46 protein-coding genes and 2 pseudogenes (2 of these 48 cut by a window edge) are annotated in these 57,671 nt (G+C 48.8%); 13 read left to right on the top strand and 35 right to left on the bottom strand.

All coding sequences use genetic code 11. The features are described from left to right. The 3 genes in view from L0M14_RS01350 to L0M14_RS01340 are tightly spaced (at most 31 nt apart) and all read right to left on the bottom strand, a layout consistent with a single transcriptional unit that may run on beyond the window. A protein-coding gene (locus L0M14_RS01350) for a DUF6526 family protein (protein ID WP_235120322.1) crosses the window boundary here: on the bottom strand, positions 1 to 113 show its 5' portion. The gene continues 334 nt to the left of window position 1, outside the view; the window shows 113 of its 447 coding nt (coding positions 1-113); it begins with the start codon at positions 111 to 113; its stop codon lies off the left edge, out of view. Positions 114 to 144: 31 nt separating this feature from the next. Further along, positions 145 to 1,236, bottom strand: coding sequence for an ABC transporter permease (locus tag L0M14_RS01345; RefSeq protein WP_235120321.1), 1,092 nt, complete (start codon positions 1,234 to 1,236; stop codon positions 145 to 147). After that, positions 1,233 to 2,207, bottom strand: coding sequence for an ABC transporter ATP-binding protein (locus tag L0M14_RS01340; RefSeq protein ID WP_235120320.1), 975 nt, complete (start codon positions 2,205 to 2,207; stop codon positions 1,233 to 1,235). The genes L0M14_RS01345 and L0M14_RS01340 overlap by 4 nt, the downstream gene beginning before the upstream one ends. A 294-nt stretch (positions 2,208 to 2,501) precedes the next feature. On the opposite strand from L0M14_RS01340, the gene L0M14_RS01335 reads away from it, so the two are divergent. From L0M14_RS01335 to L0M14_RS01320, 4 genes are all read left to right on the top strand, one after another. Further along, complete coding sequence (locus L0M14_RS01335; RefSeq protein ID WP_235120319.1) at positions 2,502 to 2,840, top strand: helix-turn-helix domain-containing protein; 339 nt, start codon at positions 2,502 to 2,504, stop codon at positions 2,838 to 2,840. Further along, positions 2,837 to 3,577 carry an ImmA/IrrE family metallo-endopeptidase gene (locus L0M14_RS01330; protein WP_235120318.1) on the top strand — a complete coding sequence of 247 codons (741 nt, stop codon included), beginning with the start codon at positions 2,837 to 2,839 and terminating at the stop codon, positions 3,575 to 3,577. Before L0M14_RS01335 ends, L0M14_RS01330 begins: the two co-directional genes overlap by 4 nt. Then, positions 3,561 to 3,776 (top strand): PIN domain-containing protein, encoded by a 216-nt coding sequence (locus L0M14_RS01325; RefSeq protein WP_235120317.1) that lies wholly within the window; start codon positions 3,561 to 3,563, stop codon positions 3,774 to 3,776. Before L0M14_RS01330 ends, L0M14_RS01325 begins: the two co-directional genes overlap by 17 nt. 470 nt (positions 3,777 to 4,246) lie before the next feature. Continuing rightward, complete coding sequence (locus L0M14_RS01320) at positions 4,247 to 4,918, top strand: hypothetical protein (RefSeq protein WP_235120316.1); 672 nt, start codon at positions 4,247 to 4,249, stop codon at positions 4,916 to 4,918. Here L0M14_RS01320 and L0M14_RS01315 read toward each other — a convergent pair. From L0M14_RS01315 to L0M14_RS01295, 5 genes are all read right to left on the bottom strand, one after another. Further along, positions 4,833 to 5,927 carry a glycoside hydrolase family 88/105 protein gene (locus tag L0M14_RS01315; RefSeq protein WP_235120315.1) on the bottom strand — a complete coding sequence of 365 codons (1,095 nt, stop codon included), beginning with the start codon at positions 5,925 to 5,927 and terminating at the stop codon, positions 4,833 to 4,835. The two genes, L0M14_RS01320 and L0M14_RS01315, sit on opposite strands and share 86 nt — an antisense overlap. After that, a complete protein-coding gene (locus L0M14_RS01310) occupies positions 5,918 to 7,069 on the bottom strand; it encodes a hypothetical protein (protein ID WP_235120314.1) in 1,152 nt (383 codons plus the stop codon). The genes L0M14_RS01315 and L0M14_RS01310 overlap by 10 nt, the downstream gene beginning before the upstream one ends. A 16-nt stretch (positions 7,070 to 7,085) precedes the next feature. Further along, positions 7,086 to 7,961 (bottom strand): carbohydrate ABC transporter permease, encoded by an 876-nt coding sequence (locus L0M14_RS01305; RefSeq protein ID WP_235120313.1) that lies wholly within the window; start codon positions 7,959 to 7,961, stop codon positions 7,086 to 7,088. A gap of 30 nt (positions 7,962 to 7,991) precedes the next feature. After that, positions 7,992 to 8,942: an ABC transporter permease gene (locus L0M14_RS01300; RefSeq protein ID WP_235120312.1), complete on the bottom strand. Its 951-nt coding sequence runs from the start codon at positions 8,940 to 8,942 to the stop codon at positions 7,992 to 7,994. Positions 8,943 to 9,128: 186 nt separating this feature from the next. Further along, positions 9,129 to 10,628 carry an extracellular solute-binding protein gene (locus tag L0M14_RS01295; protein WP_235122770.1) on the bottom strand — a complete coding sequence of 500 codons (1,500 nt, stop codon included), beginning with the start codon at positions 10,626 to 10,628 and terminating at the stop codon, positions 9,129 to 9,131. A 1,420-nt stretch (positions 10,629 to 12,048) separates the two neighbouring features. Between L0M14_RS01295 and L0M14_RS01290 the strand changes: the two genes are divergently transcribed. Next, positions 12,049 to 14,907, top strand: a complete 2,859-nt coding sequence (locus tag L0M14_RS01290; RefSeq protein WP_235120311.1) for a family 14 glycosylhydrolase — start codon at positions 12,049 to 12,051, stop codon at positions 14,905 to 14,907. A gap of 287 nt (positions 14,908 to 15,194) precedes the next feature. Here the strand turns inward: L0M14_RS01290 and L0M14_RS01285 are convergent, their stop codons facing one another. Continuing rightward, complete coding sequence (locus tag L0M14_RS01285) at positions 15,195 to 16,616, bottom strand: extracellular solute-binding protein (protein WP_235120310.1); 1,422 nt, start codon at positions 16,614 to 16,616, stop codon at positions 15,195 to 15,197. 205 nt (positions 16,617 to 16,821) lie between these two features. Here L0M14_RS01285 and L0M14_RS01280 point away from each other — a divergent pair, with 205 nt between their 5' ends. Next, positions 16,822 to 17,133, top strand: a complete 312-nt coding sequence (locus tag L0M14_RS01280; protein WP_235120309.1) for a hypothetical protein — start codon at positions 16,822 to 16,824, stop codon at positions 17,131 to 17,133. Positions 17,134 to 17,162: 29 nt separating this feature from the next. Then, positions 17,163 to 19,190, top strand: a complete 2,028-nt coding sequence (locus tag L0M14_RS01275; protein WP_235120308.1) for a helix-turn-helix domain-containing protein — start codon at positions 17,163 to 17,165, stop codon at positions 19,188 to 19,190. Positions 19,191 to 19,309: 119 nt separating this feature from the next. Here the strand turns inward: L0M14_RS01275 and L0M14_RS01270 are convergent, their stop codons facing one another. The 5 genes and pseudogenes from L0M14_RS01270 to L0M14_RS01250 form a co-directional block, all read right to left on the bottom strand. After that, positions 19,310 to 19,468 carry a hypothetical protein gene (locus L0M14_RS01270; RefSeq protein ID WP_235120307.1) on the bottom strand — a complete coding sequence of 53 codons (159 nt, stop codon included), beginning with the start codon at positions 19,466 to 19,468 and terminating at the stop codon, positions 19,310 to 19,312. 215 nt (positions 19,469 to 19,683) lie between these two features. Next, positions 19,684 to 20,040, bottom strand: a complete 357-nt coding sequence (locus L0M14_RS01265) for a catalase-related domain-containing protein (RefSeq protein WP_235122769.1) — start codon at positions 20,038 to 20,040, stop codon at positions 19,684 to 19,686. A 9-nt stretch (positions 20,041 to 20,049) separates the two neighbouring features. Next, positions 20,050 to 21,143 (bottom strand): annotated as a pseudogene (locus L0M14_RS01260) (catalase); the annotation flags it as partial. Positions 21,144 to 21,308: 165 nt separating this feature from the next. Further along, the gene (locus L0M14_RS01255) at positions 21,309 to 22,136 is read right to left on the bottom strand and encodes a response regulator transcription factor (protein WP_235120306.1); all 828 of its coding nucleotides are present in this window, start codon (positions 22,134 to 22,136) and stop codon (positions 21,309 to 21,311) included. Then, positions 22,115 to 22,507 (bottom strand): Fur family transcriptional regulator, encoded by a 393-nt coding sequence (locus L0M14_RS01250; RefSeq protein ID WP_235120305.1) that lies wholly within the window; start codon positions 22,505 to 22,507, stop codon positions 22,115 to 22,117. Before L0M14_RS01250 ends, L0M14_RS01255 begins: the two co-directional genes overlap by 22 nt. A gap of 83 nt (positions 22,508 to 22,590) precedes the next feature. Between L0M14_RS01250 and L0M14_RS01245 the strand changes: the two genes are divergently transcribed. From L0M14_RS01245 to L0M14_RS01225, 5 genes are all read left to right on the top strand, one after another. Beyond that, positions 22,591 to 22,830: a ZIP family metal transporter gene (locus L0M14_RS01245; protein WP_235120304.1), complete on the top strand. Its 240-nt coding sequence runs from the start codon at positions 22,591 to 22,593 to the stop codon at positions 22,828 to 22,830. A 5-nt stretch (positions 22,831 to 22,835) separates the two neighbouring features. After that, positions 22,836 to 23,246, top strand: a complete 411-nt coding sequence (locus L0M14_RS01240; protein ID WP_235120303.1) for a ZIP family metal transporter — start codon at positions 22,836 to 22,838, stop codon at positions 23,244 to 23,246. A gap of 235 nt (positions 23,247 to 23,481) precedes the next feature. Then, positions 23,482 to 24,093, top strand: coding sequence for a VC0807 family protein (locus L0M14_RS01235; protein WP_235120302.1), 612 nt, complete (start codon positions 23,482 to 23,484; stop codon positions 24,091 to 24,093). 12 nt (positions 24,094 to 24,105) lie between these two features. Continuing rightward, positions 24,106 to 24,615: a GNAT family N-acetyltransferase gene (locus L0M14_RS01230; protein ID WP_235120301.1), complete on the top strand. Its 510-nt coding sequence runs from the start codon at positions 24,106 to 24,108 to the stop codon at positions 24,613 to 24,615. Positions 24,616 to 24,655: 40 nt separating this feature from the next. Beyond that, complete coding sequence (locus tag L0M14_RS01225) at positions 24,656 to 24,982, top strand: YnfA family protein (RefSeq protein WP_235120300.1); 327 nt, start codon at positions 24,656 to 24,658, stop codon at positions 24,980 to 24,982. Between the two features lie 74 nt (positions 24,983 to 25,056). Here the strand turns inward: L0M14_RS01225 and L0M14_RS01220 are convergent, their stop codons facing one another. The 9 genes from L0M14_RS01220 to L0M14_RS01180 all read right to left on the bottom strand — a co-directional run bounded on the left by L0M14_RS01220 (position 25,057) and on the right by L0M14_RS01180 (position 34,821). Further along, the gene (locus L0M14_RS01220) at positions 25,057 to 25,479 is read right to left on the bottom strand and encodes a hypothetical protein (RefSeq protein ID WP_235120299.1); all 423 of its coding nucleotides are present in this window, start codon (positions 25,477 to 25,479) and stop codon (positions 25,057 to 25,059) included. Between the two features lie 164 nt (positions 25,480 to 25,643). Then, complete coding sequence (locus L0M14_RS01215; protein WP_235120298.1) at positions 25,644 to 26,606, bottom strand: carbohydrate kinase family protein; 963 nt, start codon at positions 26,604 to 26,606, stop codon at positions 25,644 to 25,646. Between the two features lie 174 nt (positions 26,607 to 26,780). Further along, positions 26,781 to 27,704: a helix-turn-helix transcriptional regulator gene (locus L0M14_RS01210; RefSeq protein WP_235120297.1), complete on the bottom strand. Its 924-nt coding sequence runs from the start codon at positions 27,702 to 27,704 to the stop codon at positions 26,781 to 26,783. Continuing rightward, entirely contained in the window at positions 27,701 to 28,402 is a 702-nt protein-coding gene (locus L0M14_RS01205; RefSeq protein WP_235120296.1) for a response regulator, read from the bottom strand. Before L0M14_RS01205 ends, L0M14_RS01210 begins: the two co-directional genes overlap by 4 nt. A 22-nt stretch (positions 28,403 to 28,424) precedes the next feature. Then, positions 28,425 to 29,885, bottom strand: a complete 1,461-nt coding sequence (locus L0M14_RS01200) for a glycoside hydrolase family 32 protein (protein WP_235120295.1) — start codon at positions 29,883 to 29,885, stop codon at positions 28,425 to 28,427. A 59-nt stretch (positions 29,886 to 29,944) separates the two neighbouring features. Further along, the gene (locus L0M14_RS01195) at positions 29,945 to 30,775 is read right to left on the bottom strand and encodes a carbohydrate ABC transporter permease (RefSeq protein WP_235120294.1); all 831 of its coding nucleotides are present in this window, start codon (positions 30,773 to 30,775) and stop codon (positions 29,945 to 29,947) included. Positions 30,776 to 30,796: 21 nt separating this feature from the next. Further along, a complete protein-coding gene (locus L0M14_RS01190; protein ID WP_235120293.1) occupies positions 30,797 to 31,732 on the bottom strand; it encodes a carbohydrate ABC transporter permease in 936 nt (311 codons plus the stop codon). Positions 31,733 to 31,861: 129 nt separating this feature from the next. Beyond that, complete coding sequence (locus L0M14_RS01185; protein WP_235120292.1) at positions 31,862 to 33,169, bottom strand: ABC transporter substrate-binding protein; 1,308 nt, start codon at positions 33,167 to 33,169, stop codon at positions 31,862 to 31,864. A 245-nt stretch (positions 33,170 to 33,414) separates the two neighbouring features. Then, positions 33,415 to 34,821: a sensor histidine kinase gene (locus L0M14_RS01180; protein WP_235120291.1), complete on the bottom strand. Its 1,407-nt coding sequence runs from the start codon at positions 34,819 to 34,821 to the stop codon at positions 33,415 to 33,417. 706 nt (positions 34,822 to 35,527) lie between these two features. Between L0M14_RS01180 and L0M14_RS01175 the strand changes: the two genes are divergently transcribed. Further along, positions 35,528 to 37,597 (top strand): glycosyl hydrolase family 18 protein, encoded by a 2,070-nt coding sequence (locus L0M14_RS01175; RefSeq protein ID WP_235120290.1) that lies wholly within the window; start codon positions 35,528 to 35,530, stop codon positions 37,595 to 37,597. A gap of 407 nt (positions 37,598 to 38,004) precedes the next feature. On the opposite strand, the pseudogene L0M14_RS01170 reads toward L0M14_RS01175, so the two are convergent. The 12 genes and pseudogenes from L0M14_RS01170 to L0M14_RS01110 form a co-directional block, all read right to left on the bottom strand. After that, positions 38,005 to 39,016 (bottom strand): annotated as a pseudogene (locus L0M14_RS01170) (DUF3231 family protein). Between the two features lie 195 nt (positions 39,017 to 39,211). After that, complete coding sequence (locus L0M14_RS01165; RefSeq protein WP_235120289.1) at positions 39,212 to 39,448, bottom strand: hypothetical protein; 237 nt, start codon at positions 39,446 to 39,448, stop codon at positions 39,212 to 39,214. A 228-nt stretch (positions 39,449 to 39,676) separates the two neighbouring features. Further along, positions 39,677 to 40,678 (bottom strand): LacI family DNA-binding transcriptional regulator, encoded by a 1,002-nt coding sequence (locus L0M14_RS01160; protein ID WP_235120288.1) that lies wholly within the window; start codon positions 40,676 to 40,678, stop codon positions 39,677 to 39,679. A gap of 262 nt (positions 40,679 to 40,940) precedes the next feature. After that, the gene (locus L0M14_RS31325; protein ID WP_311198810.1) at positions 40,941 to 43,622 is read right to left on the bottom strand and encodes a family 43 glycosylhydrolase; all 2,682 of its coding nucleotides are present in this window, start codon (positions 43,620 to 43,622) and stop codon (positions 40,941 to 40,943) included. After that, entirely contained in the window at positions 43,550 to 48,742 is a 5,193-nt protein-coding gene (locus tag L0M14_RS01145) for a LamG-like jellyroll fold domain-containing protein (protein ID WP_235120287.1), read from the bottom strand. Before L0M14_RS01145 ends, L0M14_RS31325 begins: the two co-directional genes overlap by 73 nt. A gap of 13 nt (positions 48,743 to 48,755) precedes the next feature. After that, on the bottom strand, positions 48,756 to 51,428 hold the full coding sequence (locus L0M14_RS01140) for a family 43 glycosylhydrolase (RefSeq protein WP_235120286.1): 2,673 nt from the start codon (positions 51,426 to 51,428) through the stop codon (positions 48,756 to 48,758). 285 nt (positions 51,429 to 51,713) lie between these two features. After that, positions 51,714 to 52,931, bottom strand: coding sequence for a hypothetical protein (locus tag L0M14_RS01135; protein WP_235120285.1), 1,218 nt, complete (start codon positions 52,929 to 52,931; stop codon positions 51,714 to 51,716). Between the two features lie 12 nt (positions 52,932 to 52,943). Continuing rightward, positions 52,944 to 53,780, bottom strand: coding sequence for a hypothetical protein (locus tag L0M14_RS01130; protein ID WP_235120284.1), 837 nt, complete (start codon positions 53,778 to 53,780; stop codon positions 52,944 to 52,946). Continuing rightward, positions 53,777 to 54,466, bottom strand: coding sequence for an ATP-binding cassette domain-containing protein (locus tag L0M14_RS01125; RefSeq protein ID WP_235120283.1), 690 nt, complete (start codon positions 54,464 to 54,466; stop codon positions 53,777 to 53,779). Before L0M14_RS01125 ends, L0M14_RS01130 begins: the two co-directional genes overlap by 4 nt. 49 nt (positions 54,467 to 54,515) lie before the next feature. Next, on the bottom strand, positions 54,516 to 54,893 hold the full coding sequence (locus L0M14_RS01120) for a GntR family transcriptional regulator (protein WP_235120282.1): 378 nt from the start codon (positions 54,891 to 54,893) through the stop codon (positions 54,516 to 54,518). Between the two features lie 1,265 nt (positions 54,894 to 56,158). Next, positions 56,159 to 57,043 carry a LysR family transcriptional regulator gene (locus L0M14_RS01115; protein ID WP_235120281.1) on the bottom strand — a complete coding sequence of 295 codons (885 nt, stop codon included), beginning with the start codon at positions 57,041 to 57,043 and terminating at the stop codon, positions 56,159 to 56,161. Positions 57,044 to 57,569: 526 nt separating this feature from the next. After that, a protein-coding gene (locus L0M14_RS01110; protein WP_235120280.1) for a phosphotransferase enzyme family protein crosses the window boundary here: on the bottom strand, positions 57,570 to 57,671 show its 3' end. Its footprint extends 846 nt past the window's final position; 102 of the gene's 948 nt are visible here — the last part of the coding sequence; its start codon lies off the right edge, out of view — the gene reads right to left on this strand; its stop codon occupies positions 57,570 to 57,572.

Genomic DNA, 57,671 nt, shown 5'->3' with positions numbered 1-57,671 from the left:
TACACAAGGGAACCTATCGCTGTCACTAGGCTTAAAGGCATCAGGAAAAAATGGACAATCGGCACGAACTGTTTATGGTTGTTATAATTTTGCTCAGGCTTTGAGCTACTCACTCGGAATCAGTCCTCTCACATGATTTTCGGGTTACTCCCATTTAAATGTATAGCTGGCAATGAGGAATGCAACAATCATCCACCCGCTGAGCAGTGCGAACTCTGGCCATAGGGTCGTTAAGTCGGCACCCACGTTCATGACCTGCCTGAGTAGCGTAGATAGATGCGTAATCGGCAGCAGTTTCACCACAGGCTGAAGCAGCTCCGGCATGTTCTTGATTGGAAAGAAGACGTTACCCACAAATAACAGCGGGAAAGAAATAAATCCGGCAATCGGTCCTGCACTCTCCGGTGTCTTAGCAATACTGGCGATGATAAAGCCAATGGACATGAAGGTCAATGTGCCTAAAACTACACCGGCAATTAGCAGCAGCCACGAGCCGCGAACCTGTACATCGAAAAACAAATAGGCGATGAGCAGGACGATGAGTGCTTGCAGACCATTCAGCAACAGTCTTGCGCTAATCTGTGCTGAGATAAAGGTCGAAGCCTTAAGTGTTGTACTTTGCATCCGGCGAAGGATTCCCCGCTCTCTCCAGGCCGCGATTTGTCCGGAAACACCGTTTAAGTTCGAGGTCATAATCATCATCGATACGATACCAGGTACCAAAAAATCAATATAGGCGAGTTTAATCGCTTGAATACCGATAGGTTTAACGGTTAACGTTTGCTTATACTGAATGAGCTTCTTGCTGATCTGGTCGGCTGCTTGATTGACTAATTGAAGGCCTAATTGAGTGGCAGCTATGTTCGTCTCATCGTAGTATACTGGCAGCTGGGTGATCGTATCGGCAGTCTTTACAGATGTACTGTAATCTTTGGGTATGACGACAACGAGCTGCAGATCCCCTTTCTTCAAGGCATCCATAGCCTGGCTTTGGTCCAGTTTCTCATCGACATCCACAACTTGAAGAGCTTTTACGGAGTCGATCAACTCCCGTGAATCCGCGGTCCTGTCTTCATCAACTACAGCAGCCGTTACGGAAACGCTGTTCCCCCCGCCAAGCAATGAGCCTAGCGCCACCATAAGCAGAATCGGAAATAAGAGGGAAAAGAAGATCACAGATCGATTGCGGGAAAAAACACGAAGCTGGGCAAGCGTTAATTGCAAATAAGCACTCATGCTTCTCGAAGGCTCCTTCCGGTCATATGTAAAAAGACATCCTCTAACGTAGCCGTACGTGTCTGCAAATCCGAAAAAGCCAATTCATTCTGGTTGGCAAATTGCATAAATGCCAGGAGCGACGCTTGCAAATGGTCCGTATACAAGGTCACGACGTCACCTCTCGACTCCGCTTGTTTCACCTCGGATAGATCCCGCAACTGGCCTAGAAGCTCCTCCTCCTCCAAGGCTTCAGCAATAACCCGGAATTCGATGGCGCTATCGGACTGAAGGCTGCGAACAAGATTCCTTGGCGTATCCAGAGCGATGATTTCCCCCTGGTCCATCAGGCATATCCGGTCACATAACGCATGGGCCTCATCCATATAGTGGGTACTCAGTACAACGGTCTTCCCCTGCTCCTTCATGCGCAGAATAATGTCCCATAGCGTACGGCGGGCTTGTGGATCAAGTCCCGTAGTCGGCTCGTCGAGAAAGACAACCTTCGGATCATTCAGCAGGGCCAGGGCGATAGCAAGCCGCTGTTTCTGTCCGCCCGACAAGTGCTTGACCCGTCCCTTTGCCTTGTCAGCTAGGATCATTTGCTCAAGAAGAGGCTCAATGGGCAGCGATTTCCGGTAAAAGCTGGCGTACATCTTCATAATCTCACGTACGGTTAAAAGTTCGAACAAGGAAGTGGATTGCAGCTGCACTCCGATAACTTCCTTTACCTTGTTCAGATCCTTTTGCGTATCGTAGCCAGCAACCAGAGCTGTCCCGCCATCCGGCTTACGAAGCCCCTCGATCATCTCCATGGTCGTTGTCTTTCCCGCACCGTTGGGACCAAGCAACCCAAACACTTCCCCTTGCCGAACTTCAAAGTTAATACCGTTGACCGCATTAAAATCACCGTAGCGCTTAAACAAACCCTCAACTTGTATGAGGGGGGCACGATGCCGATCTTCATTCTGGGTGGGCTGAGCAGCGTTCATGATTACCTCCTTAAATGTATGGTAGTGGATGATTCCCCCATATTATAACACTGGCAGTATACGATGCATGAGTGCGGAAAAGTCCCTCTTTGCAAAAAACGCATAAAGGGAAAGCAGTTGTCTCGAGTCATTCGGCTCCATATGCGAACCTTTGGCTGTGGATTTTTGCATTTGAGATATGATTGCATTGCCATGTATCCTTTCAAATCATTTCACATAAGATAATGATGATTATTTGTATACGTATACAGAATTTTATATAATATTCGTAAACAACATAGGTTGGTGTATGCTATGAAAACACAGGAAATTGTAGTTAAAAAGGTTAAGGTTTGGTTGGAAGCAGAAGGGAAATCTTATCAATGGTTGGCTGATGAATTGGAGCTAAGTAAAGGGATGGTAGGACATCTGTTGTCAGGAAAGCGAGTATTACAGCCCCATTACATTGAACAAATCGCAAAATTAATGGATATCCAATTAGTGGATCTTCTTCGGGATGAAACGCTAGAAACAGGATTATTGACTGTTCATTTAAGAGGAAGTATTTCTAATCGTCGGTCCAAAAGAGAACTGGATTCTTTACTATTTGCTATTGAAGATTATATAGGTTTGAAAGATCAGGTGAAAGGATGAATCATAGAGAAAAAGCTGAAAAAATTGCCGAGGTGTACGCCGCGAGTTTTTTAAAAGACGCTATAGGTCATGATTTATTCATAGGTTCACATATTGAACGCTTACTTGCTGATAAAGTTAACTTGATATATCAATATGTAGAAGATGAAAATTACTTTGGTGCAGCAATTAAACATCAGAATGGTGAACAGTTTGTTGTCTTAAATACTTTTCATTCATTACGAGCACGATATTTTACAGCCGCTCATGAACTGTGGCATTTATCAGAAGGAAGTCTGATGCAAGATGAAAATTTTGATCATGAACGTGCAGCGGATCGATTTGCAGCAGCAATAATGTTACCTAAGGCCCTCATCATGGAATTATGGAATAAGTTTAGAAAACAAGGTGACGAAGCAGCTATTCTTCAAATTGCTGACCTTGCAGACGTTCCTTACATGACGGTAGTACGAAGATTAAGTGAACTTGGTGAGAATGTACTACCAGTTAAAAAAATTACCGAAATGGAATGGATAACAGTACGAAGTGAATTAGGTTTTCCAATCTCGGCTTCAGATTATTCTAGCAAGGACACACGATTTGTAGCGTATGAGCATGCAGTAAAAGAAAATGTAGAGAAAAAAGGGTTAGATATTCTTATAGCAGCAAATAAACTTTCGAAGTTTGCTCCCAAGCTTGCAGAACAATATCAACATGCGGCTCTCTCTAGGGGGCATGTTGATGAAGACGAATCGTAATGGAAAAGTGTTTGTTGATGCAAATATATTGATTCATGCAGCAACTTTTAAATCAGCTGACGTATTTTCATGGATTGATTCTTTGTATGAAGATATCTACATCCATCAAGAAGTATTAGATGAATTATTAGTATCAGATGTCAGAAAAAAAGTACAGGGTTATTTGGATCAAGGAACGTGGGAGCTTTTTCAATCCTGATGATGAAGATGCATTGACAGAAGATGAATATGCGATCTATGAAAGTTATTTAAAAGATATGCATCAAGCTTTCGCAGATTTAAATGAGAAGAAATAAAAGAAGGGCGTCCCCTAAAAAATACTAATGATCTCGGAGTAATTCATAGTCTAGCTGCAGTCCTTTTACTAGGGGCGTCAATTATTTGTAGTAATGATCATGATATAAATGAAGTAATTCAAGATACCCCCATCTATGCGACGAATGACGAAGCACTAACTAACTTATTAATCGAACAAGATACACTAGTCGACCTTTGCTATTACATTATTAAGAAAGACATTGAGAAAGCTAAAGTTGTCCGTAAATTTTTAAATGTGGTTTCTTCTGATAAAATCTCTGCTTTAGAGAAACTCTTATCAAATTCAGAAGTACAAGCATAATTTTCCTGTATATTGCAGATGATGAGGGTAAATGTTGCTGGAGGGATTTCATGTACGCCAAAGTTTTGATGTGGGGAATGCTGCTGATTCCGTGGATTTCTTTATTCTTCTTGAAGCCAGCATCCATCCGCAGATTTATGCCTGTTTCCATACTCGGCGCGCTCCTCGTGACCATCGTTTTTGAGATCGCACATGCATTCCGGTGGTGGACTATCTTCGATAAGGCAACCATCGTTCCCTGGGGCTATATTACGAACACCGCCTATACATACGGCTTCTTTCTCATTGGAACGCTTTGGATTTTCAAACTTACCTATCATAGATTTTGGCTCTTTATAGTGACCGATTTGGTGATCAACGGGGGGTTTCAATTTGTTGTAGACCCCCTATTTGTGCGGGCAGGGTTTTACCGTCTCGATAACATTCGACATTGGCAAATCTTCTTACTCATGACCGGCATCGGGCTGATGCTATATTTGTATCAAATGTGGCAGGAAGGCTCGATCAGCCGCGAAGTCAAGAACCAGGACGATCCGTATGAGCTTACGGCTATCGCATCGGGAAAAGGCGAGATAATGAGCTGTACACCTGGCCACGATAACAGCAAAAAAGAGGGGTTTCCCCCTCTCTTATGCATCAACGCAGCGCGTCCTGCATCTCCATGCACGCCATCACGAAAGCGCCGACGCCGTGCAAGTCGTTCTGACTGGTCGGACGCGTGACGTAGTTCTCGTAGTCGCCGGCGGAGGTGCCGATGCAGATCATCGGCAGAATGACCCTGCCCTGCTCGTCAAACTCCAGCGTGCGGACTAGTCCTTCGTAGCCGCGTCGTGCCGAATCCATATAGGCCGCTTCGACAGCGCCATGCTTGACAGCCTTAGCAATGGTGTACACGAACAGGCTGGTGCAGGACGTCTCCAGCCAGTTGTCCGGCAGGTGTCCTTTGTCCACAACCTGATACCACAAGCCGCTCGCCTCGTCCTGGTAACGGGCAAGTGCTCGGACAAAGTCGCCCAGCGAGGCGGCAAGCTCGCCTCGTCCCGGATAGCCCTCCGGCAGTTCATCCAGGAACTGCGCTAGCGCCAGCCCATACCAGCCGAGCGACCGCCCCCAAAATTCCGGCGAGCAACCGGTTTCTGGGTTAGCCCACGGCATGCGGCGGCTTTCGTCCCAGGCGTGATAGAGCAGCCCTGTGCGCTCATCCCGCATATGCGTGCGCATCAAGCGCTCCTGATGCAGAACGGCTTCGCGCAGACTGGTCTCGCCGTACGCATTGGCGTATTTCAAGGAGAATACGCCGGCCATATACAATCCGTCCAGCCACATCTGGTACGGATATTTGTCTTTGTGCCAGTACCCGCCCTCGGATGTGAGATTCAGCGTGTTCAGCAGCGATCTCAACTTTCCGGCAGCAGCCTTATATTTCGGATTCCCTGTCTTGCGATCCAACTCAAACAGCAGAAGGCCTGCTTGAATGGAATCCAGCTCATCGCGGGCGAAATACAGATTGCCCTGCTCGTCCACTAAGCCGTCTACGTATTCCTGGATATACGAAGCATACCGGTCACTCTGCAAGCGGCTGGCCAGCATCTCCATCCCGCATAGAAATACGCCTTGATGGTAATGCCATCTGCCTGCAGGCGGCAGCTCCATCGCCGTATATGTAGCCATAATCGAGTTGCAGGCGGCTTCCGCCCATTCGATCGGCGACTTGTGCACGTTCATAGACATCGTTCGTTCTCCCCTCTTTCCTGTACATCTCTATAAAAATCTCTTGCGCTAAGCCCCCAATCCGGCTCCCCCCTGCCAGCCAAGCGATAGCATACCGAGCGGATGAGCATCGCCTGCGTGCCGGCGTTCATGTCGCCTTCTACTAGCCCGCGTCCAATATGGACGGGTCTAGGCATATTCGGATACGATCCGCCAGATTTAACTTGGGCGACATTGGGCGCTGACGGTGAGTGAGCTAATTCGCGGGAAAATCCTCCATCCTCCCGAAGCAGTCTTCTCATGTTATCACAGGTGATCCGCAGGATCTCTACAAGCTCCGCATCGGGTACCGAAAGCTTCATATACGACAGCAAATGAATCGGATTGCGAATGTAGCACATATCGCCCGCCTCATCCGAGCGGAGACATTCTAATAGGCTAGCATAGATGTTGTTTTCCCTCGGCAGCGGAACATCAAATTGATCATAAAAGAGATGCAGCTTAAACGTCCCGGATATCCGCTCATATCGGGAACCCTCGCCCCATAAGCCTGTCACCTTGTCTTGAATCTCTTCAAAAAAGGGAAAAGCCGCCTCGAGGTAAGCCGCCTGGCGTTCAAGCGGAGTCAGCTGCCTCACGTATACGCAGGAGGTCGACATCCGATCGCAACCGCGCCAGCTGTTGCTGAGATCTACGGAGCGCAGCCAGGCTATGTACGTGTCAGGCGATTCCATATATGCAGGAGCCTCAGCAGCATCATAGGGCAATTCGTACAAAGGCTGTGATCCAAGCTTGCGAAGAGCTCCTGTACTGTAAGAAATCGCCCGGGCTACCATCACTTCGTCGTCCCTCATGTGAGCGTTGGCATCGTAAAAGTAACCGGTCGCAGGATCCTGCTTGTTTTGAAAAAATTGGACCATCCGCTTCTTCATCTCAGCCGGCATGGCGCCCAGCAGCCCACACCGCTCCAAGATATTCAGCGCCTGGGCGGTGGATTCGATATCCGGCATCAGCCCGCTGATCGTCCGGGAGCTGCGGGCATAATAAAACCCGCCGCTCGCCGGATCATACTGCCCTGCCAGCCAAGGGAAGAATCCCTCAAATAAGGCATCCATCTCATCTAAAATGCCGCGCGCAGCAGCCTGCAGCTTAAGCTTCTCCATCGATCTCTTCGCCTCCTTAGCCCTTCATGGAGCCCAGCAAGGCACCTTTGGCAAAATGCTTTTGCAGGAACGGGTAGATGAGCAGGATCGGCAGCGTTGCCACAACAATGACAGCCATCTTGACGGATTGCTCCGGCGGCGGCGTAACGTTATCGAGCGTCGAGCTGTAATCCATGCCGCTGGCGAGGACGACAATTTGGCGCAACAGCACTTGAATCGGCCACATCGCACTTTCATTGAGGTATAAGATCGCGCTCAAATAGGTGTTCCAGTAAGTCACCGCGTAGAACAGCGAGATGGTGGCAATAGCCGGCATCGAGAGTGGCAGAACAATTCGGAACAGAATGCCGAAGTCACTTGCACCGTCGATTTTAGCGGATTCCTCCAAGCCCTCCGGTATGTTTTGGAAGAAGTTCTTCAAAATAATTAGGTTGAAGGCACTTACCGCGCTTGGCAGCACCAATGCCGCATAGGAATCGATCAGACCGAGCTCTTTCACGACGAGGAATGTCGGAATAAGCCCCCCGCTGAACAGCATCGTAAACACGACGAGGAACATGATCGGCTTCCTGCCGTCAAGGTCCCGACGCGACAGTCCGTAAGCCATCAGCGCCGTAACGAACATACTAAACACAGTGCCAAGCAGCGTCACTCCAATGGATACCCCCATGGCTTTAAAGATCGTGCTTGTTGAGAAAATAAACTTGTAGGCTTCCAGACTCCAATCTGTCGGAATCAGTACAAACGTCTTGGCGGCCATCTCCGCGCTTGTCGTAAACGATCCCGCCACTACGTGGATAAACGGAATAATGGTAATCAAGCCGATCACAGTAAGTAAGGTGTAGTTCAGGATAGCAAACAGCCTGCCGCCCAGCGTCTTGTCCTCGACCATGAGTATTCCTCTCCTTTCATAAATCCGCTATTAATATACGCCCTCTTCGCCCATTTTCTTGGCCATTTTATTGGCAAGCATCACAAGCACAAGTCCAATGAACGATTTGAAAAAGCCGATTGCTGCACTGTAGCTGAATTGTCCTTGCTTAAGTCCGGCTGTATATACGTACGTATCAATGATCTCCGCTACGTTTCGATTCATGGAGTTCAGAAGCAAATAAACGTGTTCGAAACCAAGCTCGAGAACATCGCCGATTTTCAAAATTAAGAGAACGACTATGACGCTTCGAATTGCAGGCAGCGTGATGTGCCACATCTGTCTTAGCCTGCCCGCGCCATCCATGCGCGCTGCTTCATACAGCTGCGGGTCGATCGAGGAGATCGCCGCCAAATAAATGATCGTGCCCCAGCCGGCTTCCCGCCAGATGACCTGCACAATATACGTTGGTCTGAACCACTCCGGGCTCAGCAGGAAATTGATCTTTTCCCATCCGAAGTAGGAAATCATCTGATTGATAATCCCGCCATCCATCGTCAGCATAACGAAGCTGATCGATACGATAATGACCCAGGACATAAAGTGCGGCAGATAGACAATCGTTTGGAATACTTTTTTAAACAAACCGAATCTCACTTCGTTCAGCATAAGCGCCAATAGTATCGGAATCGGAAAATAGAAAAGGATGTTCATCACAAATAAAATTAACGTGTTGCTGAGGATATTGAAAAAGTCCGGCTCGGTGAACAGACGCTGAAAATGCTCAAATCCCACCCACTCACTGCCGCTTACGCCCTTAAAGGGCTTATAATTTTGAAATGAAATGATGAGGCCATACATCGGAATATATTTGAATATGAGAAAATACAGCACTCCCGGCAGCAGCATGACGTAGATCCACTTGTTTCTCCACAGGCGTCTGCTTAGCTCACTGCTTCGGGTCGCAGCCACTGCTTTTGGCCGAACGCTTACTTCTTCCATAGCACATTCTTCCTTTCCGGGAGAGTTTGATACATATAAAATGATGGGGACATTCCGGTCAGAGCGGGACCGCCGCGCTGTTACCCTTTGTAGGGCGGTCCTCTCCTCTGGAAACGGATTGTACTGCATGTAAAGCCTGAGACTGATTACGAACACCTCTAGGCTTACACGTGAATTACCGCAAGGTTATTTTTTGTAGGCAGCGTTGTACTCCTCGATAATTTTGTTTCCACCGCGGCTCTTCCAATCCTCGATTGCCTTCTCAAAGCCAGCTTTATCAAGATTGCCGTACATGTATTTATAAGTGGCGTCTTTGATAATTTCTTGCAGCTGAACGCCTTTTTCCAAGTACGTTTTGGACTCCAGAGGAGCTGTAGGATCCTGAACGGCATACTCCAGGTTATCGATTTTAAGCTTCTGCGCTTTGGTCATCGCAGGCACATCGGACAATCCAATGTAGCGGCCTGTCGTATCCTCATCGCCAACTGCCGCATCCGTGAACGCTTTCACTTCGCGCTCCACCAATTCCTTATCCAGCTTCTTCGCTTGACCGTCGACTAGTGTGTAATGCACATCTTTAATGCCCCAATAAACAAGGTTTGCCACTTCAGGCGTCATCATTTTGTCGAAGAATGCAAGAATTTTCTTCAGCTCCGCCTCATCCTTGATAGCGGATTTCGGGAACAGCATCACGTTGGCATATCCAGGCAAGGCCCATGCTGCATATTTACCCGTGGGACCGGCGATCATACTGTGAACATCGACAACGGCAGTTGGCACATTTTTAACCAAATCCTTATTCAAGGACTCTACATCCGTCATCGCGCCGACATAAATGCCTGCGGTTCCGTTGGTGAAGAGCTTCTTCTGGTCGGTCTTACTGGTCGCTGCAAAGTCTTTATTAATAATGCCCTCGTCGCGGAGCTTCTTGAAATAATCCATCGCTTGGATATATTCAGGGAACATAAACTCCGGCTGCAGCTTGCCGTCCTTCTCGCCCCAGTTATTCGGCACGCCGATCCAACTAGCGACCGTTTTAAACGCGCCGTAAATCAAATCATTCCGATCCGTTAAACCGATCGTATCATTCTTGCCGTTGCCGTCCGGATCCTTTTCTGTAAACGCCTTCATCATGTTGTATAAATCTTCTGTCGTTTCTGGCGGCTTAAGTCCCAGCTTATCGGCCCAGTCTTTGCGGTAGATCATACCTTGACGGGCGATATCGACGCCGCGGTACAGCGTATACAGCTTGCCGTCCACCTTCGTGTTGTCGAGTGTCGTAGATTTCAGCTTGCTAAGATTAGGGAAATCCTTCAAGTAAGGTCCAATCTCCCAAAACTGACCGTCGCGAATCGCCGACTTCATCTGGATAAAAGTCGCCTGATTCTTCAAATAAGTAACGGCTGGCAGACCGCCTGTGGCAAACGTGGTATTCAGCTTTTCCTCGTAGCTGTCCGCGGGAAAGAATTGATAGGTTAGCTTGGTGTTCGTCAGCTTTTCCAGTTCCTTCACAATGGTATCCGGCGGTGTCTCTGATGTATTTAATGGAGCCATGATGGTAATTTCCGCAGGCTTGCTGTCTGCCGCTGCTTTAGGCGTTTCACTGCCTGCGTTCGAGGATGATGACGGAGCTTCCGTCTTGCCTCCATCCGAGCATGCGGCGAGCGCAAAGCTCGATACGAGCAGGATACTGAGCGGATCGAAATGAGTCTTCTCTTCATATGGGATAGACCTCCACGAAATGATTTAGTGGTGCTGTGTTGCTACACCTCCTACACTACACTCCAATGGAGGGTACCGATACAATCATTTCGCCATTTAACCCTTACGGGGCAAGGGATCTGAGCTAATGATTATCGGCGTGGCATATGAGTATTGCAGGCCTTTTCTGGACAAGTAGAGCGGAAACTTATAAGATTTGCTTGAAATGCGAGCGAGTTCTAGCCTATACAGGCAAAAGAAGCGTCTCGACTGCTTTGCGTTGGACTAAAGAATCCAAATTCCGGCAACCAGGATGTAAGTCAAGCGGATTTCAAAGTTTCTAGCTTCAAAGAACTGTTTCAATTACCCGAAGTTCATCTACAACGTTGAATAACATCGTTGTAGATGGGAACTTCCGCTTCTCGGTGCGATGTGGGCAGCTGCAACGATGCTCAGCATCGTTGCATGAGAGGCCCCTCGCCTGTGAGAGCTCTACAACGTTGAATAACATCGTTGTAGATGGGAACTTCCGCTTCTCGGTGCGATGTGGGCAGCTGCAACGATGTTCAGCATCGTTGCATGAGAGGCCCCTCGCCTGTGAGAGCTCTACAACGCTGAAAAACATCGTTGTAAGTGGAACTTCCGCTTCTCGGTGCGATGTGGGCAGCTGCAACGATGCTCAGCATCGTTGCATGAGAGGCTCTGCACCCGAAGTTCATCTACAACGCTGAAAAACATCGTTGTAGAGTCGAACTTCCGCGACTCGGCGCGAGGTGGGCAGCTGCAACGATGCTCAGCATCGTTACATGAGAGGCCCCTCGCCTGTGAGAGCTCTACAACGCTGAAAAACATCGTTGTAAGTGGAACTTCCGCGACTCGGTGCGATGTGGGCAGCTGCAACGATGCTCAGCATCGTTACGTGAGAGGCTCTGCACCCGAAGTTCATCTACAACGCTGAAAAACATCGTTGTAGAGTCGAACTTCCGCGACTCGGTTAAGCGGTCAAATATCTTGGAGAGTAGGCATCAAGCTTTCCTGAACAAAGCAACGTCCACCTAAAAGGGGCAGCCGTCTGTCGGCTGGCTCCTTTTTATTTATTTCGACATCCTCATCCAGGATTTCTTTGTTTCATCTTCTTTTTAAGGAAAAATTAGGACATTTTTCATCAACATTCTACTCCCTTTTGTACAATAATTTACATTGTCATGCATCGTGTGATTATCTTACACTAATAGTGTAAACGTTTGCACAGTAAGTTCCAGCACTTCTTCAAGATGATGATTTCCCCCGTCGCTCTGTTAGCTTCGTCAAGTTGCAACATTCCGTTGTCCCCCGCCGAAGCATGCAGAGTATTTTTCAAAACGGTTCTGAAACCGGTTTCAAATTACAAAGGAGGATGGTATTCTTGGTTTCCAACAACCCGATTTGGCGAAAATTCACTTCTTTCTTGTTAGGCTTCGTTGTCTTCCTCTCCACGTTTTTCAGCTCCTTTGCCGGCTCCGCTTATGCGGATACTGCAAGCGATTTTCAGGCGTCCGTCATGGGTCCGCTAACGAAAATCACCGATTGGAACGCTTTTAAGAATCAATTGACTACTTTGAAAAATAACGGCGTCTACGCCATTACTACTGATGTATGGTGGGGCGATGTGGAAAGCGCCGGCGACAATCAATTCGATTGGAGCTATTACAAAACGTATGCCGATGCAGTAAGCTCATCCGGACTGAAATGGGTGCCGATTCTATCCACTCACACATGCGGCGGCAACGTCGGCGATGACTGCAATATTCCAATCCCTAGCTGGTTATGGAGCAAAGGTACAGCGGATGAAATGAAATTCAAAAGCGAAACCGGCTATGTGAACAGCGAGTCTCTTTCCCCTCTATGGAGCGGCATCTCACAGCAATATAACGAGCTCTATGCTTCGTTTGCACAGAACTTTGCCAGCTACAAATCCATTATTCCTAAAATCTACTTAAGCGGCGGACCTTCCGGCGAGCTTCGCTTTCCTTCTTACTATCCGGCTGCAGGCTGGAGCTATCCTTCCCGCGGTAAATTCCAAGTTTACACCGAATCTGCAAAAACAGCGTTCCGCAGTGCCATGATCGCCAAGTACGGCTCACTTAGCGGCGTCAACCAGGCTTGGGGATTGCAATTAACAGCAGACAGCCAGATTAATCCGCCTAGCGACGGCGATTCGTTCTATACCAGCGGCGGCTACAATACCGCTTACGGCAAAGACTTTTTATCCTGGTACCAATCCGTACTCGAAAATCATCTTGCCACGATTGGCGCCGCGGCCCATAACAATTTTGACTCCGTCTTCGGCGTTCGAATCGGTGCCAAAATCTCCGGCGTTCACTGGCAAATGAATAACCCGTCCGCGCCGCACAGCGCTGAACAAGCTGCCGGTTACTATGATTACGACAGACTCATTCAAAAATTCAAAGACAGCAATCTGGATGTAACGTTCACAGCTCTCGAAATGTATGACAGCGGTACTTCCCCGAACTATTCGCTGCCATCCACACTCGTAAACACCGTCGCTTCGATCGCGAACACAAAAGGGGTCCGATTAAACGGCGAGAACGCACTTCCCGCATACGGAAGCAGCCCATTCCAAAAGATTGAAGAGAAACTTACAAACTTCAGCTTTAACGGCTTTACTCTGCTGCGTCTTGCGAACATTGTGAATTCCGACGGTTCTGTAACAGGAGAAATGGCAAACTTTAAGCAATATGTGATCTCCCATGCCAAATTACCAGTTGTAGACGGAAATAAGGTTACTGTTTACTACAAAAAAGGGTACACAACACCTTACATTCATTATCGACCTGCAGGAGGCACTTGGACCACAGCTCCCGGAGCGAAGATGACGGATTCCGAAATCAGCGGCTACACGAAAACTACGATTGATATCGGTACTGCAACCCAGCTGGAAGCCGCTTTTAATGACGGTAACGGCAATTGGGACAGCAACGCTACCAAGAACTACTTCTTTGGCGTAGGCACATCCACTTATACGCCAGGGACTAACGGCGCTGCAGGCACCATTACATCCGGTGCTCCAGCGACCAACACAGATACGACGGCGCCAAGCGTTCCTTCGAACGTTACCGTTTCCTCTAAAACATCAAGCAGCGTTTCGCTTAGTTGGACAGCTTCTACGGACGCAGTAGGGGTAACAGGCTATGAGATTTGGCGTGATGGCACTAAGGTTGGCACCTCTACAAACACATCGTTCACGCAAACCGGCTTAACGGCGAGCACAGCTTATAGCTATTCAGTAAAAGCCTATGACGCAGCAGGCAACATTTCGGCTGCAAGCGCATCGGTAAGTGTAACTACGGACGCCCCTGCAAGCAGCAACAGTGTTACTGTTTACTACAAAAAAGGATACACAACGCCTTACATTCACTATCGCCCTGCTGGCGGAACCTGGACAACCGCTCCTGGGGTCAGCATGCCGGCTGCCGAAGTAAGCGGCTATGCTAAGATTACCATTGATATCGGCTCGGCGACTCAACTGGAAGCGGTCTTTAACAATGGCAGCGGTACTTGGGATAACAACAGTTCCGAAAATTACCTGTTTAACACTGGCATATCCACTTACACACCAGGTGCGAACAACGCTAACGGCACGATTACAGCCGGCGCTCCTACAGGCGGAAGCGCAGATACAACAGCACCTACTGTCCCATCAAATCTAACATCTACAGCCAAGACAGACACAAGCGTTACCTTAAGTTGGACGGCTTCGACGGATGCAGTTGGCGTCACAGGCTATGAGATTTGGCGCGATGGCGTGAAGGTAGGAACAACGGCCGGCACCAGCTATACGCAAACCGGTTTGGCGGCGGGCACCGCTTATAGCTATTCCGTGAAAGCCTACGACGCAGTTGGTAATACCTCCGCTGCAAGCACATCCATCAGCGTCACAACGAACACGTCAAGTGGTAACAGCATTACGATCTACTACAAGAAAGGCTATACAACGCCTTACATTCACTACCGTCCTGCCGGCGGTACTTGGACGGCGGTTCCCGGAGTCAGCATGCCAGCCGCAGAGATCAGCGGTTATGCCAAAATCACGATTAACCTCGGATCGGCGACTCAGCTCGAAGCTGTCTTCAACAACGGCAGCGGCACTTGGGATAACAACGGCGGCCAAAACTACATGTTTAACGCGGGAACCTGCACGTTCACGCCTGGCTCCGGCAGCGCATCCGGCACGATTACAGCCGGCGCTCCTTCAGGTGCTTAGTAACGAGCGATAGATCGCCCGCTCTCCTCATCCGGCTTGATAATCGCTCCGCAACACGCTCTCCGAATGGATACCAACAAATAGTGCGAAAAGTGGAGTCTCAACTCGCTCGTAGCGAATACGACTTGCATAACAAACTAGAACCGTCAGGGGAATTCCCCTGACGGTTCTTTGTCCAAATATAAGCGTACTCGTCATTAAAGGACGGAGTAAGCCGTTTATCTCATTTGCCGCAGCAGCAGGTATTCCCTTTTGCGGTGGGAGGGAGGATGTAAGCGATGCACCGGCTAACGACTTGCTGCCTTTTTGCTGAAATATTCCTTGCTGTACTCATCCGTAATCTGATCGCCGCCGCTTTGCTTCCACCTTTCAATTTCCTTCGCAAAGCCTTTCCCATCCAATTTCCCCAGAATGTAATTGTAGGTTGCATCGGAGATAATTTTGTACAGCTCCAGCCCTTTTTCATCGTAGGTCTTGGACTCCAGACTAACGGTTGGATCCTTGACGATGAACGTTTCATTGTCGGCGCTGAGCTCATCGGCTTTGGTGGTTAGAGACTCTTGCTCGGCAATGTGCAAGACATTCGGATTACTAAGATCTGCGAGCATCAACGTATACAAGGAATTCACTTCATTTACCCGCAGTTGGGAGGTTTCCTCGAGGAGACGCACCTGGTCGCCTACTTTGGTATAGTGCTTGCCCTCAATGCCGTAACGCAGCAGGTTCGCCACGTCTTTATCCATGGTCCGGTCAAAAAATTCAAGGACCTGCTTCAGCTCCTCTTCCGTTTTGATCGCTTTCTTGGAGAAAAGGTACAGGCCGTTATAGTTCGGTATGGACCATACTTTGAAGCCTTGCGGTCCGGCAATGCGATTGGCCAAGGTGAATTCAGCCTTCGGATTGATCAGCTTGGCCTCATCGTGAATGCGCTGCACGTCCTGCATGCTGCCGATGTAGACGCCAGCTAGCCCCCTCAGTACCTTATCTCGTTGTACCTCCTTGCTGGTGACGGCAAAGTCTTGATTAATCAGCTTCTCATTATACAGCTTTTTCATAAAATCCATCGTATCCACATAAGCTGGGGATTCAAACTCTGGAATCAGACGCTGCTCCGTCTCCGATACGCTCCAGCCATTTGGTGTGCCGAAATAGGAGCTAAGCGTCTTGAACGCCCCAAACACCAGATCATTCCGGTCCGTGAGCCCAAACGTATCTTGTTTGCCGTCACGGTCGGGGTCTCCGTAGGTGAACTGCTTCAGCACCTCATACAGTTCATCCAAAGTCGCGGGCTTGGCCAGTCCCAGATTATCGAGCCAATCCTTGCGAATAATGAGTCCCTGCCGGGAAGAAGGCCGTTCTGTATACAGACCATAGATCTTGCCATCGACCGCGGCCTGCTCCAAGATATCTGGATTCAGTTTTTTTAAATTCGGGTATTGCTGCAGATACGGTCCGATTTCCCAGAATGCGCCGGAACGGATCGAATTTTTCAATATAATATAATCGGAGTATTTGATAAAGGTAGCTTTTTTCAGTGTGTTGGTCGTCAAGGCTGTGTTCACTTTATCCGTATAGATCCCGTCAGGCACCCAATTCATCTCCAGCTTGGTACCGGTCAAACGCTCAATTTCCTGAACGATCTCTTCGTTAGGAGGATGCGGAAAATGAAGCGGAGCCATTATCGATATGGCCGGCCGGTCGTCCGACACCGCTTCGGTATCCGTGCCCTTTTATTCTCGCAAGCGCTTACAAAGAGGACGATGCTCAGCGTTAGCCATAAACCTCCCAATATGCGCATGAATGGATGCAAACCGCTTTTCATCTGGATTCCCCCTTATAAATCAATGATTAAGTACCCTCATATGAGCAAATGATTACTCCTGAAGCAGATGATTATTGTCCTGCAGGCTCATCTTGACTACAATAGATACATTCTCTGTTCATCATACACTACAAGATAAGGTGTTGGATGCCGTGCGTTCTCTAAGCTTTCTGAGTAAGATGACCATCTTTGGTTTTCTGTTAAGTACACTGCCGGTTATTTTTATCGGTGCGTTCTCTTTCATGACATCTTCCAAGGAAATCCAAAAAAATGTCAACGAAGGCAAAATGCAGTTAATCATGCAAATTAACTCCAATGTAGAGCAGAAATTAACGACTGTCAACCACACCCTCAATCAAGTGATCAACTCTACTGTTCTAAAAAAGCGATCGATATACCGCTGACTGTAAACGATTTCAAGCTGTATGACGATTTGCGCAGCGAAATTCGGTATATGCAATCCTTCGATACGAGGCTAGAAGATGTCGTCCTGATTAACAAACGCTATAACTGGATGATCAAAAATTCCGGGCTTTACACCCTTGATGAATACCCGTACCACAAGCAGTTGGCGGAACTGATGGAACAGGCGGAGAACAGCACCTGGGTCCTGAATCCATCGGAATGGTTCTACACGGAAGAGAACGCCCGCAGCGTTACCTGCGATTACCAAATCAGCCTGGTCAAGAAACTGCCGACCACCGGACTTGATCAGTACGGCATGGCACTTGCCAACATCCCTGCATGCAGTCTGCAGGATTTGCTGAACACGGATACGCAGCAGCCTTATACCGACATCATGATTCTCAGTGAAAGTCATCAAATCCTGATGAACGCCGATTCGTCACTCATTGGCAAGCCGGTGAGCGAAACAGGTTTAACGGGCCTTGACCAGCTGTCTGGACAGCACGGACAGTTCACAACCGAAATCGGCAAAAAGCCGTATGCGGTGACGTACCTTCGCTCCCAGCTGAATGGCTGGATCTACTTGTCCGTGACTTCCATCGAGAGCATGACGAAGGAGTCGTACAAAATCGGGACCTACACGATCTATGTCTGTCTGCTGATGCTGCTGATTTCTACACTGCTCGCTTGGCTTGGCTCCCGCCGCATGTATTCACCGATCCAGCGCCTGCTGAGTCAGATTGACTCCTTGTTGAGCTTGAACAACAAGCGCAAAGCCAACGAGTTCCAGCTGATCGGCGAGCAAGTGCACCATTTGTTCCAGTCCAAATCCCGACTCGAGAACGAAGTTCGGCAGCATATCCAGCAGGTGCGTACCCTGTTCTTGATGAAAGCCTACCAAGGCAATATGCGTCAAGGCGAAATCATAGAGAAGCTGCAGCAATTCGGTTACGGTACCCACATGTCGGAGTGGCACACGATGTCCGTCATCACCCTGCAGATCGACTCCATCGATAATTCCCGTTACGAAAAGCAGGATATCGAGCTGCTGCTCTTCGCCGTCCATAACATGGTCGAGGAGCTCATCGCCCCTGAGCGGAGGCTGGCTCCCGTCATCATGGACCAAACCGTCGTCACGTTGATCGGCAGCCCCGACTCCGACGAGCATACATTTCGCAACGAGCTGTACGGACTAACCGAGCAGCTGCAGCGGGAAATATCCAGCTATCTTCACCTTCAAGTCAGCATTGGCATGAGTCTGCCGATACAGACTTTTACAAATATGCCGATAGCGTACCGTGAAGGGCTCGAGGCGTTGAAGCACCGCATTAAGTTGGGCGAAGGCATCATCATTCAGTACGAGAACATCAACTCGGGCAAGCATTACTTGAATCTGAATTACCCGAAGCATATCGAGCAGGAGCTTAAGGATGCCATTAAGGTAGCGGATAAAGAGCGTTCCAAGGAGCTCCTGAAGCAAATGATTCAATCCGTGCTGGATGCGCCGTTATCTCCGCAGGATTACCAGATCCCGCTGGCGAGACTCCTGAATAATCTGCTGATTGTCATGCAGGAATCGGGCGTGAGCTTGAATCAGATTCATCAAGGAAAGGGCTCCTTATTTGAAGAGCTGCTGGATCTGCAAACCGCCGCGGATATCGAGGACTGGTATTGGACGCAGGTCGTCCATCCGATGATCCGGATTTTCCGCGACCGGCAGGATGCCCAGTACCACAACATCTCGGAAAAGATCATCGATCTCGTACAGCGCTATTACGATACCGATCTGACCCTGGAGGAATGTGCCTCCCAGCTTCATTACAATGCGAATTACTTGAGCAGCATTTTCCGCAAGGAAACGAATCATTCGTTCAGTGAGTACCTCACAGCCTACCGGTTCAACATGGCGAAAAAATGGCTGGCGGAGACCGACATGCCGATCAAAGATATTTCCGCGAAGCTGCGGTACAACAATTCGCAGAACTTCATCCGCTCCTTCCGCAAGCTCGAAGGCATGACGCCGGGGCAGTACAGGGAGAAGAATGCGGAGAAGTGAAGCAAAGAGAATACATGCGTCCATGTCTGTAACGATCAATAACATTCGTGGACTTCCCTATGTGCTTGAAAAGCGAAAACCCACAATCAGGACGCTGATTGTGGGTTTTCTTTATATCATCATGACTTATGTCTGCTAGCTGCAACTTCCCGAAGGGCTTGTTTGGCTTCGGCCAGTGCGGCGAGCTTCTTCCCGTCCATTACTTTTAAACCGCTTTTGGCTGGCGGAATACTTGTCCCATCTAACTTAAACGGAGTATATGGTGATTTTGCTCCCATAACAATCGCCTCCTCTTTAATCATATTGTACAATAAAAAACCAGATAAGCGGGAATATATTCCATTCCGGTAGTACTAAATACTAGAGGAGCGACTTTTGTATTGTCTGGAAAAGCCAAAAAGCCAAGCAAATCACAACTCGCTTAGCTTCTTGATTTTGGCTTATTGATAGATTCATGGTTCCTACAAGAGTAAAAGTCTCCCTTTCATTACCCTCACGGCCGTGACTGAGGCATATGCTTGCCTACATCCACGCCCAGGCCTGCCGCGACACGCATGCCGTATTCGATGTCGGCGCGGAAAAAGTTGCAGATCGCCCGCAGCTGAATGTCTTGCGGGGTCTGCTTCAGATCGTTGACGAGATTATGGATCAAGTGATCCTTCTCTTCTTGCGTGTAGCTGCGGTATTTCTCGCCCGCCTGCGTGAAATCGTCGGTTTTCTCGATTTGCTGCCGTGCTCCCTGACCCACGATCGGAGATGGTGTGTCGGTATAAGAAGGCACCTCCTTCGGGCTGTCTACGAAGCTATTAGGCTCATAATTCACTGGCGAAGGGTCCTGGTTCACGTTCATGAAGCCGTCACGTTGATGGTTGCGAACCGGGGCATAAGGGCAGTTCACCGGAATTTGCAGGTAGTTCGCGCCCAGACGGTACCGCTGCGTATCCGGGTAGGAGAACAGGCGTCCTTGCAGCAGCTTATCTTCCGAAGTCTCAATGCCAGGCACCAGCGCGCTCGGTGAGAACGCAGACTGTTCAACCTCCGCGAAAAAGCTCTGCGGGTTGCGATTTAACGTCATCGTGCCGATTTTATGCAGCGGATACTGATCTTCCGGCCATGTTTTCGTAGGATCCAGCGGATCGAAGCTGAGGTTGTCGATGTCCTCCGGTGACATCAACTGCACTTGAGCTCCCAGCGTGGGAAATTGCCTGCTTTGATCTGATCATACAGATCCCGCGTAGCATGATTGAAGTCCCTCCCCTGCATCTCTTGAGCCTCCTGCGCAGAGAAATTGACGACGCCCTGAACGGATTTCCAGTGGTATTTCACGTAAGTGATCTGTCCTGCCGCATTGATCCACTTGAAGGCGTGAACGCTGAAGCCATCCATTTGACGATAGTTGGCAGGCGTGCCGTTATCGGAAAATACCCAGGTCAGCATGTGCGTGGACTCCGGAGTAAGTGTCATAAAGTCCCAGTACCTCGCGGGATCCTGTATGTTCGTGTCCGGTGCAGGCTTGAGCGAATGTACCATATCCGGGAATTTCATCGCATCGCGGATAAAGAATACCGGCAGATGATTTCCGACAATGTCATAGTTGCCTTCGCTGGTGTAGAACTTCACCGCGAAGCCCCGTGGATCACGGGCGGTCTCCGGTGAACCCGTGCCGTGAATAACCGTGGAGAATCGGACAAACACAGGTGTGGTGCGTCCAGCCTCTTGGAACAGATGGGCTTTGGTATAAGCACTCATGCTGTTCTCCACCTCGAATACCCCGTGCGCTCCCGCTCCTCTGGCATGAACAACCCTCTCTGGAATACGTTCTCGATCGAAGTGAGCGATTTTTTCAAGCAGATGGTAATCCTCAATTAATGTCGGCCCTCTTCGTCCAGCAGTCCGGGAATTCTGGTTATCGCCTACAGGCGCGCCTTGATTGGTCGTTAATCTATGCTCCATGTCTCATGTTCTCCTTTATAATTAGACTTGATCTAAATCTTAGATAGATCTTATCATGTAAAAAGGAAGCGTTCATGAGTTTTGCATGAAGTTATCATGAAGATTAGATGAAGATGACTACGTAATGGACAATGAAAGTGACTACGTAGATGACTATATAAAGGACTAGGTAGCCAAACGGTATCCGACGCCGCGGACTGTGACGATGTACTCAGGATGCGAAGCCGAGTCCCCAAGTTTTTTGCGCAAGCTTTTCATATGAACATCCACAACATTGCTGCCGCCAAAATAGTGGGAGCCCCACACACGGTTCAGCAGCTCTTCACGCTGGAGCACCGCACCATCCGATTCGAGGAGGAAGAGCAGCAGCAGATACTCCGTCTTGGTTAGAACAACCGGCCTATGAGCTACGGTCAGCGTCATTCTTCTCGCATCCAGCTTCAAATCCTTAAAGGTGTAGCTGCCCGCTTCGTCCTGGATATCATGAGGGGGCTGCGGAGACTGCTGCTGAAGCAGGCTCTTGATCAGCTTCACTGTATCCTGCACCTGATGGGAAGCAGCAACCGCACCTCCAAGCTGATGGATCGCTTCGCTGTGCAGCCCTTCACGGGATGTGCCTTCACGAGATGCGATCCACAGCAGCGGTGTGGTTTTTCCGGCTCTGTCGGCCCACTCTTGCAGCTTGTGTCTATCGTCCGATACGTCCAGCGCTTTCACATCGATGATGACCGCATCCATTGGCAGGCCAATGATCGCAAGCGAATCGGCCCGATGAAACAGCATGACATCGTAGCACTGCTGCGTTAATTCTTTTACCAGCTCACTGTGCTTGTTCGGAAAAGGACTTACGATGGCAATCCTGCTTGATTCCGTGCAGTAAGCTCCCTCTATGTCTGCCCCTAAGTCTGATCCTATGTCTGCCGCTCTGCTGCCATCAGATCCATAAGACAACTGTACGTCAGTACTTTCGACTACTTGCTCGCTGCTTGGCATGCCGCACACACTCCTTCAAACACGACTTGCGAATCTTCGATGAGATAAGAAGTCTCCTGCTCGACTTGCTTCACCCACTGGATCGGCGTTTCAGTTAGAACCTCATCTACCCGTCCACATCGCTTGCATATGATATGATGATGGTCATCCGTTCTCGCGTCGTATCGGCTGGAGGCTTCTCCAAGCTTCAGCTCGCGAATCAGCCCGGTATCTGACAGATAACGCAGCGAATTGTACACGGTACCATAAGCCAGATGCTGCCCTTTATCCCGCAAACGTTCAATAATATCCGCAGCTGTGGGATGATCTTCGCTATGCTGGACAATGTCCAGGATCGCCTTGCGCTGAGAGGTTAAATTTATTTTCTCCATGTAGGTTCATCTCTTTTCATTATATTTAGATTAAGTATAAATATAACTGTAGAAGATTTCAATACAGGCGGAATCAATTTGTCATGGCAGGCAGACTTGTTCCATATTCTTCTTGTATGTCAATGATTGATGGAGGGATTATGGTCACCGCCTCAACTTATGGGCTCATCCCTTCAGCGCTAAAGCTTTCTAATTTATCCGTTTTATTCATCGGAATCCTCCTGGGTACAACAGTTCTTACGCTGATGGAGAAACTGGTGCCGCATGTAGATCTAAATCATTCGGATGCCTCTATGGACCGTTCCAGAGCCCTGCTTTTTTAGCAGCCATGTCTATTCATAATCTACCGGAAGGGCTTTCCGTTGGCGTCAGCTATGCGATGAGCCAACATGATTTGGGCCCGCTTGTTTCTCTTGCTATTGGACTGCAGAATGTGCCGGAGGGTCTCTTAATTGCTCTTTATCTCACCACCAATCAGGTAAGCAAATTCCGGGCATTCCTGTACACTGGCCTTACAGGGGTTGTTGAATTGCTTTCTGCCTTCATAGGTCTTAGATTCACCGGAACGTTTACCGGACTTGTTCCATATGGGTTAGCATTTGCCGCGGGTGCCATGCTGTTTGTTGTCTATAAAGAACTCATTCCTGAGAGTCATGGGGACGGCAATGAAGTGCCGGCGACTTTTTCCTTTATACTGGGTTTGATCAGCATGATTGGTTTGACTCATTATTTAGGGTGAAAAATAAAAATGGGTGCGTTTCCTGCCCGAAATAGGTAAGCGCCATGGCATGGAGAAAAGCGTCAGTCCAACAAATTCTTTACAGCCAATTCAGTAAGCTTTCTTTATAATAGAGAAAGGTAATTTTTTCCCTAAAAACAGTTGACATACCGACGGTCGGTATTATAAGATACAAGTATAGAAACCGACCGTCGGTATGTAAAAGAAACTACCATTTTGAAAGGATTGATTATACATGTCAAAACGCAATTACGTTATTTTAACGCTTCTTCTGAACGGGATTATTCCTTGGGGGCTGTACGTACTGCTTTCTAAGCACATGAGCGGCCTGGCAGCTCTCTCCATCGCAACTCTTATTCCTCTAGCCGAGAATCTGATTCAACTATTAAAGCATCGCAAGCTGGATGCCTTTGGCTCCCTAATGCTCTTTACCTTCGTATTCTCGATCGTGCTTGTAGCGATGGGCGGCAGCGAGAAGCTTCTATTGATTCGTGAATCCTTTATTACCGGTGCTGTAGGCCTTATCTTCTTAGGCTCACTTCTCTTTCCTCGCCCGATCATGTTTTACCTGGCAAGCCGTTTTGTCGGAGGCGTTGACTTCGAACAGAACTGGAAATATGCCTACTTCCGCAAAATTATGCGTTTAATGAGTTTCGTATGGGGAATCATGCTGAGTCTGGAGGCAATTGTTCGAACTGTGTTGGTGTTTGAATTAAGCACTGCCCAATTCCTGGCTATATCCAATGTGGTCATGTACGGCTTTATCGGAGCAGCTGTAGCCTGGACGGTTGTGTACCGTAAGCATTCTTCGAAACGTTTGATCGAAATTAAGCGCAACGCCGCATAGGAGGAGCAGCTGATGAGCGAGATTCAACCTTTGCAGCAGGTAGACAAGAAAGCTATCATGAGCTTGTACCGCGCCGTTACCAAGGACTTGCGAAAGCAGGGAAACCGCCAGTGGGATTGGTTCTATCCCAATGGAATTGTCATCGGCAGCGACCTGAAGAATCATACGCTATACGGAATGAAGGTTGGCTCGCAAGTGACCGCGGCTGTAGCCCTGGATGCCAATCAAAGCCCCCAGTATGCTCCGCTGCCCTGGAGCAACACCCCAGGCAAGCCTGCCTGCGTGCATCGACTTGCGGTGCACCCCGATCATCAAGGCAAGGGGCTTGGCAAGCGCCTTCTTGCTTTCGCCGAGGAGCTAGCCATGCAGCAAGGATACTCCAGCATTCGTCTGGATGTATACACAGGTAACCCCGGCGCGCTGGCCATGTATGTAAGAGCCGGCTACCGGCAGGTTGGCGAGGTTCGGTTTCCTTTTCGTGAAACCCCGTACATGTGTATGGAGAAAATATTGTACAATTAGCATGAGTAGTCATTCTCTTCATGAAGGGAAGCGTCCAATCATGCTTCTTGCTGTTCTATTATTTATCCTTGCCGGCCTTGCTGAAATCGGGGGCGGCTATATGGTCTGGCTTTGGCTAAAGGAGTCGAAGCCGCTCTGGTACGGCATAACAGGCAGTCTCATCCTCATTCTCTACGGCATCCTGCCTACTTTGCAGCAATTCCCATCGTTTGGCCGGGTGTACGCGGCCTACGGAGGTGTGTTTATTATCCTTGCTGTTCTGTGGGGATGGCTGGTCGATAAGAAGTCGCCCGATATGTACGATTGGATCGGAGCAGCCGTTTGCTTAGTCGGTGTCTCCATCATGCTGTGGGCTCCAAGAAATTGAAGCGGTCCTGCAATAGAAATGCACATTGATTAAAAAGGATAGCACCAACAGCCTCCCTCGCGCTTTTTGAAGCACTAGGATATAGTCCGAACGGTAACCTGATTCCGATACGCCCAGGACCGGATCGCAACAGCAGCCTCATCAAACGGCTCCTCTTTTCCCACATGATAGCCAGGACGGCTCCAGCCACTCTTCCTCTTAAACCATACCGTTCGATGCATGGATGAAACGATAATCTCTCGGAGCTCCGCAGGAACAAATACCCTATCTCCGACAATAATGGATTCTCCAAGAACATGAAGCTTAGCTTTTTTAAAACTCATCACGATCATCACAATCATTCCAGTGAGCGAACAGAGTATTCCAACGACGACAGCTAGTTGCCAATACGAGTTATCTATGATGCTTTCTAAAGAAGAGAATCCTATATTACATGCATTGATCAAGAGGATCCAGTGCAATCTGCTGGGTCCAGTGACCTGATAGTTATCTTTCATAGTGAATAACCCCTCCTTCCCATCCTCCTCACTCTAAAATTTACCATAAAATTACCATTTAGACTACGCGGATTCGTCTGATAAATGCAACGAGGATGCCTGTGACGGGACATTGATCAAAAAAAATACTCGCCCTGCAAGAGGACGAGTACTCTCCAAACCTTCTACTCACCGTTCATAAACCGGTTCACTTCATCTAAAGCCGGCAAAGAAGGAATCGCCCCATGACGCGTGGTCGTCAATGCTGCCGCCGCATTAGCAAAGGCCAGCATGCGCTCCATCTCTGCTTCCGTAAGACTGCGAATATCGCCGGCTGCCGTGGTCAGTTGGTACAGCAGCGCCCCGATGAACGAATCCCCGGCTCCGGTGGTATCCACCGCCTTCACGGCATGTCCCGATACGGATACACTTCCGCCTGCTGTGAACCACGTCGCTCCCTTCGAGCCGCGTGTGAACAGCACGCTGGTTACGTCGCCAACAAATAACGAAGCGATCGCTTCAGCTTCATTCTCGATGCCTGTGATAAACGTCAATTCTTCATCGCTGATCTTGACCAGATGGCTGCGCGGGATGAACTCTAGGATCGTCCGTCGGCACTCTTCGGCGCTGTTCCACAGCGGAAGTCTCACGTTAGGGTCGAAGCTGATGAAGCCGCCCTTACTCTTTACCGCATCAATCGCGCGAATGTGCGCATATTTGACCGGAGCTTCGATTAGATCCACGGAACAGTAATGCAGCACGCTATCGCTATCAAAGCTGCAAGCATCAATGTCGCTCTCATCCAGCAGCATGTCCGCACTCGGCTTGCGGTAGAAAGAAAAGTCGCGGCTGCCGTCAGCCTGCAGACTGACAAATGCCAGTGCTGTATTCGCCTGGGACGTCCGCGATACATACCGCGTGTCCACCCCCACCTGGTTCAGCGTATCTACCAGAAAATCGCCGAAGGCGTCCTCCCCTAGCTTCCCGATAAATAAGCTTCGCCCTCCCAGCTTAGCTACCGTGCAGGCTACATTGGCCGGAGCACCTCCCGCTGCTTTACTGAAGCTACTTACCTCTTTAAGCGCTACGCCAGTTTCGGCAGGAATAAAGTCGATCAGCGCTTCACCTATCGCATACATGGTTCTCATGAACGTTCCTCCTCGTTCTCTTGCAACAATCATTGCAGAAAGTTCCTTATCTATCGTCATACCGCATGACACAATCGGGCAAAAAACAGTCCAGTCGCAGTCGTACAGCCGGCGCGCCGAAAGGCCGTCAGCTCATAGGCATACGTCCATTATAAGAAACTGCCGCAAAATATGTCAATCGTTTGACATATGCTGCAGATGATTGTTTCTGCGGTATTCATCGGGCGTCATGCCGAACCTGTTTTTAAACACTCTGTAAAAATATTTATCATCCTTAAAGCCGGTACGCGGAGCGATCTCGTACACTTTCAAATCACTGTTTTGGAGTAATTCCAGCGCTTTCTTCATCCGGAAGTCCGACAAATATTTACTAAACGTCGTCCCCAGGTGCTGTTTGAACATGAGTGTCAAATAGTTCGGGCTAAAGAACAAGTTGGCCGCCACGGTATCCAGAGATAAATCCTCCATGTAGTGCGCCTCCACATATTGCAGGCAAGCTTCAACGACAGATTCATGCTTCCTGGAGCGGCTTTTCTGTATCAGGTCCATCCACTCAAGCAGCAGGCTCTGAAAGCTGTTTTTGCACAATTCGTAATTGCCGCTTACGGAAAGCTGTCTTTCCGCTCCCATCACAATGTCCTTGTAGTCCTGCTCAGAGACAAAATCCCTGATCACTACGGCAACGCCAGTTATCATGCGCTGGGCAATCTTGATCCATTGCTCCGGTTGAGGCAGCCCGCCCTTAAGCATGCCGGCGAACCACTCATCCACCTGATTCATCAGCTGCTCGATCTTTCCTTTGCGAATCGATTCTTTGAACAGCTCCTCCTCTTTCCCGTAATCATAATGGATAGAGCGAGTAAGCCTGCTGATCTCCGTATAAGGAAAAACTGCCCGGTCATGCAAAAAATAACGAAAAGAAGCCGCCGTCAGCGCCTCAGCGCATGATTGCTTTGCTTCTTCGAATACGTAGCTGCACATCCGGCCGATTCCTATGGTGATGGAGATGCCGAATTGCTGCGAGCACTGGGAGGCAAACTGCGCCAGTACGCTTTCTAATTCCGCCATCCGGAATGCGGACGACGAGGAGACGGTCAAGACGGTAAGCAGCAGCCTCTTATCCTCTCGGGAGAAAAAGAGACAGACGAACCCATGCTAGCTGCGGCAGTCTCCATTCGATCAAGCAGCGCGCTTTTCATGCAGCTCTCACTTTCCCATGACGCTGCCGGGATCCCGTCGCCTTCTATTTTGGCTGCTGCCACCAAGCCTTGAGCCTCAAGCGAGAAATGTCTGCGAATTTCTGCGCCCTTAGCTTCAGGCACCCCTGCTGTTACCCAGTCGTTCAAAAGCTGATCCCAATACACCGACAACGTCTGATCCAGCTGCTGTTTCATTTGTTCTTGTTCAAGCTGGTTTGTCTTCTCTCTTGTAATGCTGCCTTCTGCTTTGTCCAGAATATCGCTGATGCTTTCTTCTTTAATCGGTTTGACCAAGTAATCGAATGCACCCAGCTGAATGGCCTTCTGCGCATATTCAAAATACCGGTAACCGCTTAGAATGATGACCTTCACCGGATGGGCGGAGGCGTTCATTCGTTCGATCATCTCCAGTCCATCCAGTACCGGCATCTTAATATCTGTAAACACGATATCGATCGGTTTCGTGCGTATGACTTCTAGTGCATCTTGCCCGTTCTTGGCTTCCAGCACATGACAGTTCGGTCTGGCTTCCCTGATCATCTTGGCCAGCACTCTGCGTTGAATGGCCTCATCATCTACCACCAGTATGTTCTGCATGCAAGCCACCTGCCCTCTATGCCTATTTGCTTGCTACCTGAGATAGCCTAAGCGAGACGAGCTTCGCCGTTCCCTGAACCGCGTACACTTCTATGCCGCTCTGACCTTCCTGTGGAAATAGCAGGTCGGTAATAACGGCCTCGCCCTCGCCGGCGAACACTTCCACGGAGCAAGCATCCACCCATACGTTCAGCTTGATTCTACCATGCTGCGGCAAGACCTGCACCGCATGTCTGCCGGGGAAATCGGCATGAAAGCCGGTATTTCCCGACCGTGACCGGTCCACAAAGACCTCCTGCTTGGCGGGTACATAGCCCACTACGGTTTCGGAGGATTCCGACATGTGGAGCTTGAACCCGAATTCTGAGGCCGTTTGCAGTTCAAATTCCACCTCCAGTTGGAAACTGGAGAGCGCAAACGTGGATAGCAGCTGGGTTCCCGGCTCTACTTCCACATTCTCAAACACATAGCCATCTTCTTTCAACCGCTGCAGCTCGGCGATCGGTTTTTGAATGAGTATTGTCTGATCTCCACGACTAGCTAGCTCAAGCGTTCGTGGCAGGGTCATAGCACTGCGCCAGCCTTCTGTTGGTGTCAGATTGGCATACTTCCAGTTGCTCATCCAACCGATGTAGATGCGGCGTCCGTCCTGCCCCGGAATGTCCGACCAGCTGACTCCCGCATAGTTATCCCGTCCCGCATCTAACCATCGCACCGCCTCCGGCTCATCATCGTTCTTGAAGGTTGTACCGTCGAATTGACCGACGAAGTACTGCGTCCTGGAGCCTTCGACATACTCCGGAGAATTGCCGATGCTTACAAGCATCACCCACTTCGTTCTGGACGGGTCGCCATCCACCGGCAGCTCGAATAGATCGGGACATTCCCAGACGCCGATATGAGCGCCCTCTCCCTCGCCGAACTGACTGGCGAAGCTCCAATCCTTCAAATTGGTAGAATGATAGATACTCACCGTCTGCCCCGAGGCGAGAATCAGGATCCATTGGCTTGTCGGTCCGTGCCAGAACACCTTCGGATCGCGAAAATCCGGAAAGCGTGAATCGGCCAACACCGGATTACCGCTGTACTTGGTCCAAGTTCTGCCCGAGTCCTCACTGTACGCCAGACTTTGACGTTCCCGAACGCGCTCACTGCCCGGATCTTGATCATGATGGGTGAAGATCGCAACCAAACCCGCTTTTCCCCCGAAGAAGCCTGTCGTATCGTGCCAATCGACCACCGCGCTGCCGGAAAATATTTGACCATGCTCATCCGGCTCCAATGCGATCGGCAGGTGCTCCCAAGATACAAGGTCCTTGCTGACAGCATGCCCCCAATGCATAGGTCCCCATGTCATGCCGTAAGGATGATACTGATAGAACAGGTGGTACTCTCCCTCAAAATAAACAAGTCCGTTTGGATCGTTCATCCAATTGCTCAGCGGTGTAAAATGAAACTTCGGTCTATATACATCTGTTGTCATAAGCTTCCCTCAAATCTTTCTAGATTATGCCACTGCCCCGCCCGGTATCTGAACCGTGCTTATCCTTTAATGCCCGTGCTAGTGATGCCCTGCACATAGTATTTCTGCAGGAGCAGGAAAATCAGAACGATAGGCAGCGTTGTAAACGTAAGTGTTGCCATGATTTGACCGTAAAAGATCGGCGGCAGCGTAAAGAAGGTTTGGATCCCGAGCTGAATGTTTCGCAGCGATTCGCCGGTCGTCACAAGGATCGGCCACATGAAATCTCCCCAATGGGAGATAAAATCCAGAATAAATACCGTTGTAAACACAGGCCCTGACAATGGAACGACGATTTTAATAAAAGTTTTCATGGGAGATGAGCCGTCGATAGCGGCAGACTCCAGCAGCTCATTCGGGATGTCCATAAAGAACTGGCGGAACATAAAGATGCTGAAGCAGTTCGCGATAAAAGGGACGATCAACGCTAGCCAGGTGTTCACCCAGCTTAGGCTGTTGACGACGAAGTACAGCGGCATCACGATGCTTTCAAACGGCACGATCATGAGTGCAATAATCGCCGTGAGTATGACGCTTTTTCCTTTGAAACTCAACTTCGCCAAGGCGTATCCGCACAAGGAGTTCACGCCAAGTCCGCTGATCCCGATGATCGAGACATAGAACAAGCTGTTGAACAAGTATTTCATCATGGGAATGCGGTGGAAAGCTTTTATATAATTATCAAGCGTTATAGTCGTAGGAAGTAAAGACTTGATCGAGTCCAAGTCGGTAAAAATCTGATTCTCCGGTTTCAGCGACGATACAATCATCCACAGCAAAGGGATAATGAAGAGCACCGACACGATAATGTTGGACGCATAGATGAATATTGTAATCTTACGATCAGCCACGAGCTCATCACCTTCTTGTCATCAGTCTTTGAGAAACTTTTTCATGGAAAACGAAATGATCACGACAAGCAGGAAGAAAATAACCGATACCGCGGACGCGTATCCTGCATTCCTGAACTGGAAGCCCTGCTGGTAAATGAGCAGCGCCAGCGTCCTCGTCGAATTCTCAGGTCCACCATTGGTCATGACATAAGGCTGAGTGAACAGCTTGACTGCCTGAATCGTTGTGATGGTTAACACGAATACGATTACATTGTATAAGCTTGGAATGGTGATATATTTGAGCTGCTGCAGCCTATTCGCGCCATCCATCGCCGAGGCTTCATAGAGATCCTTCGGAATACTTTGCAGGCCTGCTAGGAAAATCATCATTTGATACCCGGCTGCTTGCCATACGGACATAAAGATGATGGAATTCATCGCCTGGTCCGCGCTGCGCAGGAACGGCTGTTTCGGAATGCCCAGCGCGTGCAGCGCCGAGTTGATTAATCCCTCATTGGGATTGTACAGGGAGATCCATAAGATGGCGATGACCGTCATCGACGTAATCACCGGACTGAAGTAGGCGATCCGGAACACATTTCTCATCTTCAACCTGTTATTGACTAACAAAGCAAGCATAAGTGCCACGGCCGATTGCACCGGAACGACGATAATTGTGAAATATAGCGTGTTATACAGCGATTTATAAAACAGTTTATCTTGAAACAGAAGTACATAATTGTCGAAGCCGATAAATTTGATTTGATCAGGCCGAAGTAAATTGAATTTGGTAAATCCGAACGCCACCGCCAGCATAAAAGGCAGCAGCAAAAAGATAATCAGCAGGATGACGGCCGGCAGAACGAATGAAATGCCTGTGACGGATTCTCTTCGCTTCTGGAGCCCGATTGACGACAGCTTGGACTTCTTGGAGCCCGTCTGTGCTTGAACTTGTTGTGAACTTACGCTTTGCATGGATCCATCATCACTCCTCTCCGATCAAAGCTATCCTGAAAGCAATCGCGAAATCCGGCGGCTGCCGCGACCTTCTTGTGAAGTGCCGTTCTCTATGACGGCAGCCGGGATTTCATGATTATCAAGGGATTACTTGCTGAAATTACGCTTAAACTCGTCGTCGAACGATGATGCTACATTATCCAGCGACTTCTTCACCTCGGCACCCATCATAATGTCGGTCAGCGCTTCGGCGAATTTCTGAGTCAGTACCGGATATGCCGGAGTAACAGGTCTTGCATGGGACACAGTGATAACCTGTTCTTTGATGATGCGCATAGGAAGCTCATTGTACTCCGGAAGACTGTCATACGCTGACTTTCTGCTCGCCGGCATGCTGATCGCTTTGGCAAGCTGCGCAGAGCTGTCTTTGTTCGTCATCCATTTCACAACCTCCGCGGCTTCTTTCGGATGCTTGCTGTCCGCCGATACGCCGATCGCCCAGCTGCCGGATGGAGCTGTCAGATTGCCGCCAGGGCTCTTAGGGAAGTACGTGATGCCCCATTCCAGATCCGGGTAGTTCTTGAATCCGGGAATGTTCCACGGTCCGCCCAGCTTCGTAGCGGCTTTGCCTTCCTCGAACTCGGTCGGCTTCGGATCGATGTTGAACAATTTATCATTCGCCATCTTCTGAAGGAATTTCGCGGCTTCCACGCCCTTGTCGCTGTTCACCCAGCCCTGCGCCTCCGTGCCCTCCTTGTTCACGATGTCCGTTCCCGCGGAAATCCACATTTGCTCGAACGCATAGGTCATCCATTCGCCCTTGTCATTAATCATGTTGGTGCCGAACACATCATCCTTGGATGTCTTCTTCATAACGTCGTACCACTGATCCCACGTCCAAGCATCTTCCATCTTCGTCGGAGGCTCGATGCCGTACTGCTTCATAATCTTTTTGTTATAAAATAAGACAACGGAAGATTCCGCTAATCCAGCCGCATAGAACTTATTCTGATACGTTCCCTGCTGAACGATGGAAGGAACGAAATCGTTCATATCCTCTTTGGTGAAGTACTCATCAAGCGGGATCACAATGTTGGACGCCGCATAGTTGGCTACGTTCGGTCCGTCCATCGACACCACGTCAGGAAGTGTATGGGATGCTACGGCAGCATTGATTTTGTCCTCGTAAGCAAAGGAATTACCGCGTGTAATCGGCTCCATCGTCAGTTTGATTTGGCCTTGATGGGCTTTATTGAACTCATCCACACGTCTTACGTAAAATTCATCCTCTGGTCCGCTCGCTTGCGGTCTCCAGTACGTGATTTCAATTTCTTTCTGTCCACTCTGGTTGTTGTCACCGGAAGCAGGCGCTGAATTCGTCTGTCCGCCTGTGGAGCAGCCGGCTAGCAAGGATATCGCAATCAAACCCGTTACTGTTGTTATGTTCTTTTTCAAGTGAACCCCTCCAAGCACGTTTTCTTGTTTACGCTTTCATCATAACGTGTCGGCAGCGGCCGATCCTACTCTAAAAAACGTGAAATGGTGGACTTTTGCACAGAAAACCCTTACATAAGTGATTCCATGCACATATAGAAGTCTCCGCAGAAAATGGCTTACATCCACTCCATGAAGCTCACGCTCCTATAGCGGAGGGAATCCATGCTGCTTTCTCCCATCGTTTGTCACTCCCGTTCACGCTATCATCCAGGCAGCGTAATGGTAATTTTCGTACCTACATTCAGCTTGGATTCGACCTTCACGCCATACTCTTGCCCATAGATGAGCTTCACGCGCTTGTTCACATTCTCGATGCCGATCGATTTGCTCATGCTTGCCGTATCTTCCGCAATGGTCAGAACACGGGCGATTGTCGCCTCATCCATGCCTTTGCCGTTATCCTCAATCGTGAAGACGCGCAGTCCATCCTTAAGTCTCCCCGACACGCGAATCCACCCTCCCTCTTCCCGATCTTCAAGGCCGTGAATCAGCGCATTCTCGATAAAGGGCTGCAGGAAAAACTTCGGCACCGTATACCGGTTCAGCTCCGCATCCAACTGATATTCAATTTGGAACTTGTCCTCAAAGCGCTGTCGCATGATGTAATCGTAATTTTGCAAATACTTGACGTCTTCGCTGAAGGCGACCTCGCCGGATTTTTTGGCGGTGTATTCCAGCATCTCCGACAATTCCACCAGCATATTGCTAATGACCGTCTGCTTGTTCTCGATAGCCAAATAATTGATGATGTTGAGCGTGTTGTACAAGAAATGCGGATTGAATTGAAAATTAAGCGCCTTGAGCTCTGCCTCCATTTCTTTCATGTGTGTCTCATAGTTCTGCACAATCAAGGTCTGAATTTTATCGTTCATCTGATTAAATTTATGGATAATGAGATTCACTTCGCTCGTGCCCTGAGTCTCAATTCTGGTGTTAAAATTCCCCTCGCCGATCTGTTTGATTCCCCACAGCAGCTTCTTTAGCGGCATCGTAATCCGGCTTGAGAATAAAGAAGCCAGCACCACCGAAAGCACCAGAATCAAGATCGTGGAATACAGCGTGTAGCTGAACATATTCGGCACGGTCGCCAGCAAATTGTCATAAGGAATAAAGACCGCGGACAACCAGCCTGTCGTAGGAATTCGGTCAAAGCATACCACCATCTTCTGCCCGTTCACCCGCACATATTCAGTGCCGCTCTTCTTCGCCAAAACATTGGCGAGCCACTCAGAGGTTATCGGCTTCGAAGCCGCATGATCGGAAGTGGACACGACCTCTCCGTCCTGGGTAAATACGTAGTAATAAGAGTCTTTTACCGTAAGACTTTCCTTAAAAGCGCGGGTGATCATCGACTCCTGAAAGTTGACAAGTAAAATCGGTCGCTCCGCATCCTTATCCATGGGTCTGAGCAGATTGTTCGTGACTCGCGATAGATTGATCAGCCGCGTTGCGGTAAACACATATTGATCCTTCGTGCTGGCAACGGCCGAGGAGGAGAAGTATTTTTCCAGCAGGTTATAGGTAGGAATCCATGTCGTGTGGTCCACGGAGTGAAGCCCTGTCTGATAGGTGTCCGTAGCGGAGAAGGAGAAATCTTTTTGGGTATCCAAAAATTCGGATTTCCTCCGAAGGTATAGTCTTTCGTAGCCAAATTGACCGAAAATACGTCCTCCGAGGTCGGAAAATATTTTTGCAAGATCCTCGTTATCTTCCGGTCCGTTTCATAGTCCAGATACCTCTTCTGTAAATCGGTCGTGTTGAATAAGTCGTATAAATCCTCATCCAAGTGCATTGTGATTGCGCTCTGCTCTACGCTTGCAAATTTAGCATCCAGCGATTGATTGCTGCTTTTGACCAAGCCTAGAAGCGTACTGCTTGCATTCTGCAAAATGACCTGCGAGCTCTTCACATAGTAGCCTACGCCAAGCACTGTCATCGAGACGGCAATCAGAACGATATAAGATACCGTCAGCCGCATCCTCAAACTCATACCTGAATAATATCGAATGAATGTCCTCATGATCATCTCTCCCGTTCCTTAACTCCCCAAGCAAGTTCTTATCATGGACTGTAGTCAAAATAGTAGATTCCCGCAAGAGAGAAGGGCTTGTCCTTATTTACCATTGGTTAAAGAAAATTATCCCAGCCTTAGCGAATATTATCCGTTCCAGAAATTTCTAAATCATTCGATAATGAAGTAGTAAGATCATTTCGTGCAGAAAGGAGGCTAATTCTGAGGGCATCAATCATTCTGGCCTGCAATTCTCATCCGGATACGCAGACGCAAACCATCTTATACGAAAAGAGGTAGAATTGATGAACCGATCCCGTAAGCGAATGTTCGCTCTAGTGCTCACCTTCCTGCTGGTTTTTGCCATGGTGCCGATCACTTCTTTGGCCGCAACAGCCTGGGCGCCGAATACGAGCTACCATGTGGGGGATATTGTCTCCTACGGAGGCTCCGATTACAGCTGTATTCAGTCGCATACGTCATTAACGGGTTGGGAACCGCCTAACGTCCCGGCGTTGTGGCAGAAGCTCAGCGGCGGAGGCGGAGGCGGCACGCCCGATACTCAGGCTCCTTCCGTTCCCTCCAATGTACACGTGACCTCCGTTACAACGACTTCCATTTCTCTATCCTGGAATGCTTCTACGGACAATGTAGGTGTTACGGGCTATGACGTATACAGGGGAACAGCCCTCGCCGGTTCTGCTTCCGGCACTTCGTTTACCGTCACAGGATTAACGGCAGGCACTTCCTACTCCTTCACTGTGAAAGCCAAGGATGCCGCAGGCAATGTCTCGGCAGCCAGTGCTGCTGTCACAGGCACTACGTCTGCAGCCGCAGGCGATACGCAGCCACCATCCTCGCCCGCTAACGTAAACTCCTCCTCGGTGACGAGCAGCTCAGTTACCTTGTCCTGGAGTGCATCCACCGACAATGTAGGTGTAACGGGATATGACCTATATAGAGGTACTGCTCTCGCAGGTACTACTTCGGGAACTTCGTTTACCGTCACAGGACTGACGGCGAATACAACCTATACCTTTACAGTCAAAGCCAAAGATGCTGCAGGCAACGTATCTGCTGCCAGCAGCGCAGTGACAATCACGACGCTCACCGGCTCCGGCGGTGGTGGCGGGGGCGGCGGCACGTTGACCGGCAACAAGGTCGTCACCTACTATCCCGAGTGGGCCGTCTATGGCCGCGGGTTCAAAGTTCCTGACATCGACGCGACCAAGGTCAACGTCATTAATTACGCCTTTGCCGATATATGCTGGAACGGTGTGCACGGCAACCCCGACCCTACCGGACCGAACCCGCAGACGTGGGCCTGCGCGGACGAAACCGGCAATATCAGCGTGCCGAACGGCACGATCGTGCAAGGCGATACATGGGCCGATACCGGCATGTCCTATACAGGCGATACGTGGGATACGCCCATCAAGGGCAGCTTTAATCAGCTGGTCAAATTAAAGCAAGCCAACCCGAACCTCAAAACGATCATCTCCGTAGGCGGCTGGACATGGTCGAACCGCTTCTCCGATGTAGCCAGTGACCCGGCCACGCGAACGACATTCGCGAAATCGGCCGTTGCTTTCATTAAAAAGTATCAGTTCGACGGCGTCGACCTGGACTGGGAATATCCGGTGAGCGGCGGCCTCGCGGGCAACAGCTACCGCACAGCCGACAAGCAGAACTACGTACTGCTGCTGCAAGCAATCCGCGCCGAATTAGATACCGCAGGAGCGGCGGACGGCAAGCATTACTACCTGACCATTGCGGCAGGCGCTGGACCTAGCTACGTTTCCAATACCCAGTTAGGAAATATGGCTGCTTCTCTAGATTGGATCAACCTGATGAGCTACGACTATCACGGCAGTTGGGATGCGAAGTCCGGACAAAACGCTCCGCTCTACTACGACCCAGCTGACCCGAATCCGGATCCTACGAATTTCAATGTTGATAAATCGGTAACATCCTTCCTTAACGCAGGAGTGCCCGCTTCCAAGCTGATTCTCGGCTTGCCCTATTACGGACGCGGCTGGAGCGGCTGCGCCAACGCAAACGGCGGGCAGTACCAGACATGCACAGGGGTTTCGCAAACAGGCACTTGGGAGAAAGGCTCTTATGACTTCAACGACCTGCAGGCCAATTACATCAACAAAAACGGCTATACCCGTTATTGGAACAGCGTAACCAAGACTCCGTACTTATACAATCCTAGCGGCGGCACTTATATCTCTTACGATGACGAGCAATCCATCCAAGCCAAGATCGACTATATCAAGTCCAAAGGACTAGGCGGCGCGATGTCCTGGGAAGTCAGCGGCGACCGCAACAAAACGCTGCAAACCATTGTGAAGCAGGGGTTGCTGCCTTAGGGACAGTGAACAGTACAATGAGGGTGTCCCACAAGTAAACGCTTTAAGCATTTCTCCATAGGATTATAGGTCAAAAACAAGGATCTTGGCGGTAAACGGGTACCCAGCTACTAGACACTACAAAGAAAGTGTTTAGTTGCGGGTACCTTTTTGTATCCTGTAGAAAAATGGATATGAACAAGGCGAACACCAAAAGATCTTTGAGGCAAATGGGCTTGAAGTGAGGTGCTCGATGAAACGAGCGGGGCATTGCACAGACCTTTGGAGGATAGGGACAACCCCTATGCAGTGGGTATGAAAAAGCCGTCTTCCCGTTTAAAAGTAGAAAAGACGACTATATGGTTAAATAACGCTGTTGCTATAGAATTTCTAAAGGAATCGAGGGAACGACAGTAAGCGTAAGAAGGCTAGGTTTTAAGCAATTGTTTACGATCCGTTGTTAATGGAGGTTGTTCTAGCCATCTCCTTGCAACTACAGTATCATAACAGTCTTTTCCGTATAACATGACTTCGCCTACAATTGAACTGTAATGTGCAATGAGGTCAGCGCGCATAGCTAATGCCAAGGCATGTGAAATCAGTACGATATCTACAGCATTCAATGTCATAATCATGGACATGATCAGTTTGTCTGAAAAAGGCGATACCGTGGAAGCCGTGACTTCCATACTTACCATAATATTTCCGAGCAGTTCTTCTTCCTTTAATAAATCATTGAAAAGTGAAATCTGCTTCTCGCTTATTTTTTCCCCGTTTGATAAAATCTTTCAGCTTCGTGTCTTCGATTACTTGAGCGAAACCAAGCATTAAAATAACAGAGAAATAATTCCGTTCAATATTGAAGAAAATCTCAGACAATTCAATGGCGTTCAGCGGCCTTTTCTTGCCTAACATTCCATCGAGAAATGATTCCTTTTCAACATATTCAATCTTATTCGGGTAATTCATTTTGGGCGGGCGATCATAGATACCCTTTTCCAGCATTAATCTAACCGCTTTGCCAAATATTTCGGTTGAGGTGTGCAAACAATCTTTAAAAAAATCAAGCACATCAAGCCTGACGTTATTGGATGCTGTAAAAGAGAAATTAATCATATCCAAGCGATTCATCATGTAGATAAAACTAAGCGAGAAGGCATCGTGAAATAACGGAGGTGCCGCTAAGTTTACATCCCCCTCAGAAAATCCTGCTGGAATCGGAAAGTTTTCTTTTAGAAAGAATTCCCTAATGTGTTCTAAGCGTTTTTTTGAAATTTGTGACGCTTCCTTTACTAACGGCACTATTTCTTCATCCTGAAGGTGATGCATAAAGTAACTCAGAAAACACAAACCCATACTTTCCTTGATGTATATACTCCAGAGTCCCCCAATTTCTGTGCAAGTCAACTCAATGTTGTGAGGTTTATGCTCGGGTTTCATCTTTTCCCTCCATTGTATGATTCAGGTTATAGTATCAGGATTAGAATTTTTTTATTCCTCATTCACGTTAACTTCATGAATACCTTACATACTGTGATCTGATGTCGATTTCCAGAATAAAAAAATGACTCCTATACTAGCAGGAATCATCTTAAATGTGGCTTGCACAAACTCTCCTGCCTGTAAATCCCTAGACTACAGAAATGGAGACGATTTAATTGTATACCAACTATCTTTGCCAATCCGATCAACAAGTGCTTGAATATCGTGTTCGTCATACTGGTCCATGAATACTTCCGGGACCATGGAAAACGATTTTGCATATTTATTTGCCTGTTCATCTTCAAGATACAGGATACACTTTTTAGGTTCTGCTACCGCGGCTTTATAGGTAATAATAAACAAATATAGGGACTTGAACGATTGTGGCATTTCTAGTTTGTCATCTTGAACAGATTGAATCCAATCAACTAACTTTAAGATATCGGCTGAATCCTGGGGTAACCGTTTGTTGGATTGAATTGGAATTCAAAGGAGAATCCACTTTTTCCCCTACCGTATCCGCACAACCTGACGCTGCACATACACAAAATAATAGTAAGCAGATTCTTAGACCATTCATTGACATCCCTATCCTCTCTAAACAGAAAACAACATCCCCTACCCAAGTAGTCCCGGCTGCCTCGTAGTCTGACGCTCGATCAGACGTACAGGCAGCACATGCTCCAGCGGCAGTTCTGCACCCTCCCCTTCGATCAGCTTCTCTATGATATTGAAAGCTAACCGGCTCATCTCCTCAATCGGCTGCTTAATCGTCGTAAGCCCCGGCGTTATCCACTCCGAGATTGGGATGTCATCGTAACCGATGAGCTGCAGCTGCTCAGGAATCCGAATCCCTTTGGCTGCACAGACTTTCATCACCTGATAAGCGATCATGTCACTGCTGACGAATAGGCCGTCGACCTCCGGATGTTCAGATAGTAGACTTCCCACCACTTGTTCATGCTCAGCGGGATCAAATGCGTCCGCTCCAAGCTGTACCACAATCGGCTCCAGACCATACTTACGTAAGGAGTCCACAAAGCCTTCCGTTCTGCGATTACCGAGCATATCCAGCTTGAGATTGCCGCAGATATGAGCAATGCTGCGGCACCCTTTTGCTGCCAGGTGCTCCGCTGCCAGTACCCCGCCTTGATAGTTATCCGAAGACACACACGGTATCGCTTCGATACGTCGGTCGAAGGTCACGATTGGCTTGCCTAGATGAATATACTCCCTTACATCGATCGTGTGGCTCCCCATAATAATGCCATCCACCCGATTGCTCTTGAGCATGTCGATGTAGTCCTTCTCCTTCGCTTCATCCAGACGCGAGTTGCAAAGCAGAATCTTGTAGCCTCTCGCTGAAGCATGGGTCTCCAGACTGTATGCCCATTGACCGAAGAAGGGGTGGGCGATCGTAGGAACGATCAAGCCGAGCATCATGGATCTCTTGCGCATTAACGAGCGTGCGATTTCATTGGGCTGATACTGCAGCTCCTCCATAGCTAGACGCACTTTATTCCTCGTTGCATCGCTTATATATCCGCGGTTGTTCAGCACTCGGGAAACCGTCGTGACGGTGACCCCCGCCTTTTCCGCTACATCTTTGATGGTCGCCATATGCCTCTTCCCCTTTCCCTGCCTCTTGCAAATTGACAAAATTATAACATGCGGAGCCAGAAGGTAACAAAGCTTCGCTGACCAGCCAAGGAAGCAGACCATCGATCTCGCCAACCTTCCCCCCGCAACCGCTCGAAGTCTACAGCGCGCGGTTGCGGGGGCGAATGACGGTCGTCAACCTGCTCTAGCCCCAAAGCCAAAAAAAGCCGCCCCTCCGTCTTATGACTAGAGGGGCGACTTAAGCTCACAGTTGGAGATATGCTTACTCTAAGGTCGCCGCCGGAACAACCGGCTTAACATTAGTCGCTTGCACGTCTTCTCCTTCCCAAACGAATACCTTCACTTTACTTCCTGCCACATTGGCAGGAAGCGTTAGGCTTAGTGCAGCTTGGCCTGATTGCTTAGGATCAAGCTGCTTCGTTTGGCTTTGCAGGTCAACCATTTGATTCTCACTATTATACAAAGCCATCACCACAACGACAGAAGTTGCCGAGTAGCGGCTGTTCGTGATATCAACCGTCGCGTCAAGCTGCTGGCTAGGCTGAAGGCTAGTCAAGCTGAAGGCTGTGGCAGCTGTAATGCCTTTGCTTGCCGTAACTGTCACATGTGCAGTCACAGGAGCGGCTGTTCCAGGTACTTCTCCTTCGGCCAGAGGCTCGCCGAAATTCGGCGTTCCGTCACTGTTCCAAGTCAGACGTTTTACACGTGTATGACGGTTCGGATCGTACAGCGGATCACCGCTGATCTCCTTGTAGGAACGAGCGTGGTAAACCAGGATATCTGTAACGCCATCTTCCGCTACGGTAAAGGAGTTATGCCCTGGTCCGTATTGGCCGGTTGCGTCACTGCTGGTCATGACCGGCTCCGGTGACTTGCTCCATGAGCTAGCATCAAGCAGATCGCTGCTGTCTGACGCTGTAAGCAGTCCCATGCAGTAGCTGGCATCGGTGGCACTGGCCGAGAATGAGATAAAGATTTTACCGTTATGTTTCAATACGGCCGGTCCTTCGTTAACCCAGTACGTTTGACGCTCCCATGTATAATCCGGAGTTGTGATCAGTGTCTGGTTCCCTGCGATCGTCCATGGATTGCTCATTTCAGCGATATACAGGTTCGAAATTCCGTCTAATTTCTGCGCCCATACCAGGTAGCGTTTGCCGTTGTTCTCGAAGGTTGTCGCATCCAGTGAGAAGTCCGTAAAGGATATCGTATTCGAGGCCGGCTTCTGAATCATGCCCTTTTCCGTCCACGTTCCTGTTAACGGATTCTCATCCGCGCATTCGAGCACGTAAGGACGAATCGCCCAAATATCCTCAGCTTTGCCTGCAGCAAAGTAAATGTACCATTTGCCATCGATGTAATGAAGCTCCGGTGCCCAGATATGCTTGGACATATCTCCGGATTCATGCTTGGTCCAGATTACTTTTTCTTCCGCAGTTGCCAGTCCCTCGATCGTTTTGGAGCGTCGAAGCACGATGCGGTCATACTCCGGCACGGAGGCCGTAAAGTAGTAATAGCCGTCGGCTTGCTTGGAAATCTGCGGATCTGCACGCTGCTCGATCAATGGATTCGAGTACATATGCGTAACAGCGGAACCGCTCACGGTAAAGCTGCCTTCCTCCGCGTATTCCGAACTCTTCACCGCATTCCAGGAAACCGGCAGGTCAGCTGTCGTGTTGTCGCTGTAGTGCGCAGTCACCGTTGTCGGAAGCTGCGGCGAGCTGCCTTGTGCAGTCGTAACGTTCACGTCGTCGATGCTGACCAGTTCAGCAACGCTGACTTGGGCTACTGCCTGAATGGAGGTACTGAAAACGGTACCCTTCACTTTAACAATCCCTTTTTCATACAAAGATGACTCGTTGATTGGCTCCCATACCACAGGCTGCATCTCAGAGCTTCCGTCATAATGACGAACGGTCACTTGAGTCGGCAGCTTCGGCATGAAATTAACCGTAGTTGTCACATTCGTCGCATCTACAGATACAATGCTGTCCGCCAGGACATGTACCATAAATGTCTTCGTTAAGCTATAGCCGTTTCTGCTAATCGTTGCAGTTAACGTAACATCCGTGTCCGGCTGATCTTGTGCCGGTCTGGTTACCGCACCGCTGTTATTTACTACAGCAGGGTTGCTGGACTCCCATGTGATGGAGATGCCATTAGCGGCGGCAGCAGGCAGCTCAATGTTGGACACGACTTTGCTGGTATCGCCCAGGCTCAGCGTGCTTTGAGCCGCTTTAACAGCTTCTTCATCGGTATAGGCTTCGGAAATAATGCCTCCGACTTCAGCTGCATCCAGTCCTTTGTTGTACAGACGGAAATCTCCAATTTTGCCGTCCAAATACGGATCGGCGCTCCAGTTCGATTTACCGATGTAGTTGTAAGCCGTTTGACCATACTGCGAAGGCTTCTTCGTAGAGGTAGCGTGCTGCACAGCCTTGCCGTCTACATACAGGATGTAGTCGTTGCCTGACTTCGTCAGAGCGATATGCGCCCATTTCTTCGTCGCCGGAGCTGATGAGGTACCGTCCAGAATCGCACCTTCCATGTCATAATACAGATTCTCGGTCATGAATAGTTTGCCTGCGTTTGCTCCTGTGCCGAAATCGAACAGTCTCGTCCAGCTTCCCGGCTTGGAGTCCAGATACGTCCAGAAGCTCAGTGTAAAGTCATCCAAGGATGCCATGATTCCCGTAGGCAGTTGAACATACTGCTGCTTCGTGTTATCCAGATCGATTCCCGTTTTGGCATCGACGGTTGTGATGCTGGCTCCGTTCTTCGCCACAGCATCCATACCACTGCCGCTGACATCCGGCACGGTCGTGCCACTTAGTTCATTGAAGCGGTACCAGGTCACGAGATTCGGTGACTTCACAAAAACATCCGTATACGCAGGAATCGTTGTTCCTTCTGCCGTCCCTTGTACGGTGAATTTGCCCGGCATCGCGTACTTGAGCTCTCTACCGAATTCCAGGTTACGGCAATCGCTTGAGTGGAGCCGTCGGTCAGTTTCGCCGTTACCGTGGAAGGAAGCTGTGGTGCAGTGCCTTCTGGCGTAATGACTTCCACCCGTTTCAAGGATTCAATTGACAAGACAATATCTTGTGTGGGTACTGCTATTGTGAATGCTTTGGTTTCCGAATAACCGTTCTTGCTGATCAAAGCTGTCAATGTTACCGAGATCATGGTATTGCCTGAAGCAGGTCTCGTAACAACGCCTGTATCCGTAACAACAGCGTAGTTGCTTGTGGTCCAGGAAATTTGCACGTCATTGTCCGCGGAGGTCGGTAAGGTCAGATTTGCTGTGACAAACGTCGTGTTGCCTAGGCTCAGCTCCGCTTTTGCCGTTTTTACAACGGTTTCTGCACTCAATTCCGCTAGAGCAATCGTCGTTTCATTGGACTTCACCGATGTGCCGTTCAAGCTGACATCCGCCCATACGGTTACCTCCGTGACGCCGCCAATATTGGTAGCAATCTTCGCTTTGCCTTCATCATCAAAGGAGATCAGCTCCGGATGGTTGCTGCTATAAGTGATAGCTGCTGTGCGCAAATCCGCTTCACTGCTGTCATCCAGCAAGCCGCCTTTTACGTCCAAACGGAATGTATCCCCTGCTGTCGCTTGCGTCTTGCTTGCTTCGGCTTGAATCGAAGCCAGCTCAGGAGCAGCTCCTGGCGCTGTCCGGAAGCGGTAGATCGTCAGAGAGTGCGGTTCGAACACATGCACAAACTGGTTGGTAATTCCCGTTTCTTTCGTCGTTACAGGCACAATCGTTTTCGGACTTGCAAACGTATTGAGCGCATTCAGGTCTGCACCCTGTAAAACCGTCTTGATGGCTGTGGTGCCAACTGTTAGGCCATTCAGATGAATCGATGTTTCCTGGCTTTCATCCGATGAGTTGACGACCTTAAGAATGACATCTCCTGTAGCCGTGTCCTTGCTTGTCGTGGTGAACAAAGGCGCGCTTTTAGGATTATCCAGAATATCAAATACGAGGGTATCATCCACGTATGCTTTCATTCTTTTGCCGGTTACGACAATCTTCAAATTGTACCAAGTGTTCGTCGTCAACTTCGGCAGCTTGGAATAATCGTATTCGCTGACAGTGGCTACCGTACCGTTTACACTTTTTTCAAATGTGCTCTTCGTATTGTTATAGCCGCCGATATTCCAGCGGAAGTAGTTGTTGGCGTCTTTTACGCCCACATACACGTTCACGCCTTCGGCACCGCCGGTTTTTCTAGCTTTCAGCGTTAAGGTGTAGTTGTCCATATCTGTACTTCCAGCGTAGGCAAAAGCATTCGCTGTAGATGTGGATGTTTGTTGATACACACCGTTCTGAATCGCAAAGGTGCCGCGAACCGGTGTCCATTTGGACGCATCTCCTGAGAAATCATCTGCAAACAGCTCCGCTGCATCGGTATTGCTGACTACCTGGATATCATCGAATTCATTGGCTGTATTATAGGATCCTACACCAACGGCTCCAGATACCTTCGAAGATGTCTGACCGCCTTTCAAAATTTCCGAAGGGACAATCTGATTGCCGACATTATTGCTGTACAGCTGCTGCACATAGTAGTTAATGGATCCGTAGGAAGCCGTATTATTGAACCAAATTAAATCCGGCTGCCACTGCGTGAAATTCTGCTTGGCAAACAGCGGGGCATAGCTCGCCATTCGTATGACATCTGCGTTTTCTTCCAGCCCTGTCATGAACGCCGCTTCCGAAATCGCCGATTTCAGATTGTTCACGCCTTGCGAGAAATTCCCGTTCGTATGAGCCGCGTACTCGCCGACAAATACCTTCGGCATATCGGTACGGTTGAAGCTGTCGTAACGGTTCACGTTCTGCAGGAACCAATCCGGGTTCATGTAGTAATGCTCGTCGACAATCTCCGGACGATCAGCCTGCGCTTGGCTTTGAATCCACTGCTGAACCGCCTCATAGTTCGTACCGGAAGACTCCGTACCGCTGCCGATGATCAGTTGAATGTTCGGGTACTTCGCTTTAATCGCATCAGCAAACATTTTGTAACGCGGATAGTATTCTGCTCCCCACTGCTCGTTCCCGATCGCAAGGTACTCCAGATTAAACGGAGCCGGATGTCCCATATCCGATCTCAGCTTCGCCCATTCATTCGACGCCGGGTCGCCATTGGCAAACTCGATCAGATCAAGCGCGTCTTGAATATAAGGTCCAAGCTGATCCAGCGGTACCATTTCCACATCCGCATCCGCTACGCCGACTTGAATCGACATGCCGGAGTTAATAACCGGAAGAGGCTTGGCGCCGATATCTTCACTGAATTGGAAGTATTCATAATAGCCGATACCGGATGTTTGGTAATAATCCGGAAAATCTGTGTTTTGCCAAAAGTTGTAGTTTGGCTTGCGCTGTGCTACGTCGCCGACTGAATCCTTCCAGCGGTACGCATTGTCCAGCGTTTTCCCTTGCACGACACAACCGCCCGGGAATCGCATGAAGGACGGATGCAAGTCATACAGCTTCTTGGCAAGATCGTATCTCATGCCGTTAGGTCTGCCCTTCCAGGTCCGCTCAGGGAACAGGGAGACCATATCCATATCGATCGTACCGGTGCCCTTCGCTCTTACTACAATTCGCGCATTTGCATCCGTTTGATCCGGTGTCAGCACCACACTGGACTTCGTCCATTCAGACGTTACATTCGGCAGTTCAGCCTTCGCATACTGCTTCGTGCCATCTGCGCTTTCAAGCGTCACCTCGAGGGGACCGCTGAAGTCGCTGCTTCGTGTGTATAAGGAGAAATCGTACTTGTCACTTTGAACCAGCGGGATACCGCCGAAGCCTGAATTCGCAACGCCGGCTCCATCCCCGGCTGCCGTCACATTCAGCTCCAAGTAATTCGTATTGACTGTATTCAACGGGTTGGCATGGCTTGATGCTATCGTAGCGGCAGCACCGCCATCCGTTACCTTCGACCAGAATTTCAAATGATCATTCGTGTACTCAAAGGACCTGTTCTGCACAAGCTCGGCGTACAAGCCTCCATCTGCGGCATAGTTAATATCCTCGAAGAAGATACCATAGAGATCCGGGCTAATATCGATGCCTGTCTGATCGCCGTTCACTTGAATCCGGTAAGGGGCGGAGCCAAGGCTAAGCACTGTGACAGTGAAGACTTTGGTTACAGATGCAGCATTCTTGGTAATCGTAGCGGTTAGATGAACGGTTGCATCCGGTTCACCTTGGGCAGGTCTGGTCACATGCCCTGTGTTGCTCAGGTGAGCTGTGTCATCCGATGACCAAGTAACGGTTACCCCATCCGGCGCAGGCAGGGTAATGTCGCTTAGAACAGCGGTGGTATCGCCAAGTGTCAGGTTGGCTTTGACCTGGTTAACCACATCGGTATCCGGATAAGAGGATTGCACCAATTCAGCAATATCCGAAGCACTTAGAGCCTGATCATAGATGCGGAAGTCATCCACTTTACCTTGAATATAGGGATCCGGCCACACAGATTTACCGATATAGTTCAATAGGTTCTGACCGTTAAAGTCGGAAGGCTTGGATGCTAGTGTCTTCTTAGCAATCTGCACACCATCTCTATACAAGGTCGCTTCCTTACCCGAGAACGTAATAGCAACGTGAACCCATTGATTTAAACCAATGGCACTTGAATCATAGATCTGGTAGTTCGTACCTAGCGAAGCATCATTAACGGCTGCCATATAGGAAGGCTGCCAAATTCCATGCGTACTGAGGTAGAAGTTATCATTATTAGCTGCCGTTCCGGAAACAAACAGCATCGTTGGTGAATTGTCTTTGGTCAGGTTCACCCATGTTGCTACTGTCATATTATCTGCGTACTGCAGATTGGAAGGCATTTGGACATAGCCGCTGCTGCCGTCCAGCTGAACGGCTCCGCCGAGATGGCCTGTGCTCCAGCTAGTCCCACCCATGACCGCAGCATCCCAAGCGGAGCCTGCAGTTCCTGAGTTGGCAACGGTTGTGCCGCTGGCCTCGTCAAATTTATACCAAATCGTTGGCGTAACTTCGGTAGAGGCAGCGTTGACGGTTAATGTCAATACAGCTTTCATCGTAGTGTCCTGAAGAGTACCCTCAATCGTGTATACCCCTGGGGTATTGATGTAAGCATCAACGGAAGGCCATTGAACGGATTTCGCAATAACCGCACCATTGGAGTACGTAGCCGTGATGCTCGCTGGAAGTGACGGCGTTTGCCCTGCTGTCACGGTCACGGCCGATGGCTGAATAGAGCTGACTTCAGCGTCGGACTGGCTACCCGTATACAACGATGTAATTTCATCGGCGGCAAGCACGCGATTATAAATGCGGAAATCCGCTACTCGTCCGTCCAACCCCTTGCCTGCACCTTGCTCCCAACCAAACTGGGCATAGCCGATATAGTTATATTTGCTTGTAATATCTTTGGGTGCGGTCGTAACCCCGTCTAGACGCTGTTGAAGGACACCGTCCATATAGATGGCCGTATAACCGTCTGTACCGGAAACAACAGTTGTAAGCTGCTTCCACTGCCCGCTCGGTACCGGTGAACTATGCGCAATCTGGTTGGAGCCGAATCCAGACTTGGTGATCTCAAGGCTAGTTTCTGCTGGGTCATTGCTTACCGGAGCGAAATTGATCGCCGTAAACGGCTGCGTACCCGGGTCTACATCCGCAGCATTGCCGAAGCTGTACAAGGAAGCCCAATTCTTTGATGAATCCATATAAACCCAAGATGATACCGTCATATCCGTTAGGCCGTTCAGCACACCTTCGGGCATCTTGACATACGACTGTTCCCCGCTTAAATCAACAGCACCGCCTTTGTCGGCTGTCGTTACGACGGACGCATTAACGAGTGTGCCGTCGAAATGGTTGCCTGACGAGTCGGCAACTGTCGTCGATTTCGCTGCATCCGCGAAATCATAGTGAACAACCAGGCCTTGATCGAGTGTTGATGCGGCTGAGGCCTGCGGAGCAGGTAAGCCGCCGAGCAAACCGGTTATCAGTGTACATACCGTCACCGTCGAAAGCCACTTTTTGCTTATTCGCACGTTGTCTCCCCCTCTACAATCCTTTATTTAAAATGCGCAGCAGAATGACGGCGGTCTCCGCTCTCGTTGCGGTACCGCGAGGGTTAATTCCCGATTCGCCGCCCTCAATGATGTTCTCATTGACCAGTTTCGCGATACTATCTGCCGCATAATCGGATATGTCTCCGCTGTCTGCAAATGAGTTCAATTTGTCTGTACTAGCGTCAAGCTCCAGCTTCTTCGAAGCCTCGAGCGCCCTTGCGACAAGTACCATAAGGTCTTCCCTGGTAATTTCCGCATGAGGATCGAATTGATTGTCCCCGACACCGCTTGTAATACCCAGTGCTTTCATAATGCCGACTGACTCGTAGTAATAATCATCCGGACTTACATCCGCAAAGTTATCCTGAACCTCCGCTTTCAGACCAAGCGCTCTCACTAGGAGCGTAATGAAATCAGCCCTAGAGATATTCTTGCCGGGATCGAAGGTCGTATCGGACGTTCCTTGAATAATCCCCTTAGCCGCTAAAGTCTCGATGGCATTACTTGCCCAAGAGTACCCTTCCGCTACATCGGTAAATTTAGGCGCAGATGGTGTAGGCTTTGGAGTCGGTTTAGGTGTGGTATCCGTCTCCCCAGGTTCCGGAGTAGGTGTAGGTGTAGGTGTAGGTGTAGGTGTAGGTGTAGACGGAGTGGAACTGTTGTCCGAGCTGCCGTTTGACCCTGAACTTGAATTCCTTTTTGGCTTATAGGCAAAGCTTGTCTCGTAAGCTTGCTCCGCATTTGCTGCGCTGACCGCCAGCTTGAAGTCACCTGCTACGTTGTGGCTGAGTTTGAAAGTGAACGCAAATTTCCCGTCCTGATCTGTCGTCACTTGATCCACATAATCCAGGGAACCTCCAGGTTCTGTCACCCGTACCACCGCATTTTGACCAAGCTCCTCCGTCACATAGCCTTCCACATGAACCAGTTGAGTCCTATTACTGGACGTTATCGTTACATTTTGCACCGAGGAGGTTAGCGATTGGTCCTCCACTGTAATGGCAGCTGCAGCTGTGAAAGCACCTTCCTCCGTCGTGGCTATAATATCCGCAGTACCTGGGGAATTACCGGTTACCGTTACGGTTGTCTTGCCCGTTGCCTGGTCATAGACAGCCTCCGAAAGCTCGGCTACAGATGGATTACTCGAGCTGAACGTCACCTTCTTCTGCAAGGCTCCTGCCGGCTGCACTTCTGCTGTCAGTGTGGTCTCATGATTCATGTTCAGAACCACAGACGATTGATCCAACGTTACCCCCGTAGTATCCGCTTGAATGATGTTGAAGGTCGCATTCTTCTTCTCCTCATCCGTCGAAGCGCTGCCAAGCGTAAGCACACTAGAGGCATTACGAAGATATGCACTCGCGTCACTGTAAGCCTGCAGGGACGTCCATGCCGCATCGGCAAGACCGTCTGTTTTTTTGAAGGTGGCTTTTTGAAAGAAGCTCGTTGTTCCGTCATTTTTTGCCAACATCGTGCTTGAACCGCTCGCTGTCAAATAATATCCGGGCTTATCCATAGATTGAAGCGATACATAGGCATCCGAAGCGTCAGCCAAGCCGGGAACGATCTCCCATCTCGCATCATTCAAGGAAGCTTCAGCAGGATCTAGTCGAAGCGCCGTCCCATTATGACGGATGAAACGATTCGGATCACTGAGCAAGCTCAGCATACTGCTATGACCATCAACCCCTGTAGCTGTTTGAATGATCGGCTTAATCGTACCGTCTGCATTGTAATAGAGCCGGTCAATCGCAACCGAACGCCGATACTGTCCTCCTGCGGGAAGAGCACTGTTATGGTATACAAAATAGGACTTCCCCTTGAAGTCAATAATCGCCTCATGACTAGTGTTACTTGCGCTGCTGTCGTTGCTGTCTGAAGTAAGCGCGTTCAAAATGACACCTTTAAATTCCCATGGCCCCGTTGGACTGTCGCTCATCGCATAGGCAATCTGCTCCGGGTAGTTGTAAGCAAAGGTCAAATAATAATGCCCCCCATGCTTATGAATCCAGGGGGCTTCCGTATAGGTGCCCGGCATGTTGTTAATGACGACATGCTCTACCGGACCGTCAAGCTCTGTCATATTCGCCTTCAGCTTGGCGTAATACGGATTCGTATTGCCCCAATACAGATAGGCTTGGCCGTCATCGTCGATCATGACCGTCGGGTCGATATCATCCCATGTCTCTGAGCCCATGGATGTCGGTGCCGCCGTCATCCCCGCACTGACAAGCGGTCCTCCAAGTGCATCCTGAAAGCCTGAGACCGGATTATCCGATACGGCGACACCAACCGCATAGCCGGTTCCGTCCGAATTCAGCACCGTAACATACCAGTAAAACTTACCGTCCCTCTCAATCACTTGTCCCGCCCATGCGGAGTCGCCTTTCGCCCATGCGAATATGTCCCTCGAGAGAGAACCTTCCTTCGTCCAATTCACCATATCGCTCGACGAATAAATGAGCCAATCCTTCATGACGAAGAAAGTGCCTCCCGCAGCCGCTTCGTCATGCCCGGTGTACAAATAAACCTTGTCCCCATGAACAAGCGCAGCCGGGTCTGCGGTAAAGGCATCCTTGATGACAGGATTGTCCGCGTAAGTGACAGATGAAAACGATGAAAGCATCAGAGTAAACAATGATAGCTTTGCTACGACTTTTTTCATATTAGCCTCCTTATGTTTCATATGTGACCTCTCTACAGTTCCCCCTACCTTTGGATCATGGCATTCCTCATCTCATGTCGATTTTTGCTGTTAAAGCGTTTGCATAAATCAACTTTACCCTCATTCCGTTGTGCTTAGAATAGAATTCCTTTTGAAATTTCTTTGCTATCTTTCGATTTCTCAATTTTGACCCATGTTCAAATCGTATGATATTCCAGTTCCTTTGAATAAAATTCTAGGTTGAGACGGCAAAAAACCGCCGGGCGCATTCACCCAGCGGTTCGATTATTGAACCAGAATATTGTCGATCATGATGTTATTCGGTCTTGATCCATCAGCCTTTTTCAAAACACCCTCGTAAACAATAGTGCCACTATCCATATCCAGAATCTTCAGCCCTACGGCGCCGGATCTATCGACTATCATGTATAACCGGTTGTCGGTAATACGTGCTATATTGGAGTACGATTGTTTTGGCTGGAATGTTTGCGCCGGTACAATCAGCTCTTTCTTCACCCGATCTTCCTTCAGGTCATAGATGACAACGTGCGGCTGTTCTGGTTTTGTTTCAGACATCATGTTCAGTTCCCCGTCACCCTGACTATAAATCACATTTCCATTTTCTATGTTCGCTAGGATCTGTTTCACTGAATCATTTTGTAACGTTGTCAGTTTGCCGCTTGCATAGTCGTAGGAAATGAATTCGCCATGATCCAGCGTATAGTCACCAGACGGTTCCTTCGAAGACTTCACACTAACCAATTTCCGGAACACAGCAAATGAATTTTTGCCGATTGGGTCCCGTTCATTGACACTGCTTATATCTACACGCTGATGATCATCATCGGCCATAGACATCAAAATTTCATCCTTGATCAGGCTCATTTTATGAAGATCGACCGTATACAGATGAATATCCGTGTCGTTGAAGTTCGAGCTGCCATTACCGCTCGACCATTTCGTATTTCTAGCCATTACCTTCATCGTTTGTCCTTCAACTTGTACATCCTCAACGCCCGTATAATAAAGCGTACTGTCCGGAAGATTCAGTTCAAAGGAACGGCTGGTTTTTTGGATCCGGTCGTACATCGACACAGCTAATCGGAAATCATTTCTTTCTCTGCTGCTTTGCTGCGTAAACTTTACATCGGCGTACCCGATGACTTGATCGTCCACATAGAAGCTGCTGTAGCTTTTCTTTCCTCGCATAAAAGCTCTATTTTCTTTGGCAAGCTCATCCAATTCCGTATTATAAAAATACCTCGCATCCAGCCATCCCCAAAAGGACTGTTTTTTCAGAAACTCGCTGTCCAGGTTCCGAATAACAAACGGTTCATTCTGATACTGGCCCGTCAGAACCACTGGATCCATTTCCTTCTCATCACCTTGAATCTTCGTAAACTGCAATGGCGAACTATTGTTGCCTGAAGCCGACACATAATAAGTTCCTATACTCAGGACGATAAAAGGAACAAGTATCATCAATTTCCAATAGCGCTTCATTCCTGCTCCTCCTTACACATTAACTTTTTTTCGAATTAGAAAAGAACTAAACCACAGGGAGACACATAGAATGATCAGCCCGCAGCCAATCTCCATCAACACGACCTCGCTGGGATAAAAGTAATTGGTGTAGAAGCTCTCCGTGATTATAAGCGGCAGTACAAAGAGAATGGACGCTGCCGCTATGTACAATATGCCTGCGACGATTCCCTTCAAACGGTAGCTTCGTTCCAGCAAAATGGCGGTAAATATGATAATAACTGCTGTGATGCCCGCTCCGTAGCCGAGAATAAACTCCATGAAATAGTTGGGTATCATCAAGCTCAGGTACTCCTGTCGATGAATAAATTCACTGAGTGTGATGGAATCTCGTAATACCGCTGGGACTATGCTGCTGTAAATAAACATCAAGAGCGGCAAGATGACGATTTGCAGCGCCACAAGTCCGAGCACATAAAGAATAATGGCTGTTAGCTTCGACGTATACACCTTCATCCTTGAAGTCGGAAGCATCAGGAGACGGTAAGCGAATGTATTTTTACCAAACCACTCCCGGTACCAAATGAGGAACGAATAGAGCAGTAAAGCCGCTACGCATAAGGCAATCGGTCCCGAGAACCACAAGCTCCGTCCGTACTCCATAAAATCAATTTTGCCTGAACGGCTGATATATTCCTCGAAGGTCGCAATCGAATTCATATACATATTATCTTTCACTCTGGACATATACCCGGCTGAAAAAATCGTTACTCCCACTGACTGTACAAGCAGCGTCAGCAGCGCCAGCGCCCCCCAGATTTTGGCGAACCGGTTGATCTCCCAATGGAGCAGCTTGCCGTAGTGATTCATGCTTGATACACCTCTCTCATTACATCTACCACAGACTTGCCTTCCTTCATGCGCACTTCCTCCGCACTAAATTCCTTCAAGACTCTGCCCTGATCCAGCAGCACAACCTTATCGATCAAGTGCTCGATATCTTGAATTTCATGTGTGGTGATGATCACTCCGCGATCCTCGATAAGGTGCGTCGTAAAGACGTTCGCAATTTGCTCCCGGCTGAAAATATCGATCCCCGAGAACGGTTCATCCATTAGCAAATAATCCGCATCAAGCGCCAAACCGAGCAGCAGATTCATCTTGGCTGCGTTCCCTTTGGACAAATCCCCGATCCGGTCTTGAACCTTTAGCTTGAAAAAGCTTAACAGTTCGAATGCCCGCTTCACGTTCCAATTCGGATAAAAATCATTCATAAACAGCATGGCGTCGCCAATTTTCATATTCGGGGGCATCGTGATCGTATCCGGAATGAATACAATCTTCTCATACAGCTTAGGCTCCAGCCGTTGACCGTCAATGAGGATCTGCCCGCTTGAAATCGTCGTTAGGCCCATAATAGCTTTGAGAATCGTTGATTTACCTACGCCGTTGATCCCGACAAGACAAGTAATCTGCCCTTTATCCGCCGTGAACGTCGCCTCGTCCAGCACGCGTTTTCTTCCATATTTTTTCGTGATCTGACTTACTTCAATCATAGGGTACCTCCTAGGAACTCTTTCTCTCTACAAGTCTACGCAGCAAGCACTACTCTTTGGCCCGCTCCTCTTCGTACTTTACCTTTACCAAATCCAGCAATTCGTCTACCGGTACCGCAATCTTCATGACCGACCCGACAAAGGCATCGACGGCATCGCGGAGCAGCTCCTCTCGAATCGACTTCAAGACCTGCTCATCCATGGTAATCCTGCTTGGGGAATTTCCTTCGGTTACAATCAACTTCTGCTCCTCCATTTCCTTATAAGCACGTTGTGCTGTATTCGGGTTAATCTGCAGCAATCCGGCCAGCTCCCTGCGGGATGGAATTTCTTGCCCCGCCGTCATTCTGCCAGTGGCGATCTCTTCCTTAAAATGCCGCACCACCTGCAGATACACGGGATCTCGATTGTTAAACATAACGTTCATCGGCCCATCTCCTATGTTGTTACTTTCAAGTATTACTTTCAAAAACAGTTATTCTAACCTTTTTCTACAAGTGTGTGTACTAAGTAGTTCATACACTATAAGTGTACTATACCCTTCATACACTTTGGTTGTCAATGATCTAAGAAAAGAAAATCGTTTGAGCGATGCATATAACATATTGGATTTTACAAATAAAGGAAAAAATAAGATGTAACGAATACTTACAATTACATCATTGAATTCAACTTACCTATTTTTGACGCAAAGGAGACCTTATGAAAATCATTTTATTCCCCATTGCAGCTGTAATCATATTATCTGGATGTACTCTTTCAGGAAATACAGAAGGTATTTCCCACCAAAGCGTTGTCATATGAAATACCGAGTTCCTAGGTTGGTCTGAAGAACAGAAATTCGTAAATAAATATAATCCAAAAAATTGTGTATTCCCCCCAATCTGCTCGGAGCATCTAAGAATTGAATATTTCCACTTTGGATAAAATAAGAAAAAATCACTAAAGGTGGAAAGTCCATGGGGCCCGACCAATCTAAAAAGTTTGAACAAATACACAAGCTGCATGAGAAAATATCCGCAGTCACTACCGACTATTGGTTTCGATACTCTAATTTAGCTACTTGGGAATTTTGGGTTATGTTCATCTTATTAGTCGGCCCAGTCATTGCCTTGTACTTTTTGATCGATAGAAGGAAGATGCTTCAAATCGGATTCTTCGGGTTTAATATCCATATGTGGTTCCATTATTCGGACACTATTGTTGTCACCCATGGCTTTGCTGATTATCCGTATAAAATTGTGCCCTTTTTTCTTCAAGCATTGCCCTGGACACATCTTTGGTCCCAGTTGCATTTATGCTGCTATACCAATGGACTTTACATAAAAGCAAAAACTATTACCTGTATGCAACCGCCCTATCTGTCTTTTTATCCTTTATCTTTAAACCTGCTTTGGTCGCATATGAGCTCATGAAGCTTTACCACGGAATGAACTATTTGATCATCTTTCTTAATTACGTATTGATTTTCGTGGCATCAAAATGGATAACCACTCTATTCTTACGACTGCAGAACACTGCAAAATCCCCAGATAAGGCGGAAACGGCCCCTTTTAAGAAGACTCAGGTTTCTCAATTTCTCCGCATTAGGAGAAAAGCAAGATAAACGCCGCGAAGTTCCTATACGATGCCGAACCAAACAGCGGCCTTCTCCAATTGTTACAAATGGGAGAAGGCCGCTGCTGTTTGTTCCTAGCTCTCTCCAGTGCTAGTGAGCAGTGATATAAAGTGCTCTAGAGCCGGAGTGATGAATTTATTTTTGGAAAGGATGATCTGGGTATAAAAATCCGGGAGGCTTCCTTCCGCAAGCGGGATTGCGCCGAGTTGACCTTTGTCCAGCTCGGTCTGAACTGTAATCTTGGGAATCAGTGCAATGCCCAGCCCGATCCGAATACATTGCTTGATTGCTTCGATGCTGCCCAGCTCGGAGATAACCTGGTAATGCACACGCTGATCCTCAAGCTGCTGCTCCAGTGCAGATCGATAGGTACAACCTTTCTCTGTCAGCAGCAGCTGACTGTCAGCCAATTCACTAATCGATATCTCCCGCCTCTTTAGCAGCTCATGTCCCGGTGGACAAACCACGATCAATTCCTCTCTCCGAATCGCGATGGTTCGTAATTGGGGGTCAGAGTAGTGAGGATCCAGGATAATGCCGATATCCAGGCTCCCCTTCTTCACTTGATCCATGATATCAGGCTCATTGGACGGAATAATGGTCAAGCTGCTGTTCGGAAATTGCCGTTTCATCTGCTGCAAATAAGGCGGCAAAAAATACGCAGTCATCGTCTCGATGGTACCGATTTTTAGCTCAACTTCATCCTGTGCGGAAAACAAGTACTTTGCTTCCATGTGAGCCGTTACAATCCGGTCCGCATAAGCCAAAAACTGTACGCCACCCGGCGTTAATTGGAGGCTTTTGCCTTCTCTTCCAATCAGCTTTACTCCGTAATATTTCTCCAGCTTTTGAATTTGGACCGTTATACTTGGCTGCGAGTAGCCGAGGGTCTCAGCGGCTCTAGTATAGTTCAAAGACCTGGCCACTTCCCGAAAGGTTACATAGTACTGAATATCCATCTGTGCTCATCCCCTAACTATTACAAATCGTAATAGTTGATATGAAAATGTATAGATAACTATAATGGTTACTCCCATGCTACATTATTCTCAACAAGAGCACAACCCCATTTCTATAAAGGATCGGTGAGAATATGCTGCATCATAACCTCGAAAATGAACTCCGCGATCAACAGAGAAGACTTGATGAAATCAACAGGGAGCAATGGAAGTATTCAAGGCTGAGCGAACAGCTACCAAAGGCAAAAAACCGCTTCATAGGGATTCCGCGGTTTGGCAAAGCGATGGCACGCTTGGTGCACAAATATGTAATTTCCTTATTCCGCTTGCTTTAGGTTCTTCCTCAGCTTCATCTATTTGTTCCCCACCTGTCTGTTGATACGGGGCTGAATGCAATGTGTTTCACGATAAGGTGCCTAACCCAATATTTACTTCCGGGCATGGTAGAGTCCAGCACTGGTGGGCTGGAGCAGGTAACTTTTGACTTGTGCTAATGATGGATAAACACCTGCTTCTAGCGCTTTTGTTACAGGCGGAGCAGCTCAGGCAGCACCTTCCAATGATCTTCGATCCAATGCATTTCTTCCACAAACCGGCCAAGAAGCCCGCGAAGTCCGCTTTCAACACG

Source organism: Paenibacillus hexagrammi (assembly GCF_021513275.1).
In the GTDB taxonomy this organism is placed as follows: domain Bacteria; phylum Bacillota; class Bacilli; order Paenibacillales; family NBRC-103111; genus Paenibacillus_E; species Paenibacillus_E hexagrammi.
Note: the sequence above shows the minus strand (reverse complement) of the source record. Positions and strands in the feature narration are given on the sequence as shown.

What these genes read in the sequence shown, in the direction of transcription:
- L0M14_RS01345 (WP_235120321.1), bottom strand. Translation starts at nt 1,236, where the DNA reads ATGAGTGCTTATTTGCAATTAACGCTTGCCCAGCTTCGTGTTTTTTCC.
- L0M14_RS01340 (WP_235120320.1), bottom strand. Translation starts at nt 2,207, where the DNA reads ATGAACGCTGCTCAGCCCACCCAGAATGAAGATCGGCATCGTGCCCCC.
- L0M14_RS01335 (WP_235120319.1), top strand. Translation starts at nt 2,502, where the DNA reads ATGAAAACACAGGAAATTGTAGTTAAAAAGGTTAAGGTTTGGTTGGAA.
- L0M14_RS01330 (WP_235120318.1), top strand. Translation starts at nt 2,837, where the DNA reads ATGAATCATAGAGAAAAAGCTGAAAAAATTGCCGAGGTGTACGCCGCG.
- L0M14_RS01325 (WP_235120317.1), top strand. Translation starts at nt 3,561, where the DNA reads ATGAAGACGAATCGTAATGGAAAAGTGTTTGTTGATGCAAATATATTG.
- L0M14_RS01320 (WP_235120316.1), top strand. Translation starts at nt 4,247, where the DNA reads ATGTACGCCAAAGTTTTGATGTGGGGAATGCTGCTGATTCCGTGGATT.
- L0M14_RS01315 (WP_235120315.1), bottom strand. Translation starts at nt 5,927, where the DNA reads ATGTCTATGAACGTGCACAAGTCGCCGATCGAATGGGCGGAAGCCGCC.
- L0M14_RS01310 (WP_235120314.1), bottom strand. Translation starts at nt 7,069, where the DNA reads ATGGAGAAGCTTAAGCTGCAGGCTGCTGCGCGCGGCATTTTAGATGAG.
- L0M14_RS01305 (WP_235120313.1), bottom strand. Translation starts at nt 7,961, where the DNA reads ATGGTCGAGGACAAGACGCTGGGCGGCAGGCTGTTTGCTATCCTGAAC.
- L0M14_RS01300 (WP_235120312.1), bottom strand. Translation starts at nt 8,942, where the DNA reads ATGGAAGAAGTAAGCGTTCGGCCAAAAGCAGTGGCTGCGACCCGAAGC.
- L0M14_RS01270 (WP_235120307.1), bottom strand. Translation starts at nt 19,468, where the DNA reads ATGGGAGCAAAATCACCATATACTCCGTTTAAGTTAGATGGGACAAGT.
- L0M14_RS01265 (WP_235122769.1), bottom strand. Translation starts at nt 20,040, where the DNA reads ATGAACGTGAACCAGGACCCTTCGCCAGTGAATTATGAGCCTAATAGC.
- L0M14_RS01255 (WP_235120306.1), bottom strand. Translation starts at nt 22,136, where the DNA reads ATGCCAAGCAGCGAGCAAGTAGTCGAAAGTACTGACGTACAGTTGTCT.
- L0M14_RS01250 (WP_235120305.1), bottom strand. Translation starts at nt 22,507, where the DNA reads ATGGAGAAAATAAATTTAACCTCTCAGCGCAAGGCGATCCTGGACATT.
- L0M14_RS01245 (WP_235120304.1), top strand. Translation starts at nt 22,591, where the DNA reads ATGGCAGGCAGACTTGTTCCATATTCTTCTTGTATGTCAATGATTGAT.
- L0M14_RS01240 (WP_235120303.1), top strand. Translation starts at nt 22,836, where the DNA reads ATGTCTATTCATAATCTACCGGAAGGGCTTTCCGTTGGCGTCAGCTAT.
- L0M14_RS01235 (WP_235120302.1), top strand. Translation starts at nt 23,482, where the DNA reads ATGTCAAAACGCAATTACGTTATTTTAACGCTTCTTCTGAACGGGATT.
- L0M14_RS01230 (WP_235120301.1), top strand. Translation starts at nt 24,106, where the DNA reads ATGAGCGAGATTCAACCTTTGCAGCAGGTAGACAAGAAAGCTATCATG.
- L0M14_RS01225 (WP_235120300.1), top strand. Translation starts at nt 24,656, where the DNA reads ATGCTTCTTGCTGTTCTATTATTTATCCTTGCCGGCCTTGCTGAAATC.
- L0M14_RS01220 (WP_235120299.1), bottom strand. Translation starts at nt 25,479, where the DNA reads ATGAAAGATAACTATCAGGTCACTGGACCCAGCAGATTGCACTGGATC.
- L0M14_RS01215 (WP_235120298.1), bottom strand. Translation starts at nt 26,606, where the DNA reads ATGAGAACCATGTATGCGATAGGTGAAGCGCTGATCGACTTTATTCCT.
- L0M14_RS01205 (WP_235120296.1), bottom strand. Translation starts at nt 28,402, where the DNA reads ATGCAGAACATACTGGTGGTAGATGATGAGGCCATTCAACGCAGAGTG.
- L0M14_RS01200 (WP_235120295.1), bottom strand. Translation starts at nt 29,885, where the DNA reads ATGACAACAGATGTATATAGACCGAAGTTTCATTTTACACCGCTGAGC.
- L0M14_RS01190 (WP_235120293.1), bottom strand. Translation starts at nt 31,732, where the DNA reads ATGCAAAGCGTAAGTTCACAACAAGTTCAAGCACAGACGGGCTCCAAG.
- L0M14_RS01175 (WP_235120290.1), top strand. Translation starts at nt 35,528, where the DNA reads ATGAACCGATCCCGTAAGCGAATGTTCGCTCTAGTGCTCACCTTCCTG.
- L0M14_RS01165 (WP_235120289.1), bottom strand. Translation starts at nt 39,448, where the DNA reads ATGCCACAATCGTTCAAGTCCCTATATTTGTTTATTATTACCTATAAA.
- L0M14_RS01160 (WP_235120288.1), bottom strand. Translation starts at nt 40,678, where the DNA reads ATGGCGACCATCAAAGATGTAGCGGAAAAGGCGGGGGTCACCGTCACG.
- L0M14_RS31325 (WP_311198810.1), bottom strand. Translation starts at nt 43,622, where the DNA reads ATGCCGGGCAAATTCACCGTACAAGGGACGGCAGAAGGAACAACGATT.
- L0M14_RS01140 (WP_235120286.1), bottom strand. Translation starts at nt 51,428, where the DNA reads ATGAAAAAAGTCGTAGCAAAGCTATCATTGTTTACTCTGATGCTTTCA.
- L0M14_RS01135 (WP_235120285.1), bottom strand. Translation starts at nt 52,931, where the DNA reads ATGAAGCGCTATTGGAAATTGATGATACTTGTTCCTTTTATCGTCCTG.
- L0M14_RS01130 (WP_235120284.1), bottom strand. Translation starts at nt 53,780, where the DNA reads ATGAATCACTACGGCAAGCTGCTCCATTGGGAGATCAACCGGTTCGCC.
- L0M14_RS01125 (WP_235120283.1), bottom strand. Translation starts at nt 54,466, where the DNA reads ATGATTGAAGTAAGTCAGATCACGAAAAAATATGGAAGAAAACGCGTG.
- L0M14_RS01120 (WP_235120282.1), bottom strand. Translation starts at nt 54,893, where the DNA reads ATGAACGTTATGTTTAACAATCGAGATCCCGTGTATCTGCAGGTGGTG.
- L0M14_RS01115 (WP_235120281.1), bottom strand. Translation starts at nt 57,043, where the DNA reads ATGGATATTCAGTACTATGTAACCTTTCGGGAAGTGGCCAGGTCTTTG.